The sequence below is a fragment of the Tepidisphaeraceae bacterium genome (genome assembly GCA_035998445.1).
Classification (GTDB): Bacteria; Planctomycetota; Phycisphaerae; order Tepidisphaerales; family Tepidisphaeraceae; genus DASYHQ01.
Window position 1 is genome coordinate 288,358 of record DASYHQ010000061.1, and the last position, 57,671, is coordinate 346,028.

Consider the following 57,671-nt stretch of genomic DNA (forward strand, 5'->3'; position numbering starts at 1 on the left):
TGCCGCGCTCGCCGTACGCCTTCATGTAAGTGCGCTTCTTCTTGGCCGCGACCTCGGGCGATTCGTTCGGATTGATGCTGACGGCGATCACGTCGAACTCTTGACCAATCGTGTGGGTCGTGATGCCGTTCATCGTCCGCAGCAGGTCGTTGAGGACCATGTTGCAGAGCATCGGGCACTCGTAATAGACCATCACAAGCACTGCCGGCCGCTTGCCGTACAGGTCACCGAGCTTAACCGTCTGGCCGTAGTCGTCGGTGAAGACGGCGTCCATCGGCAGCTGGGCGTTCAGGTTCTGCTCGATGCCAATGTCCTTCAACATCGGCGAGACGTTCAGCTCGGCGGTCGACCGCCCGGGCACGCCCGGGGGCGGCAACTGGGCCAGCGCCGGCGCGGCGCAGAGCATCATTCCCGACAAGGCTGCGGCCAGCAGCGTCGAGCGGGTACGGCAAGATGTTCTGTACAACCAGTTCATAAGCTCGTTCGAGGCACTCGGCCCCGCCGTTTGGTGTTAGTCGGTCGAAGGGACGTCGTGGGGCAGGGCAGTTAACCCTTGCCCGGTCCCGATCGTACGCGTCAAGCGACCTATCGAACACCAATCAGCGGCACTTTCACCGCTTTCACTTTTCCCGAACAGTTCGTGACCGCTCGCTCATCGTGCCGGCGGTTCACCACCCGCACGGGCGGGGAGCATCTTGGGGTCGGCCAGCACCTTTTCCATTGCCTGGTCGACCGGAATGCGGGCGACGCCGTTCTTCTCATCCACCCAACCGTAGTTGTCCAGGGCAGCCTTGTACGCATTGTCGAGGAAGATCCAGTCCTGATCGTCGGTCGACTCGTGGCCGCGCGAGGGTTGCAGGCGCGGCTCCGGTGGCAGCATGCGCTGGGTGGGGTCGCTGGCCAGTGCCGACCGCGGGGCATCGGTTTCCGCTTCGTTGTTGATGAAGCCGAACATCGTCACGTAGACGACGATGTCGACAACGATCAGCACCGCGACCAGCCATGCCATCGCCTTAAAGATGCCGCGCAGGCCGACCTCGTACTGCTCGTGACCGATCGTCCGGCTCGCGGGCAGACCCGACGCGTCGGTCGGCGGCATGCCGGACGTGTCGATGGCGCCCTTCTCGGTGACGAGCGGGGTGATGGTCGGTGGTTCCGTCCGCTGATCGCCCGAGTTCGTCGGGGGGTTCTGCGGCGCGGGATCGTACGGGGCGTCGTAAGAATTGTCGTTAGGCATGACTCACCACCTGCCCACCAACGGGCGCGTGTGCATGACTGTGGCTATGGCTGCCGTGACCGTGACCGGGCTTGGGCTCCGTCGTCGGCGACAGCACGCGGCGGCCGCTCAGGAAGTAGAAGAACCCGCTGAGCCAGATGCCGCCCAGGCCCAGCACGGCGGCGAAGTCGACCCAGTGAACGTAGTTGGGCTTGAACCCTTCGTAGATGTGGGCACCGGACGGCACGACCCACCAGATCACGTCCACGATGCGCATCAGGAACACCAGCACTGCGATCGCGCCCAGCGTCCGCATCCGCTGCTTCAGCGGACGCTGCAGCAGCAGGAGGAAGGGGACCAGGAAGCCCAGCAGGACCAGGGCGATGGCGACGTACTGCCAGCTGTTGAACATGTTGCGCCCGAACCCGCGGGCGAGGTACCAGGTCTGCCCGTGGCTGGTGTTGCCCGAGTAGATGATGATCAGCTGTGCGATCGACGTGTAAGTCCAGAAGATGGTGTTGGCCATCATCATGGTGCCCACGTCGTTCAGCGTCATCTTCTCGACCGGCATCTTGTCGTCCTTGCGGCCGAAGCGCCAGCAGATCGCGAAGATGCAGATCGAGATACCCATAAGGGCCTGGCTGGCCATGTTCACGAAGCCGATGATGCTGCTGTACCAGTGGCTGTCGCGGCTCATCACCCAGTCGATCAGGAAGAACGTGACGGTGAAGAACTGCAGCACCATTCCGGCAGCGCTCAGGCGGTAGGCCAGCGTGGTCGGGCCCTTCTCGCCACCTTCGCGGATCTTGCGACCCTCGCGGTACAGGATGAGGCCGATGATCGACCACAGCGCCAGGAATCCGACCGTGCGGCCGATGACGAACGGAGGGTTCAGGTAAACTTCCTTGTGCTGTAACACACGGTCGGCCTCAACCTTGTGGTGGTCGGCCCACTCAAAGTTGTGTTCGAGCCCGAAGAAGAGCGGGATGAACAGGATCGCCATGATCGGCAGGCAGGCCATGCCGGCCTCGAGCGGTCGGCGGAGGATTTTGCCCCACTCGCCCCATGACAGGTTGTGCATGAGGGAGAAGAACAGGCAGCCGAGCGACGTGCCCAGCCACAGGAGGATGCCGACGAGGTAGGCGCGGTAGAAGGTTGACCGCGGCACGCCGTCGACGTCGAAGAAGCCGATGACCAACCCGATGATGCCGATGATGCCCGCAATGGCCGCCAGCACCCGCAGGGGGCCGTAGGACCGCTGGGCGTGCGGTTCGTTCGGATCGATGGTGGAATGCTCGCTCATTACTCGGTTTCCGTCTTGCTCGCCGGTGTGATGGCCGGTTGGGTGGTCGACTGGGCCACGCGCGTCTTTTCCTCAGGCGTCAGTGTCGCGAACTCCTGCGACTGGCTGACCTGCAGCGCCTTGATGTACGCCGCGATGCGCCAGCGGTCTTCCGGGGTCACGCGTTCGGCATAGCTGTACATCGCGCCGTAACCGTTGGTGATGACCTGATAAATGTAGCCCGGCGGGGCGTTCTTCACCCGATCGGTGTGGAACGACTGCGGGCGGACGAAGCCGCGCTGCACGATCATCCCGTCACCGTAGCCGGTCTTGCCGTGGCAGACGTAGCAATAGATGTCGAACATCTTCTTGCCCTGCTGCAGGTCGGCGGCGGTCATTTGCCAGGGGAACTCGGCCGAGGCCTTCCCGTCGGCGCCGGTGCCGGTGTACAGGATGCCGTCCGTGCGCGGTTGGCCGCGCACCACGGTGCCCTCGACCAGCGGGCGCGAGGCGATGCCGTCGGCGAAGAGCGTGGACGCCTCGTGCGGGTCCTTCTTCTCCTGCTGGTGCATCTCGGGCTTACGGCAACCGGTCAGGATCGCCGAAACCGCGACCGTCGCCAGCAGCGAGGCTGTAAAGCGTCGTCGGATCATGGGAAGCGTACCGTTGTTCATGCGGGCACCACCGCGACTTCGGCCGGGTGCATGTCTTCGAGAAACTTGCGCGTCTGTTCCAAGTCGAACTTCGGGTCGGCCGACTCGATCTCGATGAAGAAGCGGTCCTGGCTGGCCAGGCTGAAGCTCGGCACGTTGAACAGCGGGTTGTACGGGCGGGGGAGCCCGTTCAGCCCGATCACCGCGCCCCACACCGCCGCCTGCACGCTGAACAGCACCGTGCACTCGAACATGATCGGGATCCAGTACGGCCAGCTGTTGTACGGCCGGCCACCGATGTTCAGCGGGTAGTGGATGACGTTGGCGAAGTACTGCATGTAAAAGCCGACGAAGCAACCGATCGCGCCGAAGCAGAAGATCAGAAGGGGGACCTTCGTCTTCTTGTGGCCGATCGCCTCGCTCAACCCGTGTATCGGGAAGGGCGCGTAAGCCTCGGCGCGCTTGTAGCCGGCGTCGCGCACGCGTTCGCACGCTTCCAGCAACGCCTCGGGCGTCGTGAACTGGGCCAGCAGGCCGTGTATCGGATTGGGTTTAACCGTTTCCATCCAAAAGTCCGTCGTTAGACCGTCGTATCAAGGCGTCGTCGGAGCGGGCGGGTGACCGGCCTCGTTTGCGTGGGCGTCCTTCGCCGCGTCCTTGTGCTCTTCCAGGTGAACCAGCTCGCGCATTTCGAAGATCGAGATGACCGGCAGGGTACGCAGGAACATCAGGAACAGGAACATGAAGAACCCGAGCGTACCGATGAACAGCGACCAGTCCCAGAACGTCGGCCAGAACATGCCCCAGCTGCTGGGCAGGAAGTCGCGGTGCAGCGACGGCACGATGATCACGAACCGCTCGAACCACATGCCGACGTTCACGATGCCCGCGATCACCCACAGCACCGGGCCGTTCACGCGCACCTTCGGGAACCACAGCAATAGCGGGACGATGCAGTTGCACAGGATCAGCAGGTTCCACGACCACCAGTAGGGGCCGCTCCAGCGACGGCTCTGATCCATGAAGATCTCGAACTCGTCGGCGCTGTACCAGGCGAAGAACGATTCCAACGCGTAGCCGTAGGTCACGATGCTACCGGTCACGATCATCAGCTTGGCGCAGTTATCGATGTGCCGCAGCGTGATGTACTGTTCCAGCCGGTACCACTTGCGCATCGGGATGCCGAGCGTCAGCACCATCGCAAAGCCACTGAAGATGGCGCCCGCGACGAAGTAGGGCGGGAAGATCGTGCTGTGCCAGCCCGGGATGATGCTGGCGGCGAAGTCCAGGCCCACGATGCTGTGCACCGACAGCACGAGCGGGGTCGCCAGGCCGGCCAGGATGAGGTACGCAGCGTGATACCGCTGCCAGTGCATCGCCGCCCCGGTCCAACCGAGCGCCGCCATGCCGTAGACGATCTTCAATGGGCGACTGGTCGCCCGGTCACGCAGCGTCGCAAGGTCGGGGATCAAACCGACGTACCAGAACAGCAGCGACGTGCTGGCGTACGTGCTGACGGCGAAGACGTCCCATTCCAGCGGGCTGCGGAACTGCGGCCAGAGGCCCATCGTGTTCGGGTAGGGCAACAGCCAGTAGTCCAACCACGGCCGACCGGTGTGCAGCGCCGGAAACAGGCCCGCGCACGCCACGGCGAACAGGGTCATCGCCTCGGCGAAGCGGTTGATCGACGTGCGCCAGTCCTGCTGCACCAGCAGCAGCACCGCCGAGATGAACGTGCCAGCGTGACCGATACCGATCCACCACACGAAGTTGATGATATCGAAGCCCCACGCGACCGGGATGTTGATGCCCCAGACGCCCACGCCCTTGGCCAGCAAGTAACCGATGCTGTACGTCATCAGCATGGCACCAAGCCCGCTGATGAACAGGCCGAGCATCCAGTTCTTGTAGATCGGACGTTTCAGCACGACGTCCGACAGGTGCGCCGAGATCGTCGAGTAGTTCTCGCCCGGCCCGATCACCTTGAATGTCTCGGGGTGCGGACGGCGCAGTGAACCGGTCGTTTCCGGCTCGAACGTGGAGGGTTGATTCTGTGATTGCGACTGCATGTGTATTCGCATTCCCCCTCCCCCGGTAATCCGTGGGAGGGTCGGGGTGAGGGTGATTCCGATGGCCAGCCTCGTCGGCCGGTCGCGATCACCCTTCACCCTAGCCCTCTCCCGAATTGCCGGGAGAGGGGACAATCCTTCGTTTTCCTATCCGTGCCCGATTTCCGGGTTCGGGTTGGTGAACCGGCCCATGTACGTCACGCGGGGTCGGGTGTTCAGTTCGGTCAGCAGGCCGTAGTCGGTCGGCTCCGACTTCAGCTTCCGCACGGGCGATCCCACGTCGGTCAGGTTGCCGAAGATGATCGCGTCGGTCGGGCAGGTCTGCTGGCACGCGGTCTTGGGGACGAGGTCCCCCGTCACCTTACCGTAGCTTGGCCCACCGTCCGGCCCGCCGTGCTTCTTGGCTTCGATGCGGGCGCCGCTGATGCGTTGGACGCAGAACGTGCACTTCTCCATCACGCCGCGCGTGCGGATCGTGACGTTTGGGTTGCGCATCAGCGCGATGCTCTCGTTCTGGTCGTCTTTATAACGGAAGAAGTTGAACCGGCGGACCTTGTACGGGCAGTTGTTGCTGCAGTACTTCGTCCCGACGCACCGGTTGTACGTCATCTCGTTCAGGCCCTCGTGGCTGTGCGACGTCGCCTCGACGGGGCAGACGACCTCGCACGGCGCCGCCTCACAGTGCATGCACATGATCGGCTCGAAGAACGGGCCCTCGACGTCGTGGACGCTGTCGCCACCGTAATAGGTATCGATGCGCAGCCAGTGCATCTCGCGGCCGAAGATCACCTCGGTCTTGCCGATGACCGGGATGTTGTTCTCCGACTGACACGCGATGACGCACGCGTTGCATCCAATGCAGGCGTTGTTGTCGATCGACATGCCCCACTGGTTGGTGTCCATGTCGTACGGCGGGTCGGAGGGCATCTTCTGGTCGTACAGCGTCAGCGGGACGTTGCGGTACTTCTTGTCGAACGCCGTCTCGCGGGTCGGTGACGCCTCGGTGGCACCATGATCGTGACCGTCGCTCGGAAAATGCGGAGCGGGCAGCGGGTTACCGGAGACAGTGCCTTGCGCCACAGCGCCATGGGGGCTGGCGGGCGTGGCATCTTCGGCCGCGTGGTTCTCGGGGTCGTCACCGTGGCCACCACCATGACCGGCCTGCGACCCGTGCGGGCCGTACTTGGCTTTCTCGTAGTCGCTGATCGGGTTGACGCGGATGAGGTCGCGGGCGTTGGACCCCTTCATCAACTGGTGCATCTGCGTGCAGGCCAGCCGAAGCCGACCTTCGCCACGCTTCACCTCACCGTTGGTAGCGAACCACGGGTTGGCCGACGAGCGCAGCGGGGCGACGTCGAAGCCCAGGTTCGTGCCGACCACGCCCGCGCGACTGCGGCCGTAGCCTAGGAAGACGGTGACCGCATCATCCGGATGACCCGGCACGACCCACGCGGGGCCAGTGACCGTTTGTCCGTTGGCGGTAACGGTGACGTAATAGCCCCAGGCATCGTCCCACTTGTCGGTCAGCGGAATGTCGAGCGACTGGGCCATCTTCTGGCTGATGAAGATGACGTTGTCCCACGTCAGCTTCGTCAGCGGGCGGGGCAATTCCTGCAGCCAGCCGTTGTTCGCGAATCGACCGTCGAGCACGTTCGGATCAGGGCGAACGATGACTTCGATGCCACCCGTCGCCGCCGGTGCCGGCGGTGGGGCGGCCTTGGCGGTCACCTGCTTCGGCGCAAAGGCGGTGTTCGGGATAACGCCCTTGTTCAGGGCCTCGCGCCACCACGATTCGAAGTTCGCGCCACCCGCTTCGCGCCACGTATCGCGGACGAGCTGGTAGTCCGACCGATCCGCTTGGCCCGTGATGACCGCGAGGATCGTGTGCATCGACTTGCTGTCGTACAGCGGGGCGATCAGCGGCTGAACGATGCTGGCGGTGCCGTCGAAGGCCCGCGCGTCGCTCCACATTTCCAGGTAGTGCGTCTCGGGGATGTGCCAGTGGCATTGGAACGACGTCTCGTCGTCGTACGCGCCAAGGCGGACCTTGTAAGGCACGTTCTGCAGGACCTGCTTGAAGTCCTGATCGCCGGGCAGATCGTAAACCGGATTGCCACCCAGAATGAATAGCAGTTCAACCTTCCCCGCGCTCGCGTCGGTGATCAGCTCGGCGATGCTGCCCGAGGCGACGGTGGAGTAGATCGGATTGGTGTAGTACAGCGTCTGACCGACGTTGCCCAAGGCGGCGTTGATCTGGTGGGCCAATGCGTGGACGACCGGCGTCTGGTGATCGCCCGCGATGACGACCGACGCGCCACGGTTGGCGGCCAGATCTTTGGCGGCGGCGGGGAGCCAGGGGAACTCGGCGGCGCCGGCGGCGGTGTCGCCGTTGATTTGGGCCAGCAGCGCACGAGCGAAGACCTCGACCGCGCTGGGCTTCACGCGCAGCTTGTGGTCGGCCATGGCGCCGGTGATCGTCGGGCAGCTTTCCACGACGTACAGGCGGTTCATGTCCTTCGGATCATGATGATCCGCACGCACCCGCCGACCGTTGATGAACTGTTTGGCGTAGCGAAGGCTGCCACCGGTCTCCTGCAGGAAGTTGCTGTCGAGCGAGAGCAGAACCTTGGCTTTATCGATCTGGTAAACGGTATTAACGTTTTCACCGAACGACTCTTGCGCGCCTGCGCCCGAGGACATGTGGCCCAGCGGATCGTAGGTGTGCACCTTGGCCGACGGATACTGCTCCATCAGCAGCTTCAGTTGTCGCTCGGCAGTGGGGCTGGCATTGGGCGTCATCAACAGACGCAGCCCAGTGCCACCCACGGCCCGCTGGGCAGCCAGCCGGGGCGTGATCTCGGCGATAAAGCGATCCCAGGTGGCGTTGTCCCCGGTGCGCATCAGCGATTGCGAGCGCTCGGGGTCGTACATCGACAGGATCGACGCCTGCATGTGGGCACTTGCGGTGCCCAGGCTCGCGGGGTGGTCGGGATTACCTTCGATCTTTGTCGGACGGCCTTGGTGGCTCTCGACGATCACACCGCGGCCGGCGCCCTCCATCGTGTAGGTGGTGGCGAAGAAGAGCGGCTTACCGGGCACCACTTGTTCCGGTGGCACGACATACGGCACCACGATTTCGTCAGGACGCTTCCAGCAGCCTGCAGCACCGGCGAACGCCAGCGAGGCGCCCATGATCTTCATGAAATGCCGACGGCTCAGCTCGTCGGTCCACTCGCTGGCGGCCTTGGGGAACTCGCGTTCCACCAGTTCCATAAATTCAGGCGAGTTCTCAAGTTCCGCTACGCTACGCCACAGCTTCTTGGGCGCAACGGTCGAGCTTGGATGCCGCAAGGTGGAGGGCAGTTGCGGCTGGTCGGTCGCGTCTGCTGCAACTTCGGTCGGGGCGTGCGCATGTTCGTGCGCGTGACCCGGGCACTCGTCGGGCAGCTTGGCAACCGCAGTGCGACGTTGTTCGACCGCATCATGCGCGGGGGTGGCGCTGGCGGCGGTGGCGTTCGACAGGGATGGAGCGACGTCAGACTTCATCGGTGGCAAATCGAGCAGTTGGTGAGCTGCCCGGCCCTAATGTGGTATTGCTTCAACAGGTCCGCCTGCATTTCCGGCACCGTGGTGCCGCGGCTTGCCGCCTCGGCCTTCGGGTCGTAATGCATGTTGTAGATCTCGTCCTTCGGACGGATGAACTCTTCCGGCTTACGGTGACAGCTCAGGCACCAGTCCATTTGCAGCGTGGAGTGCTGCCACATCAACCGCATCTCGTCGACCGGGCCGTGGCAGGTGTTGCAGCCCACGCCCTTGGCCACGTGGATCGAGTGGTCGAAGTAGACGTAGTCGGCAAGATTGTGAACCCGGTTCCAGACGATGGGCTTGTTCTGTTCCCAGCTGTCGCGCACCGGCTTGAGCATGTCCGAGTCGCGGTAGACCTGCGAGTGACAGGTCATGCAGGTCTTGGTCGATGGGAAGCCGGCCGACCCCGAGTGCTCGACCGACGTGTGGCAGTAACGGCAATCGATGCCGAGACCCTTCACGTGGTGGGCGTGGCTGAACGGGATCGGTTGGTTTCGGATGACGCCTTGGTTGGTCATGTACGGCGAACGGTCGACGACCGCGCCCAACGCGCCCAATGCCGCGGCGAACAAGACCCCACCGATGATGCTGGCCTTGGCCAGCGTGTTCATGCGGGGGTGGAATATCTGAGCCATTCCGTAGTTCCGTGGACGTAAACGTTCGTGCTGTGTGTTTCCCGGACGAGCGTCACATGATGATGAGGACCTCGTCGCGCGGCAAACCTTATCCCGACTTGCGCCATCAAGCCAGCCCTGTGCTTTCAAAAAAAACCAGTGCATTCTAATCGACACACTCGTTGAGATTTAATGTCAGCTGCAATCGAAATTATTGGACCGTACGCGCGTCATGGAATTGTCCTACAATCGGGTGTCACGCAAACAAGGGAGCGAACGATGACCAGCACAAGACAACCGCAAAATCGCGGGCAAAACGGCAAGTCGGAGTCGAGCGCCACGCCGCTCGTTCACCAGCGCGGGCGCGAGATGCAGGCGTTCGGGAAGGTCGTGCGCATGCCGATCGGCTTGGACGAGGCAACGTGCTCGCAGAGCGTCGAGCAGTTGAATCAGATTCTCGCCGACACGATCACGCTGCGCGACCTGTACAAGAAGCACCACTGGCAGGTGTCGGGGCACACGTTCTACCAGCTGCATTTGCTGTTCGATAAGCACTCCGAGGAACAGACGGCGTTGATCGACACGATCGCCGAGCGCATCCAACTGCTGGGCGGCGTGTCGATCGCCATGGCACACGATGTGGCCGAGCTGACGAAGCTCGAGCGCCCACCGAAGGGCCGCGAGGAGGTGCCGGTGCAGATCTCCCGCCTGTTGGAGGCCCACGAGTACATGTGCAAGCTGTGCCGCAAGGCCGCGTCGGAAGCGTCCGACCGCGGCGACGAGGGGACGAACGACATGTTGATCAGCGACGTGCTGCGCACGAACGAGCTTCAGGCGTGGTTCGTCGCCGAGCATGTGGTGGAGACGCCGTTGGTGAAGGCGGATTAGGCGTTGCCCTTACCACGGGCGGCACGCCCGTGTATTGAACAGCAAGCCTAAAGGCCTGCGCAGGTTCGGTCCCTCTCCCATGTACTCATGGGAGAGGCTAGGTGAGGGTGATTTTGTACTGCTTACGGTTCACGAAAGAACGAAATCACCCTCACCTAGCCTCTCCCGGAGTACCGGGAGAGGGACCGGAGTGCCGTCCCAACCCGCACAGGCGCAACATCGCCGCTTGTGCTGGCACCTGCCACGCCGTCGCGACGGTCTCCAGGGGTAGCGCGTCCCCCAGTAATTCGCCCTCGTCACCCGCGCGGTCACTAGCTTCCAGTTCCACAAATGCCGTCTGCATCCCCACCTCGAGGATGCGCCGCGGTTGGCCATTTACCAGGCACGGCCCAACCGACAGCCCGTGCGCGTAGCCCGCGAGGATCACCCCGTGCCGCCGCGTGACGAACCCGCCATAACCGGCCGGCCCGTTCGAGTCTCGCGCATCGACCAATCGGGTGCTGACACGCACCGCATCGCGATAGAGCGCCAGCCCCGGCCGTACGGCGTCGAACCGCGCCGCCGGGTCATCTAACAGCGCCGTTCCCGCAGCGTGGCGACGCAATCCTCTACCCGCCGTGAGTTGATCGAACAACACCGCTTGTTGAGCGTTGGACGCGTGCGTCATCGCCTCTTCGATCGCACCGGCGGACAGGATGGCGTCCACGTCCTCCCGAGCGCACGCGAAGCGTTGCTGCCCGGTATCCACGGATAATACCGGTCGTGCCCCGCGAAGCGCCGCGGCTCGCCGCGTGGTCCACACCACCGGGCGCACGCCCGCGTCGCGGTAGGGGGTCGGATCATCGGTCTCATCCAACAACGACAGGATCGGCTTCCCATACCGCCGCAAATCGATCGCGGTCGCCTCGGCCAGTTCGAAGACGTAGAACCCATCCACTACAGGGGCGATCGCATCCGCCACCCGCGCCGCCCCCAGGCCGTAGGCGTCGGCCTTCAGCACCGCGATCACGTCGGCTCCCGCGACGGCGCGCTTCACCCGCTCGGCCGCGGCGCGGACGTGGTCCAGATCGACGTGAACGGTGACGTATTGGCTAAAGGTCATAGGGAGCACACCGCCGCGGCGTGCGCGACCAGTCTACCCGAACCGCGGCGATCGTTGGGCACCGCACGTAGGGGCAGGCCTCCGTGCCTGCCCTCCCTCCCTCGCCGCGGAAGAAAAACGGGCAGGCACGGAGGCCTGCCCCTACGTGCGCGGAAGAAAAAAGGGCAGGCACGGAGGCCTGCCCCTACGTGCATGCCGCGAGAGTACGAACCGTCACCATCTTGCGAAACCGGCACTGTTCGAGGAAACTCCCGCCTCGCAATTTCACCCCATTACCCGGCGAAGGATGCACATCATGAGCAGCGCGTTCGACAAGAAGTACAAGTTCACGTTCGGCCTCTGGACGATCAACAACCCCGGCCGCGATCCGTTCGGTGGCCCCACGCGCGAAGCGATCGACGCCCCGCGCGTCTGCGACATCGTCGGTGCCGCCGGCGCGTACGGCGTCAACTTCCACGACAACGACCTCATCCCCATCGACGCCTCCGCTAGCGAAGCCGACGCCATCAAGCGCGACTTCAAGAAGGCCCTGAAGAACAACGGCCTGGTCGTGCCCATGGCCACCACGAACCTCTTCGGCGACGCCGTCTTCAAGGATGGCGCCTTCACCAGCAACAACGCCGGCGTGCGGGCCTACGCCATCCAGAAGACCATGCGCGCCATGGACCTCGGCGCCGAGTTCGGCGCTAAAATCTACGTCTTCTGGGGCGGCCGCGAGGGCACCGAGAGCGACGCCACCAAGTCCCCCGTCGACGCCATCAAGCGCTTCCGCGAAGCCATCAACTTCCTCTGCGAATACTCGATCGAACAGGGCTACAATTACAAGTTCGCGTTCGAGGCCAAGCCCAACGAGCCACGCGGCCACATCTACTTCGCCGTCACCGGCAGCTACCTCGGCTTCATCCCGACTTTGGATCACCCCGACATGTGCGGCGTGAACCCCGAGTTCGCCCACGAGTCGATGGCCGGCCTCAACTTCGTCCACCAGGTCGCCGCCGCCTTGGAAGCCGGCAAGCTGTTCCACATCGATTTGAACGACCAGGAGTTCGGCCGCTACGACCAGGACTACCGCTTCGGCTCTGCCAACCTGAAGCACGCCTTCTTCCTCGTGAAGCTGCTCGAAGACCACAAGTACAACGGCCCGCGCCACTTCGACAGCCACGCCTTCCGCCAGTCCGACTACGCCGACGTCGCCGAGTTCGCCAAGGGCTCCATGCGCACCTACACGCTGCTGGCCGAGAAGGCCCGCAAGTGGAACGCCGACGCCGAGATTCAGGGCCTGCTGAAGACCATCAACGTGCAGGATGCCGCGATGTCGAAGCTCACCAAGTCCTACAGCAGCGGCAACGCCAAGAAGCTGCTCGCCGCGCCGCTGGACCGCGTGGAACTGGCCAAGGCCCGCCTGCCGTACGAGAAACTGGACCAGCTGACCATGGAGATCATCATGGGCACGCGCTAACCCCGCCCGCGATCATCAGGATTGAGATGACCCCGTAAGGGCAGGCCCCGTGCCTGCCCTTTTGCGTTGGACCTGCAGAGGGTCGGATGCCGCGATGCGACGGCCGCAGTGCGTAGGCTGTGCTTCAGCACACGTCTTGGGCGTTGGCAGGGCATCAGAAGCCGCGTGCTGAAGAACCTTGCGCATCAAACGCGGAAGCGTGCCCACGAATTAGCACTAATCAGCACGAAAAGGGCGAAATGGAATGCGATGCGATCGTCTCTTATTCGTGTTCCTTCGTGCCCATTCGTGGGCGATGTTTTCGTCGGCCTTGCAGGCCGTTTCATTCGACTGACGGCACTTTTGATGCGCAAGGTTCTGAAGCACACCCTACGTAACGATCCGAATTTGACTCCCGACCCCTTATTCAACTCCAACGGGATGGTAAACAGTTACGCGACCTGTTGCTTAAGCCTACATGCCGAATTCACGCGCGCAATGCTCGGTCGCAGGTGAAGCTTACCTCGTCGCAATCAGCCACGTCGGGTGCGGCGGCGGGTGAGGAGGGTGACGCCGGCGAGGGCGAGCAGGGTCATGCCGGCCGGTTCGGGGACGGCGGCGGCGTAGACCTGAACTTCGTTCACCCCGATAAATCCGGTGCCGTCGGTGCCCGCGGGGCCGCGGCCGTCGCCGATGACGCGCACGCCGTTGATCCCATCAACGGGATCGAACGTGAAGGTGGCGCCGGGCCTTTGATTGCCGAAGCCGCCGGGAACGTTGGAACTGTTGACGACGGTGTCGTAGTCATCGCTGGCGCCGGTCACCTCCGTCCAGGTAAGGCCGGCGTTGGTGGTGACTTGGATGCGGGGGTGGATGTCGGCGACGTCGCCGGTGCCGGAATCGGAGAGGCCCGGGTTTGCGAACCAGCCGCCGTCGCTGAACGTGGTGTGGAACAGCCGGAAGGCGGCCACGCCATTCTGCGGGGTGGCGAACAGCACGCCGGCGAAGTCATACCCGAACGTGGTGTCGTTGTTCTGGTGGGTGGTGACGTAGGAGGACGAACTATTGTCCACCACACGCGAAGCGGGATTGCCGTTCTGCGTGTAGAGCGTGCCCAGCGTCCCATTGTCGACCGTCGCGTGCCCAACGAGCCCGGTAACCCCGGCACCGTCCGTCAGGTCGGTGCTGTAGTCGACCACAGCGGCGGAACCGTATCCCGCAGAACCAAGCAAAGCGGCAGCGGCAAGGGAGGTGGTAATGCGGTTCATAGATCCTCTGATTGGGGACGCAACAGTTGAGTTCGACGACAGGAAAACGAATTGCAATGGGTGTATACCACAACTTTCGCGACAGTCCAGAAGAATGTTGCCGCTAAACCTCAATCGTCGGGCGTTTCTCTGCACCTTCACCGTCCGCACACGGAAAACGGGACGGGCAGACAGATGCTTATCTCCAGCAACTGCACGTCACGTTATCCGGGTTCGTCCACGCGTCCCCTCCTGTAAACCGGTGAGCGGACGTTCAGACGTCCTTGGGTGGCTTTAATCCCGCAATGGATCGCGGGTCGAGGAAAAGAGGTCGGGAGTCATTTTTCCACGGCATCAAAGACTCCCGACCCCTTTAATTGCCCGACCCCTTTAATTGCCGCCGAAGCGTTCGAAGCGTGGCCATGTCTTGGTCCGAACGAAAGACATGGCCACGCGGGACGTTTACCAGACGATCGCGCGACCACCCCCGCGTGGCCATGGCACCCACCTACGAAGGACATGCCACCCGCCCGCTGCGGTGGGTGCCATGGCCACGCCTGCCGATCGCGCCCGTCCGCCGAAGCGTTCGAAGCGTGGCCATGTCTTAGTCCGAACGAAAGACATGGCCACGCGGGACGTCCATCCGATCATCCAACGGTCTCCCACCGCGTGGCCATGGCACCCACATTCGAAGGACATGCCACCCGCCCGCATCCTCCGCGCCGAAACCGCCACCCTCGTCGCCCTCACCATGGCCCATGCGACGTGGGGGATTTCAGAAGGAGGTAGAGTCCGGTGCACGATCATCCCAGTCGCTGCGGATTGCTACCACGATCGCCGTTTACCGTCTGCGAGATACTGACAGCCTTTCGAGGGGAAGTTACATTGCGCGTATGTCAAAACAGATTGAGGCGGGGCTTTCGGCTCTTGAAAACTTGAGTGCGAGGGCAGTGTACAGGAAAGCAGATCGCAACGAAGACACCACGCGTCTACACCTGGTCGACGCCCTCTTCTTTGAGGTACTCGGGTGGGACAAGGCAGAGTGTGTTACTGAGGAAGCCCACGGAGGCGAGTACGCGGACTACGTCTTTTCCAACCCCCAGCCGATACTGATCGTTGAAGCGAAGCGCGAGGGAAAGTATTTCGAGGTTACATCCGGTTCGAACGATCCTAATCAGTCATTGCGGCCCCTCATTCGAGGCAATGCCGAGCTTAAGGCTGCGCTAGAACAGGTCTGCGGATACTGTCAAACGCGAGGGGTGAAATACGGTGTTGCGACAAACGGACATCAGATAGTGGCAATGGTAGCCGTCCGCGACGACGGTGTGCCCCCGCTTGACGGACGGGCCCTAGTGTTTGGTTCCTTCGAAGAGATAAAGAGCAGCTTCCACGTTTTCTGGAACGGACTGTCCCGAGAAGGGATCGCCGATAGAAACCTCACCCGAATGCTCTTGGGGAAGAACCGTCCTCACGTACCGGCCCGACTCTCTGCAAGCATTTTTCCCTACCCGGGAGTTAAAGGCCGAAACCGGCTTCAGGCACAACTTCAGGTGTTGAGCGAGTTGGCACTTGAAGACCTACCAAAATCAAAGGAACTCAAAGAAGAGTTTCTCAAACGCTGCTACTGTCAAAGTGGTGCTCTATCGCAGCACTCCGCAACGGCGAGGAACCTGCTTTTGGCGCGTTATGCGGCTTTGTTCGATTCAGAGTCGCCGGGACCGGTGCACAGCCCAGCTTCGACAAAGAGCGGAATCACGCAGGAACTTCTGGCCGAAAGTATAAGTCGTCGGCCGATCCTGCTCATCGGCGACGTCGGTGTAGGAAAAACCACCTTCATCGATCACCTTACATACGTCGAGGCAAAGCAGATCCTTGCCAAGTCGGTAATGCTGTATGTCGATCTCGGATCGGAAGCCACTCTCACGCGGGATGTTCAGAACCATATTCTCGAAGTTATCGCACGGCAGTTGCACGATAACTACGACGTGAACGTCGATGACGATGGCTTCGTCCGCGAAGTTTACGAAAAGGAATTGACAGACTTCGAACGCGGGATTTTCGGGCGCCTCAAGGCGAGTGCTCAATCGGTCTATTTGGAGAAGGAAATCGCTCACCTCGCGGGGCTAATCGGAAGACGAGACCAGCACATCAGGCGGGCACTTGAGCATCTGTCGCTCAAACGAAACCACCAGATCGTTCTCTTTATCGATAATGCGGACCAACGAATTGAGCGGGATTATGCCGTGCAACAACAATCGTTCTTGATCGCCGAAGAGATCGCGAAAAACTGGCCAGTGATGGTGTTTCTCACTCTGAGGCCAGAAACGTTCCATCGCTCACTCAAATCGGGATCTCTGAGCGGATACCATCCGAAAGCGTTCACGATTGCTCCCCCTCGGATTGATGAGGTGCTTCAAAAGCGGTTTACCTTTTCGCAGCGTTTGCTAACGCAAGTAAATAAGCTCCCAGCAAACGCTCTGAAGCTCGCGCCCGACATCCAAAAGATCAATGTGCTGATGGACGTTTTTCAGAGGTCATTGAGAGTCAATCCCGATCTCGCGAGGTTCATCGACAACATAGCGGCGGGCAATGTACGGCTCGCTCTGGATATGGTCAGGAACTTCTTTGGCAGCGGCCACGTCGACACAAGCTATATACTCGAAGTCGAATCGAGAAAAGGTGAACGATACGTTATACCGGTACATCAGTTCTTTCGGGCAATCGCGTTTGGTGATAATGAACATTATTCGCCTGACGCGACGCCAATCGCGAACCTGTTCGACATCGTATATCCGGACCCGAAGGAGCATTTTCTTCGGCCGCTGTTGCTTTCCATTCTGTACGAAAACTCAAGGACCGGTGATGGCTTCGTTGAGACCGGAGCTGTCTACTCTCGTTTGCAATCGTTAGGGTACCTTGCCGATCAGGTGGATGAAGCCATCCTCCAGTGCCTTCAGAAGAAGCTCCTAGAAACATCCGGTCGGAGGAATCCGGCTCTAAGCACTAATCCTTCATCTGTGCTAAGGATCACGCAAATCGGCGCTTATCATATCTCTGAATTGTGCATGAGCTTTCAGTATATCGACACAATCCTCGTCGACGTCCCTGTTACGGATAGCGCGGTACGAAGTTCAATGGATAGCAAAACGTACATCCTCGACAGGCTTGCAAGATGCAGAATGTTCTGCGGATATTTGGATGAGTGCTGGAACAATATCAAGCCGAGCACGATTGCCTGGAATTGGCCGCAAGTGCGTCAGAGGATAGTTGACAGCATGGCGCGAGTTGAGGCATCTGCTAAAAAGCGTGAACGGTATGATCTTGTGGATTGAACAGGCGGGTGGCGTGGCCACACTCGCGGTTCGCGTCGGCGGGTGGCACGGGCTGGTACTCCTGCCTGTGCGGGTTGGCCGTCGGAAAGCACAGGTACGAGTAGGAACCTGTGCCACCCGCCGCCAAAGATTTGTGGGACGTGGCGGGTGGCACAGGTTGATATTTCGACCTGAGGCTTGAGTTGGCGAACCTGCACGGGGGGCGGGGTGTTACCAATGATGCGGCGGTGTCGAACGATGCGAGAGGCCGTCGCAGGAATCACCCTCGTAAAGAATTCAATGAAGGTCTAAAAGAATTAAATGAAGGCTGCAAAGAATTTCGGGAAAGCTTCTGGGAATTCCTGGAGGGTCTCAACGATATTCGGGAAGGCTTCAAAGATATTAAAGAGGGCGTAAAAGAATTCCGGGAGAGCTTCCGCAATATCAAAAAGGGTCTCAAAGATATTCGGGAAGGCTTCTCGAATATTAAAATGACCTTCAAAGAATTCCCGGAGACCTTCTCGAATATCAAAGAAGGTCAAAAAGAATTCCCGGAGACCTTCCGGAATATTCTAGAAACGTTTATTTGGACGTTCGGCCGGGATGGGGACGGCGGGGCGGGCGGGGGAGAATAAGGGGTCGGGAGTCAAATCGTGATTCGACGCCCGACGCCTTATCGCCCCGCCCGTTGAGTCGGGAGGCGCATCTGTGTCGACGGATGGAGCATCTCTCGGGCATTGTGCGGACGGCGGAGGCGAGGGGACCGCGTTGTTGAGCTGCAAAGGGGCTTTCGGGTTATTGGCCGTGGGAAGTACGGGGGCGGCGGGGGCACGGCCCGTGCGTGGCCGTGTTCGGAATTCGCGGGGTGGATCGGCTCGCCTCGGCAGGCGGATGATGGGTTGCCGCCGGTTGGGCGACCGGTCGGCATCACCCACCTGTCGCGATTCTGCTTGATCGGGTTCGGGGATTTCATCACAATCGCGGTACGGCGACAGCACCACCAAGATGGGGAATCCATATGATCCAGGTCAAACATGTTGCGTCACGCTTGCTCATGCCCGCGGCGATGCTCGTGATCGTCGGTGGGTGTACGCATGCCGGTTCGCAAGGGGCCGCGCCCACGGCCACGCCGTCCACCGAGCGACTGAGCGTGGCCGCAGCGCCACTGCCGGCGGACGCAAGCCGCGTCGGCGTCGGTTCCGAACTGGCGGCGAGACTGGAGACGCCGGTAGCGGATGTGCTGCGATTTGACCAGACCCCGCTGGACGAGGTGATGGAATCGCTGCGAACGCAGACGGGCGTGAATTTGTTCGTGAACTGGCGCGCGCTGGAAGCGGCTGGCGTAAAGCGGACGACGCCGATCACAGCGCGCCTGCGCAACGTGCCGCTGGCGAAAGCGCTGAACGTCCTCCTGCAGGACGCGGGGGGCAGCAGCGTTCGCCTGATGTACGTGGCCGACGACAACGTGATTACCGTTTCGTCGCGCGATGACCTGGAAACGCTGAACGTGGTAGCGCGGGCGTACGACGTTCGCGACCTGATCATCAGCATCCCGGACTACCCCGCGCCGCGCGATACGCCGAGCGGCGTGGCGGAGGACGCCGTCGCAGCGACGCCAACGAAACAGCAGTTGATCGAACAACTCGTCACACTGCTGCAGGCAAACATCGCGCCGGAAACGTGGAAAGTGAACGGCGGAACGGTCGGGGAGATTCGAGAGATCAACGGCACCCTCGTCGTCACGACGGCGCCGGCCCACCAGGAGCGCGTGGCGGCCCTGCTCGAGAAGCTGCGCGAGCAGCGCGCCGTTCAGGTGACGATCGAGGCGCACTATCTCTGGCGCACGCCCGAACAGTTGCCGCGCGACATTCGCACGGCGCTCGCGGCGGACTTCGGCAAGGACAGGGAAGCCGTCACGTTCTTGAACGATGAACAGACGCAACGCCTGATGAAGCAGCCCAGTGCCCGCCGCAACCCGCGCGAGTTGGCCAGGGGTGATGATGACGCGGAGGGGTTGGCGCATCTTACCGCACCGAGACTGACGCTGTTCAACGGTCAGCGGGCGTACGTGGTGGTAAAGTCGCTTCATTCGTTCGTCGGCGCGTACGAACCGGCGGCAGACGCGACCACCGAGCCGACACCGGTCATGAGTCAGGTGGCCGTGGGCGTGACCACCGACGTGCAGGCGACCCTGTCGTCGGACCGTAAGTACGTCACCGTCGCGCTTGAGACCGTCCTGTCGCGCCTGCTGGACATGAAGGACGTGGCGTACACGCTGCTGCCGGGGCACAAGGACCTGCTGGTGCAGGAGCCCGACGTGCGGGAACATCGCGTGATGACAAGCTTGAGCATCCCCAATCGCGCGACCGCCCTGGTGGCCGGCCTCGCGGAAGCCGATCGCGAAGGCGGTGGAGCGGGTGCAAGGCTGTACATCCTGTTAAAGCCGACCGTGCTCATTCACACGCCCATGCCTATGGCCGCGAGCCGATAGTCGTGTGGGACGCTGGGGCGCATTCGGCGTTGCCCGATTCCGACGGGACGGATTAACGTTTCAGGGATGAAGCGCGCAACACACGAAACGTCGGCCGGGTTCGGGACGAAACTGATCGCGGGGCTGGCCGGCGCGGTGGCGGTGAACCTGGTGCATGAGGCGACGCGGAAGGCGGCGGGGGGTGATCCGTCGCCATCGCGCGTGCCGCGGTTGGATCGGATGGGGCAGTCGGGGCTGGTGAAGACGGCCCGGGCGGTGGGGCTGGAACCGCCGGCGCCGGGGCCCAAGCGATACTGGACGGCGCTGGCGGGGGACATCGCGGTGAACGGGTTGCTGTACGCGATCACCAGCCGCCGCTCGCGCCCGCTGCGCGGCGGGGCGTTCAGTGGCGTGCTCGCGGGCGTCGCGGGGCTCGTGTTGCCACGCCTGGTCGGGCTGGGCCGGCATACCGGCAGGAATTCGCGCACGAAGGCGATGACGTTCGCGGATTACGCGATCGGTGGGTTGGTGAGCGGTGCGGTGATGAAGATGCTGAGCCGCAAGTAAGCGGTGCGACCTGGTGCGGCGATTCTTCTGTAGGATAGGCATTCAGGGCTGTCTCTCAGGGCGTCCGCTCTCTTCCACTTCTCGTACATTAGGAAGCCGAAGAGACGCGAAGGCGCGAAGGCGCGAAGGGGGCGCGAAGGTGGGGGCCAGCGGGCATTTGGCTGATCGCCCATTGACACGGTTGGCCGGTCGATAGGAAAGTGTCGCGACCGGAGCAGCGGCAGCAGCAGCGGGGCGGTGTCGCCTTGCGGGTGCCCGCGTTCGGTTCAGTCAGGAAAACCTATGCTCCTCGAGCTCGCCGCCGCGTCGATGCCGTTTCTGTCCGCCGCCACTGAGGGCGCCCAACCGATCGCCAACTTGTTCTCGATGCAGGCGGCGATCGCGCTGATCACGCTGACGCTGCTCGAGATCGTGCTGGGCATCGACAACATCATCTTCATCTCGGTGCTGGCCGATAAGCTGCCGCTGGAACAGCAGGGCAAGGCGCGGAAGATCGGGTTGTCGCTGGCGATGATCATGCGCGTGATCCTGCTGCTGTGCATCAGCTGGATCATGGGCCTGACCACGCCCGTGCCGATCATCGGCGACTGGTTCGGCTGGGCGCTGGGCGACAAGGAACAGCTGAACTGGCGCGACATGATCCTGCTGCTGGGCGGGCTGTTCCTGATCTACAAGAGCGTGACCGAGATCCACGACAAGCTGGAAGGCGAGGAACACGGCGCCGGTGGCGGCAAGAACCAGATCTCGTTCGCCAGCGTGATCACGCAGATTTTAATCCTGGACATCGTGTTCAGCCTGGACAGCGTGATTACGGCGGTCGGCATGGTGCAGACGACGCCGGAGACGCGCACGGTGGGCCTGACGATCATGATCACCGCTGTGGTGATCGCGGTGGGCGTGATGCTGTTCGCCGCCAAGCCGATCAGCGAGTTCGTGAACCGCCACCCGACGGTGAAGATGCTGGCGTTCTCGTTCCTGATCCTGGTGGGCGTGGTGCTGATCGTGGATGCGTCGCACCGGCACATCCCCAAGGGGTACATCTACTTCGCGATGGCGTTCTCGATCGGCGTGGAAATGCTGAACCTGAAGCTGCGCGGCAAGAGCAAGAAGCCCGTCCAACTGCACCAGACGTACGTGGCGGACGCCTCGACGGGACCCGCGGGGCATTAAGGGCTAAACGGGGTATTCGAGGCGCGACGAGGGTGCGGTCGCGATCGCGCGCCAGACGACCTTCCCCCGGCATCGTTTGCAGACGTACGCCCGCCGGGTGCGCCGATGGCGGGGCGCCCACCAGTTGCAGGCGTTGCAACCCATCTCGTACGGCGCCACGCGACGCGGCGGCGAGACGACGGTCGAATCGTCGTAGCAGCGCTTGGGGCGGGCGCCGATCTGCACGCAGACGCGCCGCCATTTAACGCCATGACCATCGCCGGGGGCCAGGGCGTGGGCGATCTCGTGCAGCAGGGTGTCGCGGACCTCGTCGAGGTTATTCAGCAACGTGAGCGGCCGAGAGAGCGTGATGAGCCGACGCGTGTAATTGCACCGCCCGAACCGCCTGCGGGCGTGGTCGAACGCGAACGACCAGCCGGCGTCGGCCAGGCCGTGCTGTTGCAGTAGCTGTTTGGCGAGGTACGACGCTTCGTAGAGGTTCATGGGAAGACCGCCACCTTCTTGCCACGGCGATCGAAAAGCGTCAAGCGGTGGGGCGGTTGTCGCACAAAACGGTAAAGACTTATGAAACTCGATGCCCAGCGCATCCTCATCTACGGCGTGTGCGGCAGTGGCAAGACCACGTTCGCGCGGCAGCTCAGCGAGCGCACCGGCATTTCGTGGACGGCCGTCGATGACATCGCCTGGCGGCCCGGTTGGGTTAGCACTTCCAACGAACAGCAGGTGGCTGAAGTTACCACCATCTGCGCTGGCGAGCGGTGGATCCTCGACAGCGCCTATGCCAAGTGGGCCGACGTGCCGCTGGCCCGCGTGGAACTGATCGTGGGCCTCGATTATCCGCGCTGGTTCTCCCTCGCCCGCCTGCTGCGGCGGACGTTCACGCGCGTCGTCGACAAGCAGAAAATCTGCAACGGCAACGTGGAAACGTGGCGGCAGACCTTCTCGCGCGATTCCATCCTGCTCTGGCACTTCCGCAGCTTCACCAACAAGCGCCGCCGGATGCGCGCCTGGCGCGACGCCGCCGTTGCAGGCGGCCCGGCCGTCATCCTCTTCCCCAGCGCGCGGGACACTGAACGGTGGCTTGCCACCATCGACGGCGTCTGACCTCGAGCTGCAGCGAGTCGTCAAGATTGTGTGCCACCGGCGGCTTGCCCGCCCGTGTCTCCCCCATCGATGGAATAAAAGACACGGGCGGGCAGGCCGCCGGTGGCACACCGATCGTCGGCGTTACTGCGCCGCCTCGGCCTTCTGTTCGTAGTACTCGGTGATGTGCTCGTAGACGCCTTCCGGAAACGTCAGGTTGCGGTAGACGTTGCAGCCGTCGGGATCCTCGCTTGGGCAGATCGGGAAGTCCTGCTCCTTCTGCCATTGCATGATCTTGGCAGCCTTCGGCGGGTTGTACCCCTTCGCCTCCACCTGCATCACCAGGGCCTTCGCCTGCGTCTCATCAAACCCGCCACCCTTGGCGAGGTGCTTGATGACTTGATCGGCCGGCATAAAGTGCCGCGCGATCATCGCAAACGTCAGCCGTCCGTAATGCCCGATGTCCTTCCCCTGCGACAGGGATTCGAGCAGGTGCGACATCATTTCGTTCTTCTTCAGGTCTGTGATAGCCATTGCGGGCCTCCTTGTTAGATGGGGAAGGAGGTGCAAGGGGCGTGCCTAAAGGTAGCATTTTGTTAGGGTGAGGGGCTTGGCGAGCTCGGACGTTCACCGATCACTGTCTGCAGCTTCATAAGCTGATATGTCATTGCTTATCATGTAAATCCCGAGGTTACAGCGCGCGCATGCTTTGATGAGCTCAATAGGAAGATTTGATTCGAACTGGTCTTGGTTCATTCGAAGGTCAACATAAAGTTGCATCCTCAACCCACGACTTTGCAACTCTGAAAAGTCCGTTCCGACGCGGCGATCTAAGAAGGCTGCCACTCGCGTAAAAAGTTGGCTCGTACGTACCTCGAACTCCTCAGTTGGCTCAGTGGCCTCACGGCACTCGCTGAGCCTGACTGGGGCGAAACTGACCGTCACGCCGCCATGTGTGGACTGTGCCACGTTGATTTGTTCAATGGCATCTTCAGGGCCGATCGCGAGCTTCTGGGTGTACTCCGACCATTGGGAGCCAAAGGGACCCTCAGACCACGCCTGCAATGCGACCAGAACGCTTATGACCGCCATGTCTCACCTCTTTTTCGTCTGTAGCGGGACGGCGTTTGGGGGCTTCGCCCGCACCCAATTTTGCATCCTAACATCCAATCCGTTATTACTTACCGATGGCCCTTCACGACGAAATCATTCCGATCCTCGACTTCGGCTCGCAGTACGCCCAGCTGATCGCCCGCCGCGTTCGCGAGCGCGGGGTTTACTCTGAACTGTTCCGCCCGGACGTCTCGGTCGAGGAACTGAAGAAGCTCAACCCCAAGGGCATCATCCTCTCCGGCGGGCCCAGCAGCGTCTACGAGCCCGGGGCCCCCAAGTGCGACCCGCGCATCTTCACCGACCTGAACGTCCCCATCCTCGGCATCTGCTACGGCATGCAACTGGGCGCCCACATCCTCGGTGGCCAGGTGAAGCCCGCGACCGCCCGGGAGTTTGGCCGGGCGAAACTGAAGGTGGTCGCGGATGATCCCCTCGTGCGCGGCCTGCCCGCCGACACCACCGTCTGGATGAGCCACGGCGACCAAGTCCACGATCTGCCCGACCAGTTCATCCCGCTGGCCGCCACGCCCACCTGCCCATTCGCGGCGGCGCGCCACAAGACCAAGCCGTTCTACGGCGTGCAGTTCCACCCGGAAGTCACCCACACGCCGCGCGGCGAGGTGATCTTCCAGAACTTCCTCTACGACATCTGCAAGTGCACCGGCGCCTGGACCATGGGCAACTTCGTCGAGGAATCCGTCGCCAAGGTCCGGGCGCAAGTCGGCACGTCCAAGGTCATCTGCGGCCTGAGCGGTGGCGTCGACAGCAGCGTCGTGGCGGCCCTGCTGCACAAGGCCATCGGCGACCAGCTCGTCTGCATCTTCGTCGACAACGGCCTGCTGCGCAAGAACGAACGAAAACTTGTCGAAAGCACCTTTCGCGACCACTTTAAGATCAACCTGATCACCCACGACGCCGAAGCCATCTTCCTGCGCGAACTCGCCGGCGTCACCGACCCGCAGCAGAAGCGCAAGATCATCGGCAAGGAATTCATCGACGCCTTCGACCGCGAGGCCAAATCCATCGCCGGCGCGCAGTTCCTGGCCCAGGGCACCCTGTACCCTGACGTGATCGAATCCGGCCACGGCTACGCCGGCACCGCCGCCAACATCAAGCTGCACCACAACGTCGGCGGCCTGCCTGAGAAGATGGGCTTCCAACTCGTTGAACCCCTCCGCGACCTCTTCAAAGATGAAGTGAGAAAGGTCGGCCAGGTCCTCGGCCTGCCCGATCAAATCGTCTGGCGCCACCCCTTCCCCGGCCCCGGGTTAGCCGTCCGCATCATCGGCGACATCACCGCCGAGCGCCTGCGCGTCCTGCGCGACGCTGACGAAATCGTCTTGGAAGAACTCGTCGCCAACGATTTGTACCGCAAGACCGCCCAGGTCTTCGCCGTCCTCTTACCCATCGGCACCGTCGGCGTGATGGGCGACGCCCGCAGCTACGACAGCGTCGTCGCCATCCGCGCCGTCGAAAGCACCGATTTCATGACCGCCGACTGGGCGAGAATCCCCTTCGACGTGCTGGCCACCATGTCCAACCGCATCATCAACGAGGTGCGCGGCGTGAACCGCGTGGTCTACGACATCTCGTCCAAGCCGCCCGCGACGATTGAGTGGGAATGAGCTACTGCGATCGAAGTAGTGGCACCCGCTCGGCTAATGCAAGCAGGTCGCGGCTGCGTTCGACGTCGCGAATCCAAGTCTCTGGGATGGCGCCGATGCCACAGCGGGCGCCGAGCAGGGCGCCGGCGAGGGTGGCGATGCTGTCGCTGTCGCCGGGGGTGTTGGCGCCTTCGAGAATGGCGGCGCGCGGATCGTCGGCGTGGCGTTCGAGAAGATAGACGGCCGACGCGATGGCCTCGTGGGCGGCCCAGGCGCGCAGGCGGTCGAGCGTGACGTCGGGGCCGACGCCGTTGCGGGCGTCGTCGATCGCGTCGCACATCATGGCAGCGGTGCTGGCGCTGTACCGGCAGGCGGCGGCGACCATTTCGCTGGTTACTCGCGCGATCGGTTCATCGTTCATGATGCGCGCGACGCCCACCGCCATCGCCGCGCTGGCGGCGAGCGCGATGGGGTCGCGGTGCGTGAGCTTCGAGTGAGCCACCGCCCACGTTTCGGCCTTATCATAGTCATCGGCGAACAGCAGGCCGAAGGGGTAGGCCCGCATGACCGACCCGCAACCCCCGGCGGTGGGGCCACCGGCCTCGTGCCAGGCCACGCCGCGCTCGAGAGCGCGGGAGCCGCTCAGGCAGGCGTTGCCCGGGGCGCGGTGGCCGCCTTGTGGGTTGCGTGACCATTCGACGAACCGCTTGGCCATGATCGCCATGCAGCGATCGAGGTCGTGAGGCTCGTCGAGCAACGCGCGCAGCACGCACTCGGCCATTTGCGTGTCGTCGGTATAGGGGGCGAAACGCTGGCCCCCCTTGTCCCAGTAGAGTTCGAACTGAGACACGCCGGTTGGGCCGTAGCGGTCGCGTATCGCCTGCATCGACATGAACTCGGTCGGATGCCCCATCGCGTCGCCGATCGCACCACCGAGAACGGCGCCGGCGATGCGTTCGGCACGCGAAGGGGCGGGTTGCGCCTTCGTCGTGTTGACCGACAACGGCGCAGCGGGTTCGGATGGCGCTCGCGAGGCCGAGAGGTCGCCGAACAGGCCCGCGAGTTCGTCTTGGTTCCCCATGATCAGATCTTACCTCAGAGGGTGTTAAAGAACGCGGTCGCGGCTGCCTTTCCGTGGCATGGGCGCCAGAGCCCATGCGTGTGGACTGGAATGAGAAGCTTCATTTGTTGGCCGCTGCGCCGACCGAGCCGCTGCAACCAATGCTATTTTCCGACCTCATTACACGCATGGGCGAGACGCCCATGCCACGGTCGGAGCGGACACGGCGTCGTTCATTAACACCCCCTCAGAACGACTTCATACGTTTTGTCACGACATCGTCGAGACCTGACAATTCATCCGCTCATCCAGCCCGCGCCATCGCGGCGGCTAAGGCGGCCTGCCACTGTTCGGCACGCGACGGGTCGACCATACAGGCAAACCCGACGCGGCCGCGAACGTAGGCGGCGAAGTCGGCATGGCCGGTACGGTTCTGAGCGTCAAGACCCGTCTTGGCCGCGTTGTGAAGCAGCGACCGAAGTTGCCGCAGGTCAGCCCGCGACAGTTTTGGGCGGGCATTGACGGTGATGCCAGTCACCTCCTGCCTCGCCGACGCTCGCATCACCTTCGTTTTCGTCGGATGCTCAGTGAAGCCTTCAGCGGTGATCACGGCCCGTGCGAACCTCAGCAGCCGGCCAACGTCGGCATCCGGATCGGTCGACGAGAACGTTAGGTCGTCGGCGTATCTCGTATAAGTGAATCCGTACCGGCCTGCCAAGCCTTCCAAGCGGCGGTCGAACTTGCGGCAAAGGACGTTCGTGATCGCCGGGCTCGTGCACCCCCCCTGCGGCAACACGCGGTCGCCAAGGGCGACGTAATAACGCTTGCCATCGATGGCCGCGGCGACGCGTGGAGGCTCGGTGCAGAGCAGTGCGAGCACGGTGGCCACCTGTTCGCTGTAGCCCAGCTTGCGGAACATCCCCTTCACCCGGCGGAACGTAATGGAGGGGAAGAAGTCCCGTAAGTCCATGTTCGCGACGACCGCCTTGCCCGCGTGCGGCGCGGCGTTGCTGACGATCGACCGCTGCGGCACAAAACCGTGCGCGGCCGCGCTCACCGGCACCTTCGAGAGGATCGCCGACAGCACGCACTGCTGCGCCATTGCCAGCGCCGGTTTGGGCGCTGAGATCGAGCGCACGCCGCCCGTGCGCTTGGCCAAGTCGTACCGGTGATAGTGAACGAGCGTGGCGCCGCGGCGATGAAAGGTCAGCCACCGCAGCGCGCCGATCGGGATGTTCAACAGCCGCGCCACGTCGGTGCCGTCGTTCAGTACCGGCAGGGCGTTCTCGGTAAGACGGCCGACGTCGGACGCTGTGTCCTGCAGGCTGGCGCTCACGCCGTCGCCGAGATGCGTAATCGACGCTGCTCGCTTGGCGCCCCACGCCTCCCGGCAGCGCTGCGCGTCGGCCAAGCGGGCGGCCTTCTTCTCGGCGCGGCGTTTCTTGCTCTCGTCCCCACGGCGTTGGCGCTCCTGGGCGAGCACCTTGTCCGGGTCCTTCACCACCGACGCCTGCTTTCGCAGGTCGACCAACTGCCTGTCCAACTGATCGCGCTCGGCCACCTCGGCGACGGGGTCGGGCGGCAGTGATTGGCCCGTGGGCCAGAAGCCGTGGACCTGCATGCGCGATAGCACGATGAAGTCGGGCGTCGAACTGACGATCCGCTGGTACAGCCGTGCTTTTTCGTTTTCAGCCATAGTGGCACGCGCTCAATGGACGCCAGTCAACGACACAATCTCAATGAAGGCCAGCCGTCGGGGGGCCGGGGCAGCGGGGCTTACGTCACGTCCTTGGGACGTGCTCGTTCCACTGAAGTGGAATGCGCACCGGTCGAAGCCCGCGGGCCGCGCAAGCGGCCGACCCAGCAGCGGGCCGACCGGTGCGTATTCCACGTGTGACGAACGGGCGCGTGACGAATGGAGGGCACGGAAGCGATGCACGGCGTATCGCCGCACGATGCCAAACGCTTGCGCATCTGGCGTTGCTAAGTCCCGTCCACTGCCCCAGCCCCCCGTCGGGGAGCCTTTGCGCAGAAAACTTACACGTCAGTTGGTCTCGATGATTTCACCTCCCTTGGCGTCTTCGGATTCCAGCCTGCGCATGTGCGCCAGCCGCAACGCGAGCACGTGTTCGCACGGGCCCTTGGTCAGCTTGTGCTTGTTGAACAGCTCACACGTGCACTCGGCCGACTTGATCTGGCCAGCCGGGTCGACGTGCACCAGTGGCCGCACGCGCTTGCCATCGGCACCCTTGGCGCTGCCGCTGAGCTTGTAGCCATCGCTTACGGGGCGTCGCGCGATGATGCGGACGTTGTCTGCTTCTAAGATCGCCCGCGCGGCCAGCGCACGCTCGTCGGTGCGCTCGGTGGCTTTGTCGGTGGTCGCAATCGCGGCGGCGGGGGAGAAGGGCTCGCCGAACAGATCGCGATGCCGGAAGACGCCGCCAGCGCCCAGGTCCACCATCGCCCGGCCCACCTGGCACAGGTACGACGCGGCACTGCGGACCTTCTCGACCCCCAGCCCCGTGCGCTCGGCTAGGGCCATGTCAGTTGAGACGCGCACCTCGCGCAACCCGTCGTAGGCACGCGACAGTTCATCGGGCGTAACGGTCAATCGGCGCGATAACAGGTCGAACTTCGCGCCGCCGGTCCAATCGTTGTCCGTCCACCCCGACAGCGCCAGCGTGAACGTGCCGGCGGGTCCCAAATCCAATACGTAAACCGTCGGCAGGCCAAAGCCGGCCAGGTATAGGTCGACCGTCTGGCATACGGGCAGCAGCCGCGTCAGCAAGCGCAGCCGATCTCGCCCCCAGGTGCGCACCGTCAACGGCTTGGGCCCATCAAACGGGGCAGAGCCGGTCAACTCGACCACGTGTTCCCACGGCTCCAGCACTGCCCGCGGACGCTCGCCAGGCGTTAGCTCGAAGCGCATCGCCCGCGGCGAGCGGCGCGTCTTTCGGCGCCGCAAGGCGCGGATGATGTTGAACAGATCCACCGGCGCCAGCGACAGGCGCGTCAGGCCCAGCGTCATCGTGCTGTGCACCTGCAGGAAGCCCATCACCCAACTATCAGGCAGGTCGATCTTCTTTTCCTTGTGCGTCGCAGTGGCCGTCTCACCGGTGACGTTCGCAGCAGTGGTGGCGACGCCGAAACCACTGGGGCCGATCTCGAAGCGGGTCTGGCGGTAGCTGCGCAGGCGATCGAGCTCGCCATTCAGCTTGGCGCTGAAGTCGATGTTCGTGGTGCCACAGATGAACTTGCCGACGTCGGCAAACATGCCGTCGCCAGCGCCGTTTTGGCCAAACCTCGCGGCAAAGCGGGCGTAGGTGCTTTCGTCGCGGCTGAAGGCCTCGAAGCTGACCTCGTCGGGGTGAACGGTGATGACCGGGTCGAGCAGGTAGCTCAGTTCGTACTCGTTCTCGTAGACGTACTCGAAGAACGCCCGGCGGGCACGGTAGAACGGCTGGCGGCGCACGTTGCGAGCGGCATCCAACTCGCCGAGGCGCGCTTCGGCGACCTCGATCTTCTGCCGCGCGTCCTGACGCTTTACACCGAGGCCGGCGAGGAACTTGCGGTCCTGCTCGGCCAGCCAGGCGTAGAAGGCGACGCGGTCCCGCGGGCGGTACTTGAAGTCGCTGACGACCACGTCGTACAGCGCGCCCATCGCCTCGCGGAACAGCAGCGGCTTGGCCAGCGTGCCCTCGAAGTACGTCGCCTCGCGCAGCGTGTTGGTCGCCATGGCAACGCTGGCGCCCGACAGGCCGTTGACGATGCCGCTGGCGCCGTTGTATCGCGCTTCGAAGTTCACGCGGCACCTCCGACGGGCGCGGTGGTGTCCAACGGTTCCGCGGGAAGGGAGATGCCAGCCAGATCGGCCTGCGGGTGCGCAAGCTTCAATCGAACCAGCGCGTCCATCGCCCGTTCGAACTCCGCGCGCCCCTGAAACTTCACGACCTCGCCCAGCACGCGTGCCACGATCGCGGCCTGCTGCGCATCGAGCAAGCCGCGCGACAGGAGCAGGGCGATCACGTTGCGCCGTGGCGTTCTTGCCGCTGTGGGACGCGTATCGAGCAGCACCGTGCGGAAGAAGCGTTCCAGTTCCGAAAGCGCCGCTGCGCCCGGTGGCAGATGGGCGGTGGCCAGTTCCAGGGCGAACGGGCGGGCGTGCGGGTGGGGATGCTCCGACAGTCGGTTGACCAAGTCCACCGCGTCCAGTTGCGCCAAGTGGCGGCGCGCCAGTTCCACGCCAAGGTCCTGCACGTCCGGGCGGTTGGAATCCAGCAAGCCGATGATGCCCGCGGTGCCAAGGGTGGTGAAATCGAGGCGCGTTCGCACCAGATCGAGCACGGCGGCGCGCACGTCCGACCATTCGCTGTCAATCAAGGCAAACAACGCCGACGGCTCGCGCTGCCATGACGCTTCGGACACCCGCAGCAGTGCAATCGCTGCCCCGCGCACCGCCGCCAGTGGATGGTTCGCCAGCATCACCAGCCGGGGCAGGCCCAGGTCATCGGCCGCCTCCGGTCGCCGCCCGAGTAGGTCGCCGGCGACCGCCTTGGCCGACGGTGACGCCGCCTCCAGCAGCGAAAGCACGTCGGCCGTCGATAGCGACGCCAGGTCGTCCAGCAGCGCCTCGCGGCAGACGCGCGCGACGCTTTCCAGCACGTCTTCTTCCGAACCCGCCGCTGACGGCGTCCGCAGCACGTCGAGCAACCGTGTTGCCAATGCCCGCCGATGATTCGCCGCCTGATCACCCCGCGCCAGTGCCGCGATCGTCAGGTCGGCGGCCAGCAATCGCGTGGTGGGTTGCGGTGAAAGCAGAAACTCGACGACCGCCTCCACGTCACCCGTCCAGCGGTCGCTGGTGTCGCGCATGAACTGCTGACCGAGATCGCGCGCCGTCGGTCGAGCGTCTGCCGCGAGGCGGGCGACCAGCGCGAAGTCAGGCGCAGCCGGGTCAAACCGGCGTTTCAGTTCGGACAGCGCCAGCTCAACGGTTGGCTCGAACGGCGCGTCCAGCATTTTCAGCACGGCGTTCGTTGGCGCGTGCTGAACAACGGCCATATGACCGCGCAGCAGCGCGCGATGTGCGAACTGGTGCACGTCCACCAGCCGCGCCGCTGCCAGCAACCGAACGTAGGCGGCCGGCTGGCGATCCCAGAGCGCGGCGAAACGTTCCTCCCGCTGGGCGGCGGCGCCTTTGGCGGCCTTTGCGGAGCGGAAGCGGAACTTCATCGACCGGCCGATGAACTGCAGCCGGTCGCCACCGTCGTACAGCACGCGGTTCAGCAGGTAAGCATCGGCAAACGCGCCGTAGAGTTTACGCGGCGGCCGTTCGTCTTCCGGCGCGTAATGGATGATCGCCTCGGCGGCGGCGGCGGCGTAGTCGTCAGGACGGTAACGCGCCAGTTGGCGTAGATATCGCCAACCGGCGCGGCGAACGTAGTCACGCGTACGGCGAGAAAAGATCGTCGTCTCGCGCTCGGCGCCATCGTAGCCGCTCTTGACGATTGCCTTCGTCCCTTTGGTGACGGCCAAGCCCTGTCGCTCGATCGCGTGCTGCAACCGGCCCCACGTGGCGTAATCGCGGCGCAGCATGCTGCGCTTCAGGATGCTCTTGACGTACCGCCACACGAACGGCCGATCGAACGACATCTCCGAAACCAGTTGCACCGCCGCCGCGACCACGACAGGCGAGGCCAACTCGTAGAGCAGGTCGGCGCACAGCCCGTGCCGCTGGGCGTCGGCGGCCTTCACGGCGGCGACAAGGGATGCGACGGCGGCGGGGGAAACGTTGCGTTCATCGGTGATGGCCGCGATCGCATCGCGCACGTTGGCGGGCAGGCCTTCCAGCGTTCGCACACGCGCCTCCGCGAGCCCCTCGACATCGTTCAGATTGCGAAGCGCTTCCACGGCAGACCGGCGGCGCGACAAAAGCTTGCGGGCGGCGTGGAGGCGAACGTCGGGAATGGCGCGTGGGTCGCCGATCGCGCCGAGCGCATCCAGGATCGGGCAGACGTCATCAACAGCCTTCGGCAGCGCGACAAGCAACGCGTCGGCAGCCCGCGGGCCACCGCGCCAGCCCAGCCGCACCGCGGCGCGGCCGCGCTTGGCGGAGTCGGTGTCGAACAGGTCGCGCAGCGCCGAATCCTCGGCATCGCCATACCCCTCGGCCCGCAGCGCGGCCACCACGTCGTCGATGCGGGCGGCAAGCTCCGGCTGGGCGAACGGACCGTACACCGCGCTGGCCGCCAGCTTGCCGGCCTGCACGCCACGCGCGACGCGCAGCAGGAACGCCTCCGCCTGCCCATGCACCGGCTCGATCGACACCACCGCGACCCGATTGGTCGCGGCAGGGTTGAAGAGTTTGAGGGGCAGGGGGGTCATTGTTGTCGAAGTCCGATTAGCGAAAGGTTCGTTCTGGCCCTCTCCCGCATGCGCCGGGCGAGGTTAGGTGAGGCTGATTTCGTTCTTCCGAGAATTGTCAGCAGTTCGAAATCACCCTCACCTAACCTCTCCCATGAGTACATGGGAGAGGGACCGGATTACGCGTAACGCACGCGCCTAGCCAAAATCGTCGAAGTCTTCATCCTTCGTCTTCGCCGACGGTGTCGGCTTGGCGGACGACGCTGAAGCCGTAGTGCTAGCCGGCGTGGCCGCGGCAACGGCGCCGGGGGACGATTTGGCGGCCGTCTTTTTCGTCGCGCCGGTCATCGGGGCCAGGTCGCCAAGCTGTTCCTGCAGCGCGGCTCGCATCTCGCCGAAGTCGGTGAACTCGCGCTCGCGGAACAGGTGGTAGGCGGTCCACATCAGATCGGCGCAAATCTCCACCGGCACCTGCCCCGTGTTGGCCCCAAGGCCCGGCAACGCAACCGAGCGGATGCTGCCCGGCTCGCGGGCGTTCTGCATGTGAACAGCTTGGAACGCCGCGGCGCAGGCGAGGGCGACGTTCAGGGTGTCGCTGACGTTCTCGCTGGACTGGGTCATCGTCGGCGTGGAGATCAGGTAGCCCGGCTGCACCTGCCCGGTCGGCACGCAGGTGGCATGCCCGACCGGCATCAGCCCGCCGTACCGCCTCGCGATCTCCTGCTGGACGGATTTCTCGATAGCTGCGCCGAAGTGGCGTTTCAGGACGGCATCCAGCCCACCGTCCATGCTGCCGCGCGAGTTGGTTGGGCTGACCCACGCGCTGACCGGTTGTTCGAGCATCGACCCCTGCACGATCTGCACCTCCGGGTGCTCCTCAAACGTCGCCCGCCACGCGGCAACCATCTTCGCGTTCACGTCGACCAAGGTGACGGCGACCAACATGGGAACTCCTTGGGAATGCCGAATGGAATTCAAAATTCCAAATGCCAGAGCGATGCGGCGCCCGTGAGTTGTCATCCCGAGGGGAGCGGTAGCGACCCGAGGGATCTCGGACGAGGAGCATTTCTCTGCACTGGGAGATCCCTCAGGTCGCTATCGCTCCCCTCGGGATGACACGTGATAGATGATAACACTCGGAGTTCTCTACCATCACGCCGTGAACTCGACCAAATACTCCTGCCGGTGTTGCTTCGGATCGTAAATCACGTACTCGTCGTCAGCGAACTGGGAACCGTTCTTACCGTTGTTGCGCACGCCGTGGCAACTGTGGTAGCCGTCGGGCGGGCCGTCGAGGCCGTAGGTGATCTTCGTGTAGTCCTTCATCTTGCCGAGCGCCACGCGGGTGACGGCCATCAGGCGCGTCTTCTTCTTGCCGGGCGTGGTGTAGAAGCAGCTGGTGCACGATGCGTCACCGAAGTAAATGCCGTGGCCAAGCCAGCCGGCATCGGTGCGGTGGACGCCGAGGTTCACGACGATCTTGGGCATCAAAATGCCGCGCGATAAAATGCCCACCCAGTTCTGAATGCGCGACCCGTGGAACATCAGCCGTTGGTTGTCGATGTCGGACCGGAAGTCGTCCCACTCGCCGGGTCGTTTCACGCCGAAGATGTTCTGCACCTTGATTCCCTTCGTCTTCACCTGGCTGTCGACCACATGGTCTGCGATCTGGCGGAACGTGGGGCTCTCGCGGTCCAGGTAGTGCAGATCGGCCTTCAGGCTGAGGTATTGGGCGTCGATCTGCGCGTCGTACAGCACTGATCCTTCTTCGCCGTTCACCTGCAGCATGTCCTTCATCAGCTGAAGCGTTTCCTGCTTTTGCCCGAACGCCTCGCTGGTGTTGATGACCGCTGCCGCGATGGCGTCGCGCGTGCGGCCGATGCGGTGGGGGACGACGGTGTAGAACTCGCCCGACAGATCTTCGAGCTGCTGCGCCATCGTGCGCGGCTTCTTCTGGAAGACGCCGTACATCTCCGTCAAAATCGCCTCCCCCTTTTCGATCTGCCCGATCGTCAGCACGCCCAGCGGCGTCTCGATGCCGTTGGCGGTGATCTTGGCGGCCACGGTCGACGTGAGCGCGTTGGTCGCCTCGGCGTAGATGTAGCGGACGATGTCCTGCACCCCAGCATGCAGGTCGAGGCGCTTGGGCTCCTCGATCGGCTTGCCGTTCTTGGCAGCCGCCTCGGCCTTGGCTTTGGCGAGCCGTTCGATCGTCTTGGCGTCCACCTCCCCGGCGCTAGTGCCGCGGGCCCGCTGGCTGCCTATCTTGCTCGAAGCCAGCGACAGTTCTTTATACCCCTTGGCGGTGCTGGTCTTCTCGCGGTAGATCTGCTGATAACACCCCTGCGCTTCGGGCAAACTGTTGAAGTACCGGCACTCCTTCTGCCCCGCGTCCGGGTCTCGCTCCAGATCGTCGGTGCGGCCATAATGCGTAAAGACGCGGAACGGCCCTTTGCTCGCGACGCCGTTTTCAGCGCCGTGGGAATGCAGTTCGATCGCGTAGTACTTGTTGCGGTTGGTCTTGATATCGGTGACCTGCAGCACCGCCTTCTGGACGATGCCGAAGTCGCTCGAGAACCCCGGCTCCCCCGACTCCCCGTGCTTCCATGCCTTCACCTTCGCCATGGTTCCCTCCACGCGTTCGTTCGGTAAAAGTTATACCTCGTAAAACAGTGATGGCAAATCTATTTTTCGCGATTTTTCCAGATGAATATTCTGGTGTGCTGTAGTTGAAGGATGCAGAGGCAAGCCGGTCTCGCAAGCGCAAAACTCGAGTGGCGTGCTTGCTCGCGCGATACGTCGTCGATTGAATCAGTCAGATCAGCGGTTGGCGCTACCGAAGCTTCACGGTCCATTCGACGCCGGCGCGCATCGGGATGGTGACGGTGTGGGCGTCGTCGCGGGCGCGCAGAGCGGTCAGGTAGGCTTCCATTTCCTGCGGGTGCGAAATCACGTTGTCGGTGACGATGGCGCCGCCGACCCGGAGCTTGAGCCAAAGCAGGTCGAAGTAGGCTTGCGTGCTCGGCTTGTCGGCGTCGATGAAGGCGACGTCGATGACGCCGGGAATCGTCGGGATGATCTCGCGCGCGTTGCCGAGATGGCTGGTCACGCGGTCGGCTAGTCCGGCGGCGGCGAAGGTGGCCTTGGCGGTCGAGTACTTCTTGTCCAGCACGTCGATCGTGTGCAGGTGACCGTTGCAGGTCGCCAGGAGGGCGGACCACCACATGCCACTGAAGCCGTAGCTCGTGCCGACCTCGACGATCAGCTTGGCCTGATGGGCGAGCGCGATGTTGGCCAGCAGATGGCCGACGTCGCGCGAGATCTGCATCGAATCGCCGCGTGGCTGGGCGAGACGCTCGGTCTCGTCGATCTGGGCGGCCAAGGCGGGGGTCATGGGGATCATGGTGGGGGCCTCCGATGGGTTTCGCTGGGTGACTTCAGCGGGCATCGTAGCGGTGGGGTGATCTGTCGCCTACCGCGATAGTCATCCGTCATGAAAGTTGTTTCGAACGGGCGGGAAGGCCACGAGATGAAAAAAGACGGGCGGCCCGGTGAGGGGCCGCCCGTCGTGGTAAAGGGTGGATGAAATCTCGTCAGTCGAACAGTTCCTGCCAGAACGACTTGCGGCGTTGTTGACCGCTGCGCTGGTGTTCGCGGTCGTAGGCGTCGGCTTCGTCATCATCGAAGTCGCGCCGCGGGGTATTCCTGCGGCGGTCGCCTTCCTCCATGTAGTGGACGGCGTAGGCGTCGTAGCGCTCGATGATCTTGTCCAGTTCCCCGCGGTCCAGCCAGACACCGCGGCACTGGGGGCAGTTGTCGATCTGCACGCCCTGTCGCTCGGCGACGGTCAACGTGACGTCACAGTGTGGACACTTCATGGTCGGTCTTCCTTTCGGTAGATGGTTTGGCTTCGATCGTGTCGCCGGCGGTGGCCTGAAACTCGTTCTGGCTGTTGGGATCCAGCGGATTTGCGACGCCGCGCCGGCGATCGGCGACGAGCGAGGCGACCACGCCACCGGCCAGAATCAGCAGCACGACGGCCAGCAGGTAGAGGTTGAAGTGCTCGCCGAGCAGCGCCTTGAGCTGCGTGTGGGTCATCATCTTCACGCCCACCAGCACCAGCACGGCCGCCAGCGAGACCTTCAGGTAACGGAACTTGTCGATCATGCCCGCCAGCGCGAAGTACAGGCTGCGCAGGCCCAGGATCGCGAAGACGTTGCTCGTGAAGACGAGGAACGGGTCGGTGGTGATCGCGAAGATCGCCGGGATGCTGTCGACGGCGAAAATGAGGTCGGTGAACTCGACCAGCAGCAGCGCCAGGAACAGGGGCGTCATCATGAGGGTGCCAGGCTTCAGGCGTTCCATTCGATCGACGGCGGGGTCCTGCTCAATCTGCGCGCCGGGCACTGGCGACTCGTGGCTGGCGGTCGAGCCGGCCCGCACGAAAAAATGCTGGCCGTGGAAGCGGTCGGTCACCGGGAACAACCGTTTGGCGAGGCGCACGACCACGTTCTGCGTGGGGTCGGAATGGGACGTGATGAACAGCATCTTGATGCCGGTGAGGATCAGGAATGCGCCGAAGACGTAGATGATCCAGCTGAACTCACGGATAAGTTGCGCGCCGATCGCGATCATGACGCCGCGCATCACCAGCGCGCCGATAATGCCCCAGAAGAGCACGCGGTGCTGGTAGATCGGCGGCACCGCCAGGAACGAGAAGATCATCGCGATGACGAAGATGTTATCGACGCTGAGCGACTTCTCGATCACGTAACCGGTGAGGTACTTCACGGTCGCCTGCGTGCCGTGGTTGATGCCCTGCGGGTTGTCGGGCGTAACGGCCATCAGGTCGACGACCGTCGTCGTGTCACCCTCGGGCGGCAGGCCGATGCCGAACCAGTGGCGGTCGTACGCCACGTAGACGAACGCGCTGAACGCCAGGCCCAGCGTGACCCAGAGCGTCGACCACGCCAGCGCCTCCTTCAGGCGAATGACGTGCGCCTTGCGATGAAAGACGCCCAGGTCCAACGCCAGCATCAGCAGGACGAAGGTGATGAAACCGATCCAGAGCCAGATCACGATGTTCTCCGTAAAAGTTGGTTTTAGAATCAGCAAGCAGTGGCTGCCCTACGTGGGCAGGCCGGACGCCGAGATGCGTGGGCCCATCGAGCGCTTTTGGTTGCGACCATAGGCGCGGGCGAGCGAGCGACGCAGCCGCACCGCGGCGCGGTCGACGGCGCGGTACAGATCGGCGTCGACCTCGTCGACGCGCACCTCGCCGACACCCTCAGCGACCACCTCAAAACGGCAGCGCTTGTCGGCGCCACCGCGCGGGCCGTTCACGTCGTTCACGCGCACGGTGACGCGCTGCACGCGGGGGGCGTAATAGCTCAGGCCCGTCGCCAGCCGCTGGCGCACGTGGTCGAGGATGGCGGTGGTCAGATCGAAGTTCAGGCCGTGTACGGTCATCTGCATAACGGTCTCCTTTGGGTTGAGTTCCAATCGACTGGAGAAGTATCGGCAGGTAGGCGAGCATAGACAATAACGAAGTATCGATGTAAAACATCGTTTTAAACGAGGTATCGAACGACGATGGATTGGTTGAACTATCACCACCTGATGTACTTCTGGGCCGTGGCCCGCCACGGCGGCATCGCGGCGGCCAGTAGGGAACTGGCAATCTCTGAACCGACGATCAGCGGACAAGTGAAGGAACTCGAACGGGCGCTCGGCGAGCGGTTGTTCACGCGCAGCGGTCGCCGGCTGGTGCTGACCGACGTGGGCAAGGTCGTCTACGACTACGCCAGCGAGATCTCATCGCTCGGTCGCGAACTGCTGGACACGGTCAAGCAACGCCCCACCAACCGTCCGCTTCGCCTGGCGGTCGGCATTGCCGACGCGCTGCCGAAACTCGTGGCGCGAACGCTGCTGGAACCGGCGCTGCGCATGGGCAACGTGCACCTGATCTGCCGCGAGGGGCGGCTGGAGGAACTGCTGGTCGAACTGTCGAGCTACCGGCTCGACCTGGTTTTGAGCGACCAGCCGGCCGGGGAGTCGGTGAAGGTGAAGAGCTTCAGCCAATTGCTCGGTGAGAGCGGCGTGAGCTTCTTCGCCAGCGCCGCGGTTGCGCGCAAGCTGTCGACGGACGCGTTTCCCGCCTTGCTGTCCAATGCGCCGTTGATCCTGCCGACCGAGCACACGGCCCTCCGCCGGGCGCTGGACGCGTGGTTCAGCGCGCGCGGCGTAAGCCCGCTGTTGCGCGCCGAGGTGCAGGACAGCGCACTGTTGAAGACGTTCGGCCAATCCGGCTTCGGCGTGTTCCCCGCGCCGTCGATCGTGGAGGCGGACGTGTGCGAGCAGTATGGCGTTGCCGTCGTCGGCCGGACGGACGAGGCGCGCGAGCGCTTCTACGCGATCAGCGTCGAGCGCAAGTTGCGCCACCCGGCCGTCGTCGCGATCATCGAAGGGGCGCGGGCGCAGTTCACAACGTTCGCCACCCGCACTGTCGATCGGGGGAAACGCAGGACGAAGCGGGGGAAGAGGTGACGGTGTCGGAACGTCGACGCCGTCGGTCACTAAACGGAAGTGGGGGCGCTACCCTCGTGCGGCGAGGCCGTCAGACCGAGACCAAGCCGAACGCCCACGGCAATTGACTGCAAGTTCGCGTCACTAAGTCCGGCAAGCTGCGGCCGGCCAAGCCGGCCCAAGCGATAGCCCGTCAGCGTCAATCCACCGGCCCGGCCGCTGTTCAACTGCGCATCTGTTATCCGATCGCGCGGCAAAAGGCGCTGCGACCGGTAACCACGCGGCGACACGCGTTCCACCAGCAGCCCCTCGCGCGACGCCGCCCAGCGGTGGGCCGAGCACGTCGCCAGCATCCGCGCGTACGCCGACGCCAGCACAAGCAGCGTGACGGCCAGGACGAGCACGCCCACGCCCCAGTGAACCCAGAAGCCCACGACGTTCAGGACGATCGCCGACACGATCGCCCGGCGGAGCGCGTGAACGCTCGCGGCACATCGGTCGGCCGGGTGACGGACGAACAGTTGCACCGACCCATCCGCCCGCCGTTCGACCTGCACTGGCCGCCAGGCGTCGGGCGCGTCTCCCTGTCGGTACTCGATGGTCGCGGTCATCGAGTGCGATCGTATCGGAAGCGTTGTCGTGAGTGCAAAGTGGGCCGCTCGATTCGTTGCGCGAGGCGCGACGGGATGCGTTGGGCAAACGTCGAAGCGTTAGCGGGGCCGTGCGCTACGCGTTTGAGGCCGCGCATCGTTATGGGCTGTGCTGGCAGGCGCATTTTTATTTGCATCGCCTTTGGGCATCGAATAGACTCCGCGCCGGTCCGCTGACGTTGCCGCGTGCGGTGATGTGAGTGGACCGAAGTGTCCTGTCGCCAGCGACTTTCCGAGCGGATCCTCGCCGGGCGGCATCGTGAGGCAGCTTCGATCGAGTTGCGATCGAACGAGTTCGACCGAGTCCGATTCGATTCAACGTGCGGCCGGCGCGGAACGAGCCTATCGCAAGGCGTCCCAAGTCGGTATCGTTGCTGCGGTCCGAGTCGTTTTCGGTTTTCAGCGACGCGCCAGCCACCGTCATCCCAATGCAACCTTGTCCGGGTGGATCAGATCGACCCTGGCGCGAACACCGTGCAAACTAACGCGGAACGCCCGCTGTACGGTAAAGATGCATTGGCGGAGTGACGACCGGTCGACCGATAATGGTCAGACCGTCAGCGTTACCCGTGGCGGTGGGGCGATCGCGTTCGGTCAGCGTCGTACGACCGTCGCCGTTGCCTTGGCGAGCGTGGCACACGATGGTGAACAGGGTCACCCGCGTCGTCCAGCGAACGTGGTCTGTTCATGAGAAGGGTCGCGAGTGCGACCGACGTTAGTAGTGAGGCAGCAGCACGCAAGTGCGAACGCCGCGCGGTGGTTAGACCGGCGGTGGTTTTCGGCCGAGGTGGCTTTGTACGACGTCGAGGTGGCAGCGTCAGCGAACGACGTTGCCGCGCGACGGTTGGAGCAGGGTTCCAAAGGCAGAGCGGCATCAGCAGTAGCGTACACGCATCAGGGTTCATCAACATTGCATCACACGCGCATGCCCCGACGACACGCCCAGGACCGACGCCGACCCGCTTGCCGCGTTAGCGGCCGGTGGGATGGCATGGTCGCAAGCGACGCATGACGTCGACGCGTCGGGGTCGTCCTCCCGACGCGGCGCAATTCCCGCCTGATCGCGGTGGCACGCGATCGGATTGGCTCGGCAGTCTCTCTGCTGCCCGCCCTTAGGAGGAACGCCGTGTTCTTCGAGCGTACCGGCCCGTCGTCTTCTTCTCTCCCCACCTGTTCCAACACCAGCGCGCCCCAGACGCCCGCTGCCAGCGATACGCCCCAGCGGCGCAAGCGCTTGGCCCTGCTGGGCTTGGCCGTCGCCATGGCGACGCCGACCACGGCGTTCCGGTCGGAACAGCTATTCGCCGGTTCACCGGACGCGACCGGGCCAGCCAACCCCGACCTGCGAGCCGACTTCGCGCCCGTGGGCAACCTGCGGGCCGACTTCCCCGCGGCCGGCGCGATGAACGTCGCCGCCCCGATCCCCACGATCGCCACGGTCCTTCAGGCCGCCGCCGCCGATGACGCCCAGTTGTTGAAGCGCGGCCAAGACGCCTACAACGCCGGCGACTACGAGGCCGCCCAGACGGCGCTGCAGCAGGTGAACGCGAGCAACCTGTCCGATCGCGATCGCCGGGCACTGACCGACACGCTGAACAAGGCCGAGTCCGCCGCCACCGAGCGTCGCGCTGCCCGGGCCCAGTTCGAGCTGGGTCAGACGGCCCTGAGCGAGGGTCGGAACGCGGAAGCGGTTACGCACTACCAAGCTGCCATCGCCAACCGTTTCGCCGACGAGGGAACGAAGAACAAGAGCCGTGAGCAGATCGAGCTGGCCCGCAGCAACGGTGGGGGCGCTGCTCCTGCCGCCGCCGCTGCCGCCACCCCAGTGGCTGAGGCCGCTGCGCCGGCCACCGATGCGAACGCTGCGACGGCCCAGCCGAGTGCAGCCGCGGAATCCGCGCCTGCCGAGACGGCCGCCGCCGATCCGTCGATGTCGCCGCGTCAGCATTACGACACCGCCGTCCGTCAGTACAAGAGTGGCGATTGGATCGCCGCCCGCGAGAACTTCAACGCCGCGATGGCCGGTGGGTATCGTGCCCGCCCGTTCCAAGACAGCCCCCAGCGGTACCTGTCGCGCATGGACCGCAAGGAACAGACCGACACGGCCCGCACCGAGCGTGCGCAGGCCGCCGAGGCCGCCCGCGCCGATCAGGAGCGTCGCGACGCCTCCGCCGCTGCTAGCTTGGCCGCCCGGAACGAGGCGACCGCGCAAGCTGAATCGGAAGCCGCCAGCACGGGTGCCCCGACCGTTGGTAATGGTGCCGTCGCTCAGGCGACTGAACCCGTGAACGAGGTGACGCCCGAGCCGATCGCGCCCGTCCCGGTCAACACCAACAACGGCGGTAACGGCACCAGCGGGACCGCGCCAGCCACCGAAGAACCGGCGGCAGCGGCAGCGCCGGCCGCCACCGCGCCTGCGACCGAGCAGACCCCCGCAGGGCCGACGGCCCAGTCGCTGGTCGATCAGGCCAACCAAGCCGTTGCCACTGGCGATTACGACCAGGCCACCACGCTGTTCGAGCGTGCCTTGGCGCTCGACCCGCAGAACGCCGACGCCCAGGAAGGTCGTCGCCGCATGCGTGAGATCGCCGGCCGTGGGGCACAGGGCGGTGGTAACCTGCTCGCTCGCGAGCGAGCCGCGATCGAGGCCCGCCGGGCCGCGATCCAGTACAACTTTGAGGACGCGCTGGGCGACGCCAACGAGGCCGTCCGCACGAACAACTTCGACGCCGCCCGCACGGCGTTGGACCGGGCCCGCGTAGCCCGCTCGACCGACCCCCAAATCTTCAGCCGTGAAGAGCTGGCGACCTTCGATGCCCGCATCGCCAACACGACCGCTGGGCTGGCGAGCGCCAGCGATGCGTTCGGTCGGGCCGAGGCAGAGCGTCAGATTGCCGAGACGATCGGTAGCCAAGAGGCCGCACAGCGCGCCGCGGCCGACCAGCAGGAACGCACGATCCGTGGCCTGATCACCCAGACGCAGGCCGCCATCAAGGAAGGCCGTTACGCGGCTGCCCAAGGCTTGATCGAGCAGATCCTGACGCTCGACCCGCGCAACGACTACGCGATCGGCGTGCGTCCGTTCATCCGCGATCAGGCCAACTTCGCTGAGCAGCGCGGCTACCGCGAGCAGTTCGACGCGAACCTGACCAAGATCCTCAACCGCGCCGAAGAGCAGAAGATCCCGTACGACGACATCATCCGCTACCCGGACAACTGGCCCGACCTGACGGCCGTCCGCGATCGGACCGTCAACGCGGAGCGCGGCATCGAACAGGAAGATGCCGCCGTGCAGGCCCAGCTCGACAAGCGGCTGCCCGAACTCCGCTTCGATGCGGTCGGCTTCACGGACGTCATCGACTTCCTCCGTGACGTCTCCGGGTCGAACATCTTCGTGAACTGGCGCGCCCTGGAAGCCGCCGGCATCGACCGCACCGCCCCGGTGACGGCCCGCCTGCGTGACGTGCCGTTCCGCAAGGCCCTGAACATCATCCTGCAGGACGTGGGTGGCGGCGTCGTGAAGCTGGCCTACACGATCGACGAAGGGGTCATCACGATCTCGACCGCCGACGAGCTGGCGACCAACACGACCACGCAGACCTACGACATCCGCGACCTGATCATCAACGTCCCCGACTTCAGCAACGCCCCCACGTTCAGCCTCGACAGCAGCAGCAGCGGTGGTGGTGGTGGTGAAGGTGGCGGTGGCGGCGGCGGCGGTGGTGGTGGTGGCCTGTTCGGCGACAGCGGTGGTGGCAACGAAGAGGAAGAAGAAGGCCCGACGCGCGAGGAACTGGTTGAGCAGATCACCACGCTCATCCAGACCAACGTTGCGACCGACACGTGGCAGATCAACGGCGGCACCGTCGGCACCCTCAGCGAACTCAACGGTACGCTGATCGTCACGCAGACCCCGGAAAATCAGGACCGCGTTGCCGCGCTGCTCGAGAAGCTGCGCGAACAGCGCGCCATCCAAGTGACCGTGGAAACGCGCTTCCTGACGGTCCAGCGGAACTTCCTGGAAGACATCGGTGTCGACTTCGACTTCACGTTCAACACCGCGGGTGCCGTGTCTGAGAGCCTGACGTCGGTCAGCATCGGCAACGGTACGTCGGACTTCACGGCAGGTCCGCAGACGGGCGTCCCAGGTACCATCGGTGACTCGGCCAACGGCCTCACCGCCAACAGCAACGCGCTCACCGGAGCGCCGATCTCGTTCACGTTCCTCGACGACTTCCAGGTCAACTTCCTGATCCGCGCCACGCAGGCGGCCGTCACGTCGACGAACCTCACCGCGCCGCGGCTCACGCTGTTCAACGGTCAGCGCGCGTTCGTGATCGTTGCGACCGAACGGGCCTACGTCAGCGATCTCACCCCCACGGTCGGGCAGAACGCCGTCGCGTTCGATCCGGAGATCGACGTGATCCAGAGCGGTGTGAAGCTCGACGTGCAGGCGACGGTCAGCTCTGACCGCAAGTACGTCACGCTTACGCTGCGGCCGGAACTGTCGACCCTCATCAACATCTTCCAGTTTGCCTTTACCACGGGTGGCGCGTCAGGCGGCACCATTGATCCTGTCACCGGTCTCCCCACCGGTGGCACCACTGCCGGCACGGGTATTGTGCAGCAGCCGGAAATCCAGACGACGCAGATCAACACCACGGTCAGCGTGCCGGACGGTGGCACGCTGCTGCTGGGCGGCCAGACGCTTGCCGGTGAGATCGAACGCGAGGCCGGCGTGCCGGTGCTCTCGAAGATCCCGTTCCTCAAGCGGCTGTTCACCAATCGCTCGATGGCCAAGGACGAACAGGTCCTGCTGATCCTCGTCAAGCCGACGATCATCATCCAGCGCGAAGTCGAGGAACGGCAATTCCCGCTGCTCTCGACCCGCGTCGCGGGCAACTAAGCGAATCGTATAGACGCGATAACGCGAGAAGGGCTTGGGAGCAGCAATGTTCCCAAGCCCTTTTTCTTTGACCGGCGCAGGTGGCAAACGCTCCTGCGATGAAAGCGAGAAAGCCGCCTGCGTTCATCACGCAGGCGGCTTTCGTCGTTACAACTTCAATGGTGGCCAGACCAGCTTAGCGCACGTTGCGATTCGTATCGCTCGACGCGACCTGTCCCAGCTTGTCACTGGCGCGCTGATACGCGTCGCGGCTGGCGTGCTTGGCACGGTCCCAGCTCAGGCGTGACTGGTCCTTGCTGGATTCCCAGTTACGGCCAAGGTCGCTCTCGACGTCTTCAAACCGACGGCCCTGGTGTTGGGGGGCAGCCGTATAGCCGGCACGGTAGGCCGGAGCAAGATCGCGATCGTAGTCGGCGTCACGATCGACGTAGTTACGGCCGCGATGGTTCTCGCGCCAGTAGTTGTCTTCCTCGGTGGGGTTGATGCTCTCGGCGACGCCCTTACCGGCGTAGCCACCACCGACGGCGCCCACGACAGCGCCAACCACGGCACCGATCGGCGCCGCAGGTCCGGATACCGCCGCACCAATCGCTGCACCCGCCGCCGCCGCTGCCGCGCCACCACCTGCGGCACCGAGACCGACACCCACGGGATGCGCGCCGGGCGATCCACTGATCGGGTCACGGTTGGCGTCTGCCTTGTCGTCGTCACGCTTAATGTTGTCGTTCGTGGCCATGATTGCCTCCGCAATGAGATTTGACGGTCCATCAAGCCGGACGGCCCGGCTCGCGATAAACTACGTAACGCAAGACCCGTTCCAACGAGGCCAGCCACGCGCATTTAAGCGAGCGAAACCGTAATTTTGCGTACTCATCCATGAAATTGGGCCAGTTTCGGTATACGTCCGTTAAACGAACGCAATTTGCGGCCGCCGACATACTCAAGTGGACTAAAATCGGCGACATTGTGGCGGTCGCTATTACCGATAAGTGGATTGACGGCGCCGTTCGGCTGCGTCCAGCACAAGGCAGGTTCGATATGCTCGCCAAACTTCTTCCGATCGTCCTCATCACGACCTCCGTCCTGGCGCAAACGCCCGGGGGTAACAACCGAAACTCACCGTCTGACTCCGCCAGCAAGCGGCTCGACGACATGCTGAACAAGGGCACCGCTGCGCAACCGCTTCCGTTGACGAACACCACCAGCGTCCCGACCGATGCCGCCACCACTCGCCCAGGCATCGCGCCAGGATCACCGCCGCAAGCGGTAATGCGCGAGGGCTCGTTGATCGTGGATCGCACGGGACGCGTGGTGCGCAGCGCCGACGGTTCGCAGGTCGAGTTCGTCTTCGACACCGATGGCGAGGCGATGAAGGACCCGCCGGTCATCATCCTGCCCAACCTGAAGCTGATGGCGATGGAACAGGCCGCCCTGGGCACCAACCGCGATCTGCGGTTCCGCATTACGGGCATGGTGACCGAGTACCGTAGCCGGAATTACGTCCTGTTGGACAAGGTCGTCGTGGTGCCGCAGGCCGCGGGGCGTTTTTAAGAAGGTGAAGTCGTCAGCCTGACCGACTTGCGATAGCCTGGTCCCTCTACCCTGTACTCATGGGATAAGGTTAGATCAGGTGATTTCAAACTACCCACGCGTCGCGCCTGAAGAATTACCCACGAATGGGCACGAACGAGCACGAATAAGCGATCTGCCAATTCTGCGTCTTCCATTCGTGTCGATTCGTGCCCATTCATGGGCCATCCGTTACTTCTGAACGCGTCCGCCACGTTCTGCTACTTTCATCATGATTCTGCTTTCCCCGCTCTGGCTGCTGGCGCTGTTGCCTTGGACGGCGCTGGCGGTCTGGTCGCTGGTACAGCGGGGCAGGACGGTGGCGGTGCCGTTCGTCCAACTGTGGCAGACCAGTGCCACGCCCACACCGCGGCGAGGCTGGCGAGCCCCACCCAGCGCACTGCTGCTGATGCTGGGGAGCATCCTGCTGGCAATTCTGGCTGCTGCCGGGCCGGCAACGCGGGGGGCAGCGCCGGTCACGGTGATCATCGATCGCGGGGCGACGATGTCGGTCGAACTGCGATACCGCTTGGCCGGCGCCGCGGCGCTGCGGGAACTGGCTGATCGCGAGTTTGCCGCCCGCATCGTGCCGGTCCCCGCGACCGCGACTGTGTGGAATGAGTCCCTCAATGACCTGCCACCCACCGCGGTTGATACGCGGGTAGCACTGCACGCCGCGATTGCGCAGGCCATCGGTGCCGGCGAATCGGTAGTCGTCGTCAGCGATCGCGATTTGCCCGCGTCACCGGGCGGCCGCATTTTTCGAGCGGCCGTCGCACCATCGACTGGTGGCGTATCAATTACCCATCTCGCCGCCACGACCACCCCAGCTAATCAAGTGATGGTGCGGCTGCGGAACGAATCGGAAGCAACCATCGCCGACCTCACGTTAGCCACCGGCGGCACGACAAGAACGACGCGCGTTGATTTGCCATCCGCGAGCGAACGCCGTGACTACTTTATTGATGTCGATTCGCTCGGCACCAATATAGCGGTGTCGGTCGGCATCGGACCAGGCCAGCAGGCGTATCTCTCACGACAATCGGCGGCGCCCATTGTGGAAGCCGTCGGACTTTTGCCGCCTGCAATCGCCCGGGTCATCGCGGCGTACACGGTCGCCCGCCCACCTGAGGTGACGGTGTCGCAGCGGGTCTTGGTGACCACCGATGCACCGCCCACCGGGCCGGCAATCTTTGTCGGGCAGGGGCCAGCGGTGCGGGCCGCGGCACCGTTCGTGGTCGTCGATCATCCACTGACCCGTTTGATCGACTGGCCCGCGATGGCGGTGTCCGCGACGCTCTCGGGCGACCCGCCGGCCGGTTATCGCGTGCTTGTGTCCGATGCGGGAGGACGACCGGTGCTGGCGATCGATGAGGCGGCGTCCCGCGCTTGGATTAGTCTGCAATTGCCCGCGAGTGAGCAGTCGATCGACTGGATCATCCTCTGGACGCGGCTGTTCGAGCACGTGGGCGCGGCAGGGGGCGCCGGTGGCGAAACGTTCACCGCGGCATCGCCACACGTGCTGGGAAGCGGATGGCGGCCGCTTAATGAAGATCCCTTCGCGACCGTCGAGCCTGGGTTGTGGCCCGGCCTGTTCCAGCACGCCGACGGTCGCCTCATCGCGATCAATCCGCCTGACGTTCAACCCCGCGCGGCCGCTGCGTCGCCCGGTTGGCCGGCGCAGTTGTCAATCGTCCAAGCGCGGCTGGGTGGCACGTCTCTGGCACCGGTGCTGTTGCTACTGGCGCTGATCTGCCTGATCGCTGCCGGCGCGTTGGTGGGGCGGCGCAGCGGCTTATTCCAGTCGACCGCTCGTTGAGCCCGGGACGCCCGAGTCACCCGATCCGCAACCATCGGTTTCACGCGCCTTTAACTCCGGCAAAGCGTCTCTTGACAGGTCTGGCGACCCCTCGTAATGTCGATGAACGTGGGTCGCAGGAGCGGGACGGAGGTCCTGGTTTTGCGGCCTTGTTTGTCTGAAGTGCCCGCCCGGTTTCACTGATTTGGATTAGCGCCATGTCCGAAGCCACGCCACCGGTTTCCGTCGTGAATCTCAAGGATGTGCGCATCGTCGAGTTCACGAACAACAAGATCCTGGATGAGGCCAACATCGCCGACATCGGCGCGACGTTGAACGCGCTGATCGACGAGCGCCCCCAGCCCAAGCTGTTGCTGGACTTCGCGAACGTCGAACACTTAAGTTCGGCGGCGCTGGGCATGTTGATTAACGTGAACAACCGCGTGAAGCAGAAGAACGGGCAGCTGCGCCTGGCGAACATCCAGCCGCAGATCTACGACGTCTTCGTGATCACGAAGCTCAACAAGCTGTTCCGCATCCTGCCGACGCGCAACGAGGCCACCGCAAGCTTCGCCAACTAGCGAGCGGGCAGTCGACCGGCGGCACGCGTCGTCGTCGTCGTTGGGACGGAGATTCGGGCACGGACCGTGACGGCGGGTGGCTGCTATGGCCGACGCGAACCACAAGGGCGGGTTACGGAAGGGTAACGGCTTGTCGACAGCGCTCCGCTTCACCATCCCCTCCGACTACTCCGCCGGTCGCGACGTGCAGAAGCAGATCCTCGACGGCGTCGCGCAGAACGGCTTCAACGAGCAGAGCACCTTCGCGATCAAGCTGGCCTTGGAAGAAGCCCTCATCAACGCCATCAAGCACGGCAACAAGCTCGACCCCAAGAAGACCGTCACCGTCAACGCCAAGGTGACCCCCACCCAGTGCGAGATCCAGATCGAAGACCAGGGCCCCGGCTTCGACCGCAGCAGCGTTCCCGACCCCACCCTCGAAGAAAACATCGACAAGTGCAGCGGCCGCGGCATCCTGCTGATCGAGGCCTACATGAACAAGGTCTCCTGGGACCGCGACGGCCGCAGGGTGAAGATGATCAAGAAGAACGAGACGGGGAAGTAGGGGCGTTCGATCCTGCCTGAAGAACTGCCCACGAATGGGCACGAAGCCACACGAATAAGAGCAGAACTGAGGCAGGTTCGCCTGGGTGCACGATGCCTGAAAGGTGGCGGAGAAAACCCCTATCGCCTCGCGCGCCCTTGTCATCCCGATGGGAGCGGTAGCGACCCGAGGGATCTCCCACGGCCGGCACCGTCAGTCAGTCGAGATCACTCAGGTCGCTACCGCTCCCTTCGGGATGACACGGGGGTTTTGTCCGCTAGCCTTAAGGCGACCTGGGGGATTTCGATCGACGGAGGGCTCTCGGCTTTGGGAGATCCCGCAGGTCGGCAAGCCTCCCAGCGGGATGACACGTGCGCGCGAGGCGACCAATTTTGATTCGCCAGCCTCCAAGGGCTTGCCACTTTAGTGGCTGGCGTCCCCGCCGTTGCCCTGCTCTGGTATACTTCCGTTGACGGGAGGTTCACCATGACCACCAAGACGTTTCCAGCGATCGACAATTACGCCTACATGCAGGACGTGTCGTGGGGCTTCTACGACGCGGTGCTGCGCGAGGTGGGCGACCGCCCGATCCGCGTGACCTACGACCGGGGAAGGATCGAGATCATGTCGCCGTTGCCAAAGCACGAGAAGGCCAGCCAGCTACTAAATTCGATGGTGTTCGTGCTGGCAGAAGAGCGGGACATCCCGATCTCATCGTACGGCTCGACGACATTTCGCCGCCAAGGCACAGATCGCGGTTTGGAGCCCGACAAGTGCTTCTACGTCCAGAACGTTGACCGCGTGGACCAGACCGACAAGCTCGATCTCGACGTCGTTCCCCCGCCCGACCTCGCGATCGAGATCGACGTGACGCACCGCTCGATCGACCGCCTGCCGATCTACGCCACGCTTGGCGTACCGGAACTGTGGCGGCACGACGGCAGCGCGCTGGCCGCGTTGTCGCTGGGCGACGCCGGCCAATACCACCCGGTCGAGTTCAGCGTCGCCTTCCCCTTCCTGCGCGTCGCGGAGCTGAACCGCTTTCTGGCGATGTGGCCTGGCGCGAATGATTCGACGATCATGAAGGCATTCCGCGCTTGGGTGCGGACGATCGGGTAACGCACCGCGATCAAGAGGGGAATCATGATCGAAACATCCGACCTGCCCGTTGCGACGTTAGCTTACCAGACCAATAGGGCCGACGAAGGGTGGCAGGCAACGGCAAAGATGGTAGGGCGGTTGGGGTTCTGGTACGGCGTCTTCCGGCTGGTGCAGTTCTCCCTCGAAGTTTCAGGCGGTGTGCTGATCGGCCGAGGCAACTGGTGGCGGGCTGTCTCCCAGACGGGCACTTTCTCAGTTCTTTTGTTTCAGGTGGTCCCGGCCTGCCTCTACTTGCTCGCTATACTTGCGGGCTGCACCCTCGCAATAATCGCCGGACGTCGCTTGGCCGGGGGTCATACCGCCGCGGCGAAGTTGCTGTTCTGGGGTATGGTTTTGATCGGCGCGGCGGGCATTTTCTACGCCGCGCTGAATATGTACTCCATAGTCAGCAGTGGGGCCTACGCAGCCATCGGGTACACGCCTTACTACCTTCTGCAGGTCAGCGTGGGCACCCTGAGTTCTCTGTTGCTGCCCGCGTTCATCGCCTACTTCGTCTCGCGCCCGCAAGTGCGCACGATCGAATAACGGGATGGCCGGTGCGGGTGATTTGCGTCTACCGTTGTGGAGGACCGTGAGCGATACGATCGAACAAACCGTGACTGCTGAGACGGCGGTCCCTTTGGCCTCGCTGGCTTATCACACGGGTGATGCCGGCGACAGTTGGTGGGTTGGCGCGTCGCTCGTGGGGCGGTTGGCGTTCTGGTATGGCCTGTTGTCCGGCGCTTCGATACTTGTGGAAACAGCCGCCAGATACCTGATGAATGATGGCCCAGGCTGGAGCCGTTTCGGTATCGCCAACGTGACCGAACGCCTGGTGTACCTGCTGTACACCGGCGGTAGCATCGTTGGTGCTGGCTTGCTTGCAGTCGGGGGACGTGGAGTGAAAATTGGTAACCCGGATGCGCTCCGATCGATGTATTACGGTGCGATTTGCGTCGGCACGACCTACCTGCTCGAGGTCGCGCATGGATGGTCGCAGTTCTACCAAGGTGGCGCTGCTGGTACGCCTGCATTCCATATGGTGTACTATGTGGCCAGCTCGGTGATCGGCACCGCCGCCTACCTGATCCTGCCCACGTTCTTCTTTTTCTTCGCGACCAACTCCTCGATGAGGCGACGTGAGGAGAGCGTTCTTCTGTAGGTGATGTGCGTCGATCGCGTTCCGCGGTAACGCATATCGACGTATCCAAACTTCGGTCCTGCCAAAGAAAGAGGGCAGGCACGGAGGCCTGCCCCTACGGGTCAGCTTCGACTCTGGCGCAATCTACGCTTTCACAACCTTCAAGCTCCGCGACTTCTTTCGCGGCACTTCCGCGACCAGGTCGTAGTTCTGGTAGTCCACAACCTTCACGTTCACGAGCTGGCCGGGATAAAGCTCGGAGCCGTTGCCGTCGACGTGGACGACGCTGTCGATGTCGGGGGCTTGGCTGCGGCTGCGGGCGACGTAGCCGTCTTCCACATCGCGGCCGGCGGGTCGTTCGATCAGCACCTCGATCGTTTCACCGACCGAGGCTTCCGATTTGGCGAAGGCGATTTCCTGCTGGGCGAGCATGAGTTCCTCGACGCGGGCCTGTTTGACGTCGTCGGGCAGTTGGCCGGGCAGCTTGGCCATGGGGGTGCCGGGCTCGGCGCTGTACGGGAAGACGCCCATCATCTCGAAGCCGAAGTCCTTCACGAACTGCACCAGCTCGGCGTGCTGGGCGTCGGTTTCGCCCGGGCTGCCGGCGATGAAGGTGGTGCGGATCGCCATGCCGGGGATCTTGCGCAGCTTGGTCAGCAGCGTCTCGATCTGATGGCGGCTCACGCGGCGCTTCATCTTCGTCAGCACCTCGTCGTTGATGTGCTGCAGCGGCATGTCGATGTACTTCACGATGCGGTCGCTGGCTGCGATCGTGGCGATCATTTCGTCGGTGAAGCAACTTGGGTAGGCGTACATCAGCCGAAGCCACGCAACGTCCTTCAACTGCTTGTCGAGCGTGCGCAGCAACCCGCTCAGACCCGCGGCATAGTTGATGTCGGTGCCAAAGCTGGTGGTGTCCTGGCCAATGAGGTTCAGCTCGACCGCGCCGTCGGCGGCCAGTTCCTTGGCCTCCAGAAGCACCTGCTCGACCGGCTTGCTGCGCATCAGCCCGCGAATGCTGGGGATCGTGCAGAAACTGCACCCTTGGTTGCAGCCTTCGCTGATGCGCAGGTACGCGTAGTGGCGGGGCGTTAGCCGCAGGCGGGCGGAATCGTTTTCGAAGACGGGCAGGCGGTTGGTCTTGGTCTCCGGACCGGTCGCCATAATGCCGGCCTGCGTCGCCAGCTCGCGCGACAGATCGTGATACTTGCCGAGGAAGTGCCCGTGATCCTGCCGCGGGTTGGCCTTGCCGCGCACGGCTTCAACGATGTGCTCGCGATCGAACACGCCGACCAAGCGGTCGACTTCCGGCACGTCGTACAGCAGCTTGGTCTTGTGACGCTGCACCAGACAGCCCGCAACCACGACGCGCTTCACCTTACCGGCCTTCTTCAGCGCGATGGCGTCGCGGATCTCGCGAAGCGATTCCTCCTTGCTGGCCTCCAGGAAGCCGCAGGTGTTGATGATGATCGCGTCGGCGGACTCCGCGTCGGGCGTGACGGCCAAGCCGTCGCCGGCCAGCAATCCCAGCATGCGTTCGCTGTCGACGAGGTTCTTCGGGCACCCCAAGCTGACGAAGGCCACGGTCTCGATCTCGTTTTTCACGGGCCTGCGGGCCATAAAGCACTCCGAATGGGAAAGTCGATCAAACTATCATACGTACTGCGCTCTGGAAAGATCGGGGAACGACAAGGAGGGGTCAGGGATGACGGGTTAGGGGTTGGAATTAAGGATGCGATGGAGGCAGGCGCCGTCTTAACGTCCGAGTCGCCTCCCGACCCCTGAGCCCTCCGCCACGCCCCTCCAGCCTCCAAAGAACTTTGCCGCCAGCCGCTATCGCCCAAAAACTAGGCATTTGCGGCTGCGGCGTGATCGGCCGTAACTGGTTATCCCTGTTGAGATTAAAGGTCGAAATTTGCGAAGAAATGCGGGTGGTGATACAATTGGACCATGCCAATTCGAGCAAAGGCGCGTCAAAGCACGCGTCGGCGGACCGCAGTTGTTGCCACTCGTCCTAAGACTGGGAAGCGAACGCTGCGTAATGATGTAAACAACCGCACCCACGACGTCAAGATGCGCCAGGCCGAACCAAAGCCCTCTGCAGCCCCGGGGGCCACCGGTTACGCCAAGGCGTTGCGCTTTCTCGCGACGCTGGCCGACTTCGAACGGATGCGCATCGTTCGGTACACCGCTGCCAATTTCGATCTCGATCGCATGCGTGGGCTGCTCAAGAAGTTGGGCAACCCGCACGAGGCGTTTCGTAGTGTGCACATTGCCGGCACCAAGGGCAAGGGCAGCACTTGCGCGATGACCGCCGCCATGCTGCAGGCCACGGGCTATAAGGTCGGCCTGTACACCAGCCCGCATTTGGTCGACATTCGCGAGCGCATCGTCATCAACGGCGAGATGATCCCACAGGCCGACTTCGCGCGGCTCGTGAAGCTAATTGAGCCGCTTTTAACGAAGATTAAGCCTACTCCGAGCTATTTTGATGTATTGACCGCGGTCGCGTTCAAGTACTTCGCCGAGCAGGGCGTCGAGATCGCGGTCGTCGAGACCGGCCTCGGTGGTCGGCTCGACAGCACCAACGTCCTGAAGCCCGAAGTGGCCGCCATCACCAGCATCAGCAAGGACCACATGGCCCAGCTCGGTGGCACGCTGGCCAAGATCGCCGAGGAAAAGGGCGGCATCTACAAGGCGGGCATTCCGGCACTGACGGTCCAGCAGGACCCCGAGGTCGAGCGCGTGCTGAAGGCCGCCGCCGACAAGGTCGGCGCGCCGTTCGACATCGCCGGCAAGAGCATCGAGTTCAGCTATCGCTTCGAATCCAGCCGTCTGCACGGCCCGCACAACCGGGTCTGCCTCACCACGCCCCACAGCAAGTTCGAACACCTGGCCGTCCCGCTCGTCGGTGAACACCAAGCGATCAACCTCGGCTTGGCGCTGTCGATCATCGACCGCCTCAAGACCCGCGGCATTGCGATCAACGACAGCCGCGCGATGGAAGGTCTGGCCAAGGTGCAACTGCCCGGCCGCATGGAACTGGTCAGCCAAACCCCGCGCGTGATCGTCGACGGCGCCCACAACGCCGCCAGCCTCGATGCGATGATGCGGGCGATCGGTCAGCACATCCCGTACGACAGCATGGTCGTCATCTTTGGCTGCTGCAGCGACAAGGACGTGCCCGGCATGCTCGAGCGCATCACCAGCGGCGCCGACAAGGTCATCTTCTGCAAGGTCGACAACATTCGCACCGCCGACCCGCACGAACTGGCCGCCCGCTACGTCGAGCTGTACGGCAAGATGGCCCAGGTCGCCGGTTCCTTGGAAGAGGCCCTCGCCATCGCCAACCGTGCCGTGACAAAGGAAGACCTCATCTGCATCACCGGCAGCTTCTACCTCGTCGGCGAAGCCAAGAAATACTTCACCGCCAAGGCTGCCGGCACGCAGCCGGCGAGTGTGAAGGTGTAGATCGAATAACTCAGAAGACTGTTCGAACGGGCCACGCGCATGCGTGGCCCGTTTTCGTTTATCCGCCGATGATTTATCGCGCGGGATGAAGACTATCCGGCCATTCAGGTGTGTGATGGGCTCGTCGTCCAGGTGCCACCGGTTGCGGTGCACCGCGACCGGTGGCGCCCAAACAGTTCGCTACACGAAGGGGCGCGGTACTCTAGTAGGTGTCGTAAACTTTGCATGCTGTCGCATGCGATCGGAGTACCACCCCTGGCACCCAGACCTCCGGTATACGATCCAACGTCCGCAATACCTTCAATTGTAGTGGCGACGCCTGCGTCGCCACTACAGGATGATGACGGAAACGAGGGGTCGAGTCAGATCCGACCTGTCCCGTTAATTTCTCCGCCGACGGGACGCCAATCCGATGGCAAGCGGGGCGAGCAGGCCAACGACGGTCGGTTCGGGCACTGCGGTGATGCCGAACCACGTCAGATAGCCAGTGCCCGACGAGCCGGGCGTCGCGAGCACGTCGAACAGCAGCGCGCCGGTCGAGTCGGCGAGGACGTCGTTGAACAGCAGGGTGGTGGCCGTGTTGTTGAAGTGGTTGAGGTCCTGGGTCAGGCCATCGACGACGAAGCGGGTCGAGCCGTTGTTGCTGGTGCTGCTGGAGAAGAACTCGAGGTCGTAGCTGTCGCCGGGCGTGAGGCCGAAGATGCGGATCTGACCGGCGTCGCTCGTCGTCACGGTCCACGAGTCGTTGAGCGGCGCGTTCAAGTTGAACGTCTCGCCGTTGAAGCGATCGGTGACCTCAAGGGCCACCTGCGTCCCGATGCCGGTCGTCGTCTTGGCAAACGACTTGGCGGGGCCGATCACGGAGGACAGTCCGTACGCCGTCGTGTTGTACGTCGTGCCTCCGGGCGTCCCCGAGACCTGCGACGCGCCAAGGTCGAACAAAGCGGTCTGACCGGCCTGCAGGGTCGGAATGGGCTTGGACTTGGCGAGCATCCAACTGTACAGCGCCGACGTGTCGTAGGCCCTCGACCACGAGTTGTGCCCCACGTTGGGATACTCGGTATAGCGGATGACGCCGTCGTCGTAGAAATTGCCGGCCACCGGAAAGGACTGCGCCGACAGGCCCTTGGCGGCGCGAAGGGCGTTGATGCGGTTGCGCGATGCGCTGGGCAGTACGGTGGTGTCCGACTGGCCGTGGAACATCCACAGCGGCACGTCCTTCACCGCGTCGGTGTTCAGCGGTATGCCAAGGTCCTGCGCGCAAATCGCGACGGCGGCGGGGAAGACGTGCGCGTACCTGTTCAGCGTCGAAAAGACCCCGCCACCCCCGTTGGACAGCCCAGCGAGGTAGATTCGATCCGGGTCGACCGCGTACTGCCGGGTCGCCTTGGCGACCTGGTTCATCGCGCTGTCGAGCGCGTCCCCACCACCGCCCCAACCGCTCCACGCCTGCGGCGTGTAGAGGATGAACCGGTTGTTCTTCGCGGCGGTCATCAGGTTGTCGATGTTCCCGTTGGCCTGCGACCTGTTGTCCGGCTGGAAAACGCCCGGTGAGACCTGCACTTGGCTGTTCGATCCCCGCTCACCGAACCCGTGCAAGTTGAGGACGATCGGCAATCGTTCGCCGGGCTCGACGTCGGACGGCACGTAGATCAGGCCGGGCAGGTCATTGTTATTAGGCTCCAAGCCGTTCCCGTTGTACCGGTCAAAATTGAACGGCACCATGTCGACGGAATTGTCCCGCGCCATAACCGGCACGGCGAAATACAGCACGGTGGTAAGCGTGATTGCCCGAAGCATGTGAAGGAAGCCTCCCGATATTGCCCGTCGATTAACCCTGAACAGGGCGATCATCGTCGCAACAGTTGCACATTATCGACTCGGATCATGTGAAATTGCAAGTATCGTACGATTGGCGCCAGGTGCCGCGGGCGATAAACCACCCGAACTTGACACCTATCTACTGATAGGTTACTATGTCGGAATGAACGAAATGTCTGCTACGTTGACCAAACTGCTAGATGTTGCCGAGCAGTTTTGTCAGACCCGTGGGTACAACGGGTTCAGCTACCGCGACCTCGCTGAGGTGGTGGGGATTAAGTCGGCGAGCATCCATTATCACTTTCCCACGAAGGCCGATCTCGGGCGAGCGCTGGTCGTGCGGTATCGGCAGGCGTTTGAGACGACGCGCGTCGAGATCGACCGCAGCGAAGCCCAGGCAATTGCGCGGATTCGGCGGCTATTTGCAGGCTTGGCCGACGGGTATCGCTCGGCCGACCGTATCTGCCTTGCTGGAATGATGGCCGCCGAGAGCGGCACGCTTCCCGAGAACGTCCAGGCGGAGGTCCGCCGATTCTTCGAGGAGAACGAAGCGTGGCTCGCTGACACCCTGAAACTGGGCGTGTCGCAGGGCAACGTTCGACCAGTCGCGAATGCCGAGGCAGAGGCCAAGACGATTTTCGGAACGATCGAAGGCGCCATCCTGGCCGCTCGGGCGTTCAGTGATGCGTCGCGCATTCGACTGGCGGGCGA

The 57,671-nt window shown here is 63.5% G+C and carries 48 protein-coding genes (2 of these 48 only partly in view); 21 read left to right on the top strand and 27 right to left on the bottom strand.

Annotated features, from left to right (window positions below; translation table 11 throughout):
- Positions 1-322, bottom strand: the 5' portion of a protein-coding gene (locus VGN72_23600; protein ID HEV7302344.1) for an SCO family protein. 425 nt of this gene lie to the left of the window's left edge; only the first 322 of its 747 coding nucleotides appear in the window; the start codon lies at positions 320-322; its stop codon lies off the left edge, out of view.
- On the opposite strand from VGN72_23600, the gene VGN72_23605 reads away from it, so the two are divergent.
- Positions 303-515, top strand: a complete 213-nt coding sequence (locus VGN72_23605) for a hypothetical protein (protein HEV7302345.1) — start codon at positions 303-305, stop codon at positions 513-515. The two genes, VGN72_23600 and VGN72_23605, sit on opposite strands and share 20 nt — an antisense overlap.
- Positions 516-652: 137 nt before the next feature.
- Here VGN72_23605 and VGN72_23610 read toward each other — a convergent pair whose 3' ends face one another.
- From VGN72_23610 to VGN72_23640, 7 genes are all read right to left on the bottom strand, one after another.
- Positions 653-1,237 (bottom strand): hypothetical protein, encoded by a 585-nt coding sequence (locus VGN72_23610; protein ID HEV7302346.1) that lies wholly within the window; start codon positions 1,235-1,237, stop codon positions 653-655.
- Positions 1,230-2,519 (bottom strand): hypothetical protein, encoded by a 1,290-nt coding sequence (locus VGN72_23615; protein ID HEV7302347.1) that lies wholly within the window; start codon positions 2,517-2,519, stop codon positions 1,230-1,232. The genes VGN72_23610 and VGN72_23615 overlap by 8 nt, the downstream gene beginning before the upstream one ends.
- Positions 2,519-3,151 (bottom strand): cytochrome c, encoded by a 633-nt coding sequence (locus VGN72_23620; GenBank protein HEV7302348.1) that lies wholly within the window; start codon positions 3,149-3,151, stop codon positions 2,519-2,521. Before VGN72_23620 ends, VGN72_23615 begins: the two co-directional genes overlap by 1 nt.
- A 17-nt stretch (positions 3,152-3,168) precedes the next feature.
- Complete coding sequence (locus VGN72_23625; GenBank protein HEV7302349.1) at positions 3,169-3,717, bottom strand: DUF3341 domain-containing protein; 549 nt, start codon at positions 3,715-3,717, stop codon at positions 3,169-3,171.
- A 27-nt stretch (positions 3,718-3,744) separates the two neighbouring features.
- Positions 3,745-5,220, bottom strand: a complete 1,476-nt coding sequence (nrfD, locus tag VGN72_23630) for an NrfD/PsrC family molybdoenzyme membrane anchor subunit (GenBank protein HEV7302350.1) — start codon at positions 5,218-5,220, stop codon at positions 3,745-3,747.
- A gap of 147 nt (positions 5,221-5,367) precedes the next feature.
- On the bottom strand, positions 5,368-8,766 hold the full coding sequence (locus VGN72_23635) for a TAT-variant-translocated molybdopterin oxidoreductase (protein HEV7302351.1): 3,399 nt from the start codon (positions 8,764-8,766) through the stop codon (positions 5,368-5,370).
- Entirely contained in the window at positions 8,763-9,440 is a 678-nt protein-coding gene (locus tag VGN72_23640) for a cytochrome c3 family protein (protein ID HEV7302352.1), read from the bottom strand. The genes VGN72_23635 and VGN72_23640 overlap by 4 nt, the downstream gene beginning before the upstream one ends.
- 258 nt (positions 9,441-9,698) lie before the next feature.
- Between VGN72_23640 and VGN72_23645 the strand changes: the two genes are divergently transcribed.
- Positions 9,699-10,307: a DNA starvation/stationary phase protection protein gene (locus VGN72_23645; GenBank protein HEV7302353.1), complete on the top strand. Its 609-nt coding sequence runs from the start codon at positions 9,699-9,701 to the stop codon at positions 10,305-10,307.
- A 151-nt stretch (positions 10,308-10,458) separates the two neighbouring features.
- Here the strand turns inward: VGN72_23645 and VGN72_23650 are convergent, their stop codons facing one another.
- Positions 10,459-11,409 carry an alanine racemase gene (locus VGN72_23650; protein HEV7302354.1) on the bottom strand — a complete coding sequence of 317 codons (951 nt, stop codon included), beginning with the start codon at positions 11,407-11,409 and terminating at the stop codon, positions 10,459-10,461.
- Between the two features lie 295 nt (positions 11,410-11,704).
- Here VGN72_23650 and xylA point away from each other — a divergent pair, with 295 nt between their 5' ends.
- The gene (gene xylA, locus VGN72_23655) at positions 11,705-12,868 is read left to right on the top strand and encodes a xylose isomerase (protein ID HEV7302355.1); all 1,164 of its coding nucleotides are present in this window, start codon (positions 11,705-11,707) and stop codon (positions 12,866-12,868) included.
- A 512-nt stretch (positions 12,869-13,380) separates the two neighbouring features.
- Here xylA and VGN72_23660 read toward each other — a convergent pair.
- Positions 13,381-14,115 (bottom strand): hypothetical protein, encoded by a 735-nt coding sequence (locus tag VGN72_23660; protein HEV7302356.1) that lies wholly within the window; start codon positions 14,113-14,115, stop codon positions 13,381-13,383.
- An 872-nt stretch (positions 14,116-14,987) separates the two neighbouring features.
- Here VGN72_23660 and VGN72_23665 point away from each other — a divergent pair.
- The 5 genes from VGN72_23665 to VGN72_23685 all read left to right on the top strand — a co-directional run bounded on the left by VGN72_23665 (position 14,988) and on the right by VGN72_23685 (position 21,612).
- On the top strand, positions 14,988-17,426 hold the full coding sequence (locus VGN72_23665; protein ID HEV7302357.1) for a hypothetical protein: 2,439 nt from the start codon (positions 14,988-14,990) through the stop codon (positions 17,424-17,426).
- 182 nt (positions 17,427-17,608) lie between these two features.
- A complete protein-coding gene (locus tag VGN72_23670) occupies positions 17,609-18,040 on the top strand; it encodes a hypothetical protein (GenBank protein ID HEV7302358.1) in 432 nt (143 codons plus the stop codon).
- A 383-nt stretch (positions 18,041-18,423) separates the two neighbouring features.
- A complete protein-coding gene (locus VGN72_23675; GenBank protein ID HEV7302359.1) occupies positions 18,424-19,896 on the top strand; it encodes a hypothetical protein in 1,473 nt (490 codons plus the stop codon).
- A 66-nt stretch (positions 19,897-19,962) separates the two neighbouring features.
- Positions 19,963-20,442 carry a hypothetical protein gene (locus VGN72_23680; GenBank protein HEV7302360.1) on the top strand — a complete coding sequence of 160 codons (480 nt, stop codon included), beginning with the start codon at positions 19,963-19,965 and terminating at the stop codon, positions 20,440-20,442.
- Between the two features lie 282 nt (positions 20,443-20,724).
- On the top strand, positions 20,725-21,612 hold the full coding sequence (locus VGN72_23685) for a TerC family protein (GenBank protein HEV7302361.1): 888 nt from the start codon (positions 20,725-20,727) through the stop codon (positions 21,610-21,612).
- Positions 21,613-21,615: 3 nt separating this feature from the next.
- On the opposite strand, the gene VGN72_23690 is transcribed toward VGN72_23685, so the two are convergent.
- Complete coding sequence (locus tag VGN72_23690) at positions 21,616-22,095, bottom strand: SprT-like domain-containing protein (GenBank protein ID HEV7302362.1); 480 nt, start codon at positions 22,093-22,095, stop codon at positions 21,616-21,618.
- Between the two features lie 81 nt (positions 22,096-22,176).
- Here VGN72_23690 and VGN72_23695 point away from each other — a divergent pair, with 81 nt between their 5' ends.
- A complete protein-coding gene (locus VGN72_23695; protein HEV7302363.1) occupies positions 22,177-22,716 on the top strand; it encodes an AAA family ATPase in 540 nt (179 codons plus the stop codon).
- 123 nt (positions 22,717-22,839) lie between these two features.
- On the opposite strand, the gene VGN72_23700 is transcribed toward VGN72_23695, so the two are convergent.
- The gene (locus tag VGN72_23700; protein HEV7302364.1) at positions 22,840-23,229 is read right to left on the bottom strand and encodes a hypothetical protein; all 390 of its coding nucleotides are present in this window, start codon (positions 23,227-23,229) and stop codon (positions 22,840-22,842) included.
- A gap of 93 nt (positions 23,230-23,322) precedes the next feature.
- The gene (locus tag VGN72_23705; GenBank protein ID HEV7302365.1) at positions 23,323-23,787 is read right to left on the bottom strand and encodes a hypothetical protein; all 465 of its coding nucleotides are present in this window, start codon (positions 23,785-23,787) and stop codon (positions 23,323-23,325) included.
- 95 nt (positions 23,788-23,882) lie between these two features.
- On the opposite strand from VGN72_23705, the gene guaA reads away from it, so the two are divergent.
- Entirely contained in the window at positions 23,883-25,433 is a 1,551-nt protein-coding gene (gene guaA / locus VGN72_23710) for a glutamine-hydrolyzing GMP synthase (protein ID HEV7302366.1), read from the top strand.
- A gap of 1 nt (position 25,434) precedes the next feature.
- Here guaA and VGN72_23715 read toward each other — a convergent pair whose 3' ends face one another.
- From VGN72_23715 to VGN72_23760, 10 genes are all read right to left on the bottom strand, one after another.
- A complete protein-coding gene (locus VGN72_23715) occupies positions 25,435-26,493 on the bottom strand; it encodes an ADP-ribosylglycohydrolase family protein (GenBank protein HEV7302367.1) in 1,059 nt (352 codons plus the stop codon).
- 283 nt (positions 26,494-26,776) lie between these two features.
- Entirely contained in the window at positions 26,777-28,168 is a 1,392-nt protein-coding gene (locus VGN72_23720; protein HEV7302368.1) for a reverse transcriptase family protein, read from the bottom strand.
- Positions 28,169-28,516: 348 nt separating this feature from the next.
- The gene (locus VGN72_23725; protein ID HEV7302369.1) at positions 28,517-30,277 is read right to left on the bottom strand and encodes an SWIM zinc finger family protein; all 1,761 of its coding nucleotides are present in this window, start codon (positions 30,275-30,277) and stop codon (positions 28,517-28,519) included.
- Entirely contained in the window at positions 30,274-32,856 is a 2,583-nt protein-coding gene (locus VGN72_23730; GenBank protein HEV7302370.1) for a hypothetical protein, read from the bottom strand. The genes VGN72_23725 and VGN72_23730 overlap by 4 nt, the downstream gene beginning before the upstream one ends.
- 177 nt (positions 32,857-33,033) lie before the next feature.
- Positions 33,034-33,780 (bottom strand): macro domain-containing protein, encoded by a 747-nt coding sequence (locus VGN72_23735; GenBank protein ID HEV7302371.1) that lies wholly within the window; start codon positions 33,778-33,780, stop codon positions 33,034-33,036.
- A gap of 207 nt (positions 33,781-33,987) precedes the next feature.
- Positions 33,988-35,460 (bottom strand): WGR domain-containing protein, encoded by a 1,473-nt coding sequence (locus tag VGN72_23740; GenBank protein ID HEV7302372.1) that lies wholly within the window; start codon positions 35,458-35,460, stop codon positions 33,988-33,990.
- A 208-nt stretch (positions 35,461-35,668) separates the two neighbouring features.
- Positions 35,669-36,238: a class I SAM-dependent methyltransferase gene (locus VGN72_23745; protein ID HEV7302373.1), complete on the bottom strand. Its 570-nt coding sequence runs from the start codon at positions 36,236-36,238 to the stop codon at positions 35,669-35,671.
- Positions 36,239-36,428: 190 nt separating this feature from the next.
- Positions 36,429-36,713, bottom strand: a complete 285-nt coding sequence (locus VGN72_23750) for a zf-TFIIB domain-containing protein (protein HEV7302374.1) — start codon at positions 36,711-36,713, stop codon at positions 36,429-36,431.
- Positions 36,694-37,914 carry a TerC family protein gene (locus tag VGN72_23755; protein ID HEV7302375.1) on the bottom strand — a complete coding sequence of 407 codons (1,221 nt, stop codon included), beginning with the start codon at positions 37,912-37,914 and terminating at the stop codon, positions 36,694-36,696. The genes VGN72_23750 and VGN72_23755 overlap by 20 nt, the downstream gene beginning before the upstream one ends.
- Before the next feature lie 48 nt (positions 37,915-37,962).
- A complete protein-coding gene (locus VGN72_23760; protein HEV7302376.1) occupies positions 37,963-38,310 on the bottom strand; it encodes an HPF/RaiA family ribosome-associated protein in 348 nt (115 codons plus the stop codon).
- A 117-nt stretch (positions 38,311-38,427) separates the two neighbouring features.
- Between VGN72_23760 and nhaR the strand changes: the two genes are divergently transcribed.
- The gene (gene nhaR, locus VGN72_23765) at positions 38,428-39,381 is read left to right on the top strand and encodes a transcriptional activator NhaR (protein HEV7302377.1); all 954 of its coding nucleotides are present in this window, start codon (positions 38,428-38,430) and stop codon (positions 39,379-39,381) included.
- Between the two features lie 29 nt (positions 39,382-39,410).
- Here the strand turns inward: nhaR and VGN72_23770 are convergent, their stop codons facing one another.
- Positions 39,411-39,971, bottom strand: coding sequence for a hypothetical protein (locus VGN72_23770; GenBank protein HEV7302378.1), 561 nt, complete (start codon positions 39,969-39,971; stop codon positions 39,411-39,413).
- Positions 39,972-41,136: 1,165 nt separating this feature from the next.
- On the opposite strand from VGN72_23770, the gene VGN72_23775 reads away from it, so the two are divergent.
- Positions 41,137-44,916: a hypothetical protein gene (locus tag VGN72_23775; protein HEV7302379.1), complete on the top strand. Its 3,780-nt coding sequence runs from the start codon at positions 41,137-41,139 to the stop codon at positions 44,914-44,916.
- 175 nt (positions 44,917-45,091) lie between these two features.
- Here the strand turns inward: VGN72_23775 and VGN72_23780 are convergent, their stop codons facing one another.
- Entirely contained in the window at positions 45,092-45,652 is a 561-nt protein-coding gene (locus VGN72_23780) for a hypothetical protein (GenBank protein ID HEV7302380.1), read from the bottom strand.
- A gap of 302 nt (positions 45,653-45,954) precedes the next feature.
- Here VGN72_23780 and VGN72_23785 point away from each other — a divergent pair, with 302 nt between their 5' ends.
- From VGN72_23785 to VGN72_23815, 7 genes are all read left to right on the top strand, one after another.
- Positions 45,955-46,467 (top strand): hypothetical protein, encoded by a 513-nt coding sequence (locus tag VGN72_23785; protein ID HEV7302381.1) that lies wholly within the window; start codon positions 45,955-45,957, stop codon positions 46,465-46,467.
- A gap of 250 nt (positions 46,468-46,717) precedes the next feature.
- Complete coding sequence (locus VGN72_23790) at positions 46,718-48,304, top strand: hypothetical protein (protein ID HEV7302382.1); 1,587 nt, start codon at positions 46,718-46,720, stop codon at positions 48,302-48,304.
- Between the two features lie 197 nt (positions 48,305-48,501).
- Positions 48,502-48,864 carry an STAS domain-containing protein gene (locus VGN72_23795; GenBank protein HEV7302383.1) on the top strand — a complete coding sequence of 121 codons (363 nt, stop codon included), beginning with the start codon at positions 48,502-48,504 and terminating at the stop codon, positions 48,862-48,864.
- Positions 48,865-48,994: 130 nt separating this feature from the next.
- Positions 48,995-49,408, top strand: coding sequence for an ATP-binding protein (locus VGN72_23800; protein HEV7302384.1), 414 nt, complete (start codon positions 48,995-48,997; stop codon positions 49,406-49,408).
- A 465-nt stretch (positions 49,409-49,873) separates the two neighbouring features.
- Positions 49,874-50,506, top strand: a complete 633-nt coding sequence (locus tag VGN72_23805; protein ID HEV7302385.1) for a Uma2 family endonuclease — start codon at positions 49,874-49,876, stop codon at positions 50,504-50,506.
- A 24-nt stretch (positions 50,507-50,530) separates the two neighbouring features.
- A complete protein-coding gene (locus VGN72_23810; protein ID HEV7302386.1) occupies positions 50,531-51,073 on the top strand; it encodes a hypothetical protein in 543 nt (180 codons plus the stop codon).
- A 46-nt stretch (positions 51,074-51,119) separates the two neighbouring features.
- Positions 51,120-51,689: a hypothetical protein gene (locus tag VGN72_23815; GenBank protein HEV7302387.1), complete on the top strand. Its 570-nt coding sequence runs from the start codon at positions 51,120-51,122 to the stop codon at positions 51,687-51,689.
- Positions 51,690-51,812: 123 nt separating this feature from the next.
- Here VGN72_23815 and rimO read toward each other — a convergent pair whose 3' ends face one another.
- Complete coding sequence (gene rimO / locus VGN72_23820; protein HEV7302388.1) at positions 51,813-53,288, bottom strand: 30S ribosomal protein S12 methylthiotransferase RimO; 1,476 nt, start codon at positions 53,286-53,288, stop codon at positions 51,813-51,815.
- Positions 53,289-53,741: 453 nt separating this feature from the next.
- Between rimO and VGN72_23825 the strand changes: the two genes are divergently transcribed.
- The gene (locus tag VGN72_23825; protein ID HEV7302389.1) at positions 53,742-55,139 is read left to right on the top strand and encodes a folylpolyglutamate synthase/dihydrofolate synthase family protein; all 1,398 of its coding nucleotides are present in this window, start codon (positions 53,742-53,744) and stop codon (positions 55,137-55,139) included.
- Between the two features lie 381 nt (positions 55,140-55,520).
- Here VGN72_23825 and VGN72_23830 read toward each other — a convergent pair whose 3' ends face one another.
- Complete coding sequence (locus VGN72_23830; GenBank protein HEV7302390.1) at positions 55,521-56,939, bottom strand: hypothetical protein; 1,419 nt, start codon at positions 56,937-56,939, stop codon at positions 55,521-55,523.
- Between the two features lie 193 nt (positions 56,940-57,132).
- On the opposite strand from VGN72_23830, the gene VGN72_23835 reads away from it, so the two are divergent.
- On the top strand, positions 57,133-57,671 hold the 5' portion of the coding sequence (locus VGN72_23835) for a TetR/AcrR family transcriptional regulator (GenBank protein ID HEV7302391.1). The gene runs 28 nt beyond the window's last position; only the first 539 of its 567 coding nucleotides appear in the window; the start codon lies at positions 57,133-57,135; its stop codon lies beyond the right edge, outside the window.

Bases quoted from the DNA above. Each gene is read 5' to 3' on its own strand.
- VGN72_23625 (HEV7302349.1), bottom strand. From the start codon at position 3,717: ATGGAAACGGTTAAACCCAATCCGATACACGGCCTGCTGGCCCAGTTC.
- VGN72_23650 (HEV7302354.1), bottom strand. From the start codon at position 11,409: ATGACCTTTAGCCAATACGTCACCGTTCACGTCGATCTGGACCACGTC.
- nhaR (HEV7302377.1), top strand. From the start codon at position 38,428: ATGGATTGGTTGAACTATCACCACCTGATGTACTTCTGGGCCGTGGCC.
- VGN72_23750 (HEV7302374.1), bottom strand. From the start codon at position 36,713: ATGAAGTGTCCACACTGTGACGTCACGTTGACCGTCGCCGAGCGACAG.
- VGN72_23680 (HEV7302360.1), top strand. From the start codon at position 19,963: ATGAAGCGCGCAACACACGAAACGTCGGCCGGGTTCGGGACGAAACTG.
- VGN72_23620 (HEV7302348.1), bottom strand. From the start codon at position 3,151: ATGATCCGACGACGCTTTACAGCCTCGCTGCTGGCGACGGTCGCGGTT.
- nrfD (HEV7302350.1), bottom strand. From the start codon at position 5,220: ATGCAGTCGCAATCACAGAATCAACCCTCCACGTTCGAGCCGGAAACG.
- VGN72_23830 (HEV7302390.1), bottom strand. From the start codon at position 56,939: ATGCTTCGGGCAATCACGCTTACCACCGTGCTGTATTTCGCCGTGCCG.
- VGN72_23785 (HEV7302381.1), top strand. From the start codon at position 45,955: ATGCTCGCCAAACTTCTTCCGATCGTCCTCATCACGACCTCCGTCCTG.
- VGN72_23660 (HEV7302356.1), bottom strand. From the start codon at position 14,115: ATGAACCGCATTACCACCTCCCTTGCCGCTGCCGCTTTGCTTGGTTCT.
- VGN72_23735 (HEV7302371.1), bottom strand. From the start codon at position 33,780: ATGTTGGTCGCCGTCACCTTGGTCGACGTGAACGCGAAGATGGTTGCC.
- VGN72_23770 (HEV7302378.1), bottom strand. From the start codon at position 39,971: ATGACCGCGACCATCGAGTACCGACAGGGAGACGCGCCCGACGCCTGG.
- VGN72_23675 (HEV7302359.1), top strand. From the start codon at position 18,424: ATGATCCAGGTCAAACATGTTGCGTCACGCTTGCTCATGCCCGCGGCG.
- guaA (HEV7302366.1), top strand. From the start codon at position 23,883: ATGGCCCTTCACGACGAAATCATTCCGATCCTCGACTTCGGCTCGCAG.
- rimO (HEV7302388.1), bottom strand. From the start codon at position 53,288: ATGGCCCGCAGGCCCGTGAAAAACGAGATCGAGACCGTGGCCTTCGTC.
- VGN72_23635 (HEV7302351.1), bottom strand. From the start codon at position 8,766: ATGAAGTCTGACGTCGCTCCATCCCTGTCGAACGCCACCGCCGCCAGC.
- VGN72_23790 (HEV7302382.1), top strand. From the start codon at position 46,718: ATGATTCTGCTTTCCCCGCTCTGGCTGCTGGCGCTGTTGCCTTGGACG.
- VGN72_23780 (HEV7302380.1), bottom strand. From the start codon at position 45,652: ATGGCCACGAACGACAACATTAAGCGTGACGACGACAAGGCAGACGCC.
- VGN72_23645 (HEV7302353.1), top strand. From the start codon at position 9,699: ATGACCAGCACAAGACAACCGCAAAATCGCGGGCAAAACGGCAAGTCG.
- VGN72_23745 (HEV7302373.1), bottom strand. From the start codon at position 36,238: ATGATCCCCATGACCCCCGCCTTGGCCGCCCAGATCGACGAGACCGAG.
- VGN72_23795 (HEV7302383.1), top strand. From the start codon at position 48,502: ATGTCCGAAGCCACGCCACCGGTTTCCGTCGTGAATCTCAAGGATGTG.
- VGN72_23760 (HEV7302376.1), bottom strand. From the start codon at position 38,310: ATGCAGATGACCGTACACGGCCTGAACTTCGATCTGACCACCGCCATC.
- VGN72_23740 (HEV7302372.1), bottom strand. From the start codon at position 35,460: ATGGCGAAGGTGAAGGCATGGAAGCACGGGGAGTCGGGGGAGCCGGGG.
- VGN72_23640 (HEV7302352.1), bottom strand. From the start codon at position 9,440: ATGGCTCAGATATTCCACCCCCGCATGAACACGCTGGCCAAGGCCAGC.
- VGN72_23605 (HEV7302345.1), top strand. From the start codon at position 303: ATGCCAATGTCCTTCAACATCGGCGAGACGTTCAGCTCGGCGGTCGAC.
- VGN72_23720 (HEV7302368.1), bottom strand. From the start codon at position 28,168: ATGGCTGAAAACGAAAAAGCACGGCTGTACCAGCGGATCGTCAGTTCG.
- VGN72_23700 (HEV7302364.1), bottom strand. From the start codon at position 23,229: ATGGCTATCACAGACCTGAAGAAGAACGAAATGATGTCGCACCTGCTC.
- VGN72_23715 (HEV7302367.1), bottom strand. From the start codon at position 26,493: ATGGGGAACCAAGACGAACTCGCGGGCCTGTTCGGCGACCTCTCGGCC.
- VGN72_23805 (HEV7302385.1), top strand. From the start codon at position 49,874: ATGACCACCAAGACGTTTCCAGCGATCGACAATTACGCCTACATGCAG.
- VGN72_23615 (HEV7302347.1), bottom strand. From the start codon at position 2,519: ATGAGCGAGCATTCCACCATCGATCCGAACGAACCGCACGCCCAGCGG.
- VGN72_23610 (HEV7302346.1), bottom strand. From the start codon at position 1,237: ATGCCTAACGACAATTCTTACGACGCCCCGTACGATCCCGCGCCGCAG.
- VGN72_23695 (HEV7302363.1), top strand. From the start codon at position 22,177: ATGAAACTCGATGCCCAGCGCATCCTCATCTACGGCGTGTGCGGCAGT.
- xylA (HEV7302355.1), top strand. From the start codon at position 11,705: ATGAGCAGCGCGTTCGACAAGAAGTACAAGTTCACGTTCGGCCTCTGG.
- VGN72_23685 (HEV7302361.1), top strand. From the start codon at position 20,725: ATGCTCCTCGAGCTCGCCGCCGCGTCGATGCCGTTTCTGTCCGCCGCC.
- VGN72_23825 (HEV7302389.1), top strand. From the start codon at position 53,742: ATGCGCCAGGCCGAACCAAAGCCCTCTGCAGCCCCGGGGGCCACCGGT.
- VGN72_23705 (HEV7302365.1), bottom strand. From the start codon at position 23,787: ATGGCGGTCATAAGCGTTCTGGTCGCATTGCAGGCGTGGTCTGAGGGT.
- VGN72_23690 (HEV7302362.1), bottom strand. From the start codon at position 22,095: ATGAACCTCTACGAAGCGTCGTACCTCGCCAAACAGCTACTGCAACAG.
- VGN72_23665 (HEV7302357.1), top strand. From the start codon at position 14,988: ATGTCAAAACAGATTGAGGCGGGGCTTTCGGCTCTTGAAAACTTGAGT.
- VGN72_23810 (HEV7302386.1), top strand. From the start codon at position 50,531: ATGATCGAAACATCCGACCTGCCCGTTGCGACGTTAGCTTACCAGACC.
- VGN72_23730 (HEV7302370.1), bottom strand. From the start codon at position 32,856: ATGACCCCCCTGCCCCTCAAACTCTTCAACCCTGCCGCGACCAATCGG.